This window comes from Pseudorhodoferax sp. Leaf265, from assembly GCF_001422365.1.
Classification (GTDB): Bacteria; Pseudomonadota; Gammaproteobacteria; order Burkholderiales; family Burkholderiaceae_C; genus Pseudorhodoferax.
Genome location: NZ_LMMT01000040.1, coordinates 1 through 54907, shown reverse-complemented (window position 1 = coordinate 54907; position 54907 = coordinate 1). Strand labels below are relative to the sequence as shown.

The 54907-nt window shown below is 70.7% G+C and carries 51 protein-coding genes and 1 pseudogene (1 of these 52 cut by a window edge); 28 read left to right on the top strand and 24 right to left on the bottom strand.

The window, feature by feature from the left end; translation table 11 throughout:
• The 3 genes from ASF45_RS31670 to ASF45_RS31660 form a co-directional block, all read right to left on the bottom strand.
• Positions 1 to 2885: the 5' portion of an efflux RND transporter permease subunit gene (locus ASF45_RS31670; protein ID WP_056674351.1), read on the bottom strand. It extends 169 nt beyond the left edge of the window; 2885 of the gene's 3054 nt are visible here — the first part of the coding sequence; it begins with the start codon at positions 2883 to 2885; its stop codon lies beyond the left edge, outside the window.
• Between the two features lie 76 nt (positions 2886 to 2961).
• On the bottom strand, positions 2962 to 4197 hold the full coding sequence (locus tag ASF45_RS31665; RefSeq protein WP_056673071.1) for an efflux RND transporter periplasmic adaptor subunit: 1236 nt from the start codon (positions 4195 to 4197) through the stop codon (positions 2962 to 2964).
• A gap of 177 nt (positions 4198 to 4374) precedes the next feature.
• The gene (locus ASF45_RS31660) at positions 4375 to 4812 is read right to left on the bottom strand and encodes a universal stress protein (RefSeq protein ID WP_056673068.1); all 438 of its coding nucleotides are present in this window, start codon (positions 4810 to 4812) and stop codon (positions 4375 to 4377) included.
• A 230-nt stretch (positions 4813 to 5042) separates the two neighbouring features.
• Between ASF45_RS31660 and egtB the strand changes: the two genes are divergently transcribed.
• The 3 genes from egtB (at position 5043) to ASF45_RS31645 (ending at position 7608) form a co-directional block, all read left to right on the top strand.
• Positions 5043 to 6332 (top strand): ergothioneine biosynthesis protein EgtB, encoded by a 1290-nt coding sequence (egtB, locus tag ASF45_RS31655; RefSeq protein ID WP_056673065.1) that lies wholly within the window; start codon positions 5043 to 5045, stop codon positions 6330 to 6332.
• 65 nt (positions 6333 to 6397) lie between these two features.
• Positions 6398 to 7300 carry an L-histidine N(alpha)-methyltransferase gene (gene egtD, locus ASF45_RS31650; RefSeq protein WP_082551424.1) on the top strand — a complete coding sequence of 301 codons (903 nt, stop codon included), beginning with the start codon at positions 6398 to 6400 and terminating at the stop codon, positions 7298 to 7300.
• Positions 7301 to 7326: 26 nt separating this feature from the next.
• Complete coding sequence (locus ASF45_RS31645; RefSeq protein WP_056673059.1) at positions 7327 to 7608, top strand: DUF427 domain-containing protein; 282 nt, start codon at positions 7327 to 7329, stop codon at positions 7606 to 7608.
• A gap of 22 nt (positions 7609 to 7630) precedes the next feature.
• On the opposite strand, the gene ASF45_RS31640 is transcribed toward ASF45_RS31645, so the two are convergent.
• Together ASF45_RS31640 and ASF45_RS31635 are read right to left on the bottom strand one after the other, a co-directional pair.
• Complete coding sequence (locus ASF45_RS31640; protein ID WP_369802199.1) at positions 7631 to 8023, bottom strand: hypothetical protein; 393 nt, start codon at positions 8021 to 8023, stop codon at positions 7631 to 7633.
• A 7-nt stretch (positions 8024 to 8030) separates the two neighbouring features.
• Complete coding sequence (locus ASF45_RS31635) at positions 8031 to 8831, bottom strand: SDR family NAD(P)-dependent oxidoreductase (protein ID WP_056673056.1); 801 nt, start codon at positions 8829 to 8831, stop codon at positions 8031 to 8033.
• Positions 8832 to 8906: 75 nt separating this feature from the next.
• Between ASF45_RS31635 and ASF45_RS31630 the strand changes: the two genes are divergently transcribed.
• The 4 genes from ASF45_RS31630 to ASF45_RS31615 are packed head-to-tail and all read left to right on the top strand — an operon-like array spanning position 8907 to position 12003.
• On the top strand, positions 8907 to 9206 hold the full coding sequence (locus ASF45_RS31630; protein WP_056673053.1) for a hypothetical protein: 300 nt from the start codon (positions 8907 to 8909) through the stop codon (positions 9204 to 9206).
• Between the two features lie 11 nt (positions 9207 to 9217).
• Positions 9218 to 10897 carry a PepSY domain-containing protein gene (locus ASF45_RS31625; protein WP_056673050.1) on the top strand — a complete coding sequence of 560 codons (1680 nt, stop codon included), beginning with the start codon at positions 9218 to 9220 and terminating at the stop codon, positions 10895 to 10897.
• Positions 10890 to 11204 (top strand): DUF3325 domain-containing protein, encoded by a 315-nt coding sequence (locus ASF45_RS31620; RefSeq protein ID WP_056673047.1) that lies wholly within the window; start codon positions 10890 to 10892, stop codon positions 11202 to 11204. The genes ASF45_RS31625 and ASF45_RS31620 overlap by 8 nt, the downstream gene beginning before the upstream one ends.
• Positions 11205 to 11259: 55 nt before the next feature.
• A complete protein-coding gene (locus ASF45_RS31615; RefSeq protein ID WP_056673044.1) occupies positions 11260 to 12003 on the top strand; it encodes a 2OG-Fe dioxygenase family protein in 744 nt (247 codons plus the stop codon).
• A gap of 48 nt (positions 12004 to 12051) precedes the next feature.
• Here ASF45_RS31615 and ASF45_RS31610 read toward each other — a convergent pair whose 3' ends face one another.
• From ASF45_RS31610 to ASF45_RS35925, 3 genes are all read right to left on the bottom strand, one after another.
• Positions 12052 to 12804, bottom strand: a complete 753-nt coding sequence (locus tag ASF45_RS31610) for a DNA/RNA non-specific endonuclease (protein ID WP_056673041.1) — start codon at positions 12802 to 12804, stop codon at positions 12052 to 12054.
• Positions 12801 to 12959: a hypothetical protein gene (locus ASF45_RS35715; RefSeq protein ID WP_156473252.1), complete on the bottom strand. Its 159-nt coding sequence runs from the start codon at positions 12957 to 12959 to the stop codon at positions 12801 to 12803. Before ASF45_RS35715 ends, ASF45_RS31610 begins: the two co-directional genes overlap by 4 nt.
• Positions 12960 to 13066: 107 nt before the next feature.
• On the bottom strand, positions 13067 to 13402 hold the full coding sequence (locus tag ASF45_RS35925) for a hypothetical protein (RefSeq protein ID WP_056673038.1): 336 nt from the start codon (positions 13400 to 13402) through the stop codon (positions 13067 to 13069).
• Positions 13403 to 13640: 238 nt separating this feature from the next.
• On the opposite strand from ASF45_RS35925, the gene ASF45_RS31600 reads away from it, so the two are divergent.
• On the top strand, positions 13641 to 14723 hold the full coding sequence (locus ASF45_RS31600) for a helix-turn-helix transcriptional regulator (protein ID WP_056673034.1): 1083 nt from the start codon (positions 13641 to 13643) through the stop codon (positions 14721 to 14723).
• Positions 14724 to 14726: 3 nt separating this feature from the next.
• On the opposite strand, the gene ASF45_RS31595 is transcribed toward ASF45_RS31600, so the two are convergent.
• The 5 genes from ASF45_RS31595 to ASF45_RS31575 are packed head-to-tail and all read right to left on the bottom strand — an operon-like array spanning position 14727 to position 23642.
• On the bottom strand, positions 14727 to 15656 hold the full coding sequence (locus ASF45_RS31595) for a cation diffusion facilitator family transporter (protein WP_056673031.1): 930 nt from the start codon (positions 15654 to 15656) through the stop codon (positions 14727 to 14729).
• Between the two features lie 28 nt (positions 15657 to 15684).
• Positions 15685 to 17187 (bottom strand): 4-alpha-glucanotransferase, encoded by a 1503-nt coding sequence (malQ, locus tag ASF45_RS31590; RefSeq protein ID WP_056673028.1) that lies wholly within the window; start codon positions 17185 to 17187, stop codon positions 15685 to 15687.
• Positions 17188 to 17194: 7 nt separating this feature from the next.
• On the bottom strand, positions 17195 to 19303 hold the full coding sequence (gene glgX, locus ASF45_RS31585) for a glycogen debranching protein GlgX (RefSeq protein WP_056673025.1): 2109 nt from the start codon (positions 19301 to 19303) through the stop codon (positions 17195 to 17197).
• Complete coding sequence (gene glgB / locus ASF45_RS31580) at positions 19291 to 21210, bottom strand: 1,4-alpha-glucan branching protein GlgB (protein WP_082551391.1); 1920 nt, start codon at positions 21208 to 21210, stop codon at positions 19291 to 19293. The genes glgX and glgB overlap by 13 nt, the downstream gene beginning before the upstream one ends.
• Positions 21207 to 23642 (bottom strand): glycogen/starch/alpha-glucan phosphorylase, encoded by a 2436-nt coding sequence (locus tag ASF45_RS31575; protein ID WP_056673022.1) that lies wholly within the window; start codon positions 23640 to 23642, stop codon positions 21207 to 21209. The genes glgB and ASF45_RS31575 overlap by 4 nt, the downstream gene beginning before the upstream one ends.
• A gap of 178 nt (positions 23643 to 23820) precedes the next feature.
• Here ASF45_RS31575 and glgC point away from each other — a divergent pair, with 178 nt between their 5' ends.
• The 3 genes from glgC to ASF45_RS31560 are packed head-to-tail and all read left to right on the top strand — an operon-like array spanning position 23821 to position 27724.
• On the top strand, positions 23821 to 25089 hold the full coding sequence (gene glgC, locus ASF45_RS31570) for a glucose-1-phosphate adenylyltransferase (protein ID WP_056673019.1): 1269 nt from the start codon (positions 23821 to 23823) through the stop codon (positions 25087 to 25089).
• Positions 25086 to 26537, top strand: coding sequence for a glycogen synthase GlgA (gene glgA / locus ASF45_RS31565; protein WP_056673015.1), 1452 nt, complete (start codon positions 25086 to 25088; stop codon positions 26535 to 26537). The genes glgC and glgA overlap by 4 nt, the downstream gene beginning before the upstream one ends.
• 2 nt (positions 26538 to 26539) lie before the next feature.
• Complete coding sequence (locus ASF45_RS31560; RefSeq protein WP_056674350.1) at positions 26540 to 27724, top strand: AAA family ATPase; 1185 nt, start codon at positions 26540 to 26542, stop codon at positions 27722 to 27724.
• A 15-nt stretch (positions 27725 to 27739) separates the two neighbouring features.
• On the opposite strand, the gene ASF45_RS31555 is transcribed toward ASF45_RS31560, so the two are convergent.
• Complete coding sequence (locus ASF45_RS31555; RefSeq protein ID WP_056673013.1) at positions 27740 to 28666, bottom strand: LysR family transcriptional regulator; 927 nt, start codon at positions 28664 to 28666, stop codon at positions 27740 to 27742.
• A gap of 121 nt (positions 28667 to 28787) precedes the next feature.
• Here ASF45_RS31555 and ASF45_RS31550 point away from each other — a divergent pair, with 121 nt between their 5' ends.
• Positions 28788 to 29540, top strand: a complete 753-nt coding sequence (locus ASF45_RS31550) for a glucose 1-dehydrogenase (protein ID WP_056673010.1) — start codon at positions 28788 to 28790, stop codon at positions 29538 to 29540.
• An 18-nt stretch (positions 29541 to 29558) separates the two neighbouring features.
• Here ASF45_RS31550 and ASF45_RS31545 read toward each other — a convergent pair whose 3' ends face one another.
• A complete protein-coding gene (locus ASF45_RS31545) occupies positions 29559 to 30431 on the bottom strand; it encodes a LysR family transcriptional regulator (RefSeq protein ID WP_056673008.1) in 873 nt (290 codons plus the stop codon).
• Positions 30432 to 30571: 140 nt separating this feature from the next.
• Here ASF45_RS31545 and ASF45_RS31540 point away from each other — a divergent pair, with 140 nt between their 5' ends.
• The 5 genes from ASF45_RS31540 (at position 30572) to ASF45_RS31520 (ending at position 36920) form a co-directional block, all read left to right on the top strand.
• Complete coding sequence (locus ASF45_RS31540; protein ID WP_056674345.1) at positions 30572 to 31543, top strand: tripartite tricarboxylate transporter substrate binding protein; 972 nt, start codon at positions 30572 to 30574, stop codon at positions 31541 to 31543.
• A complete protein-coding gene (locus ASF45_RS31535) occupies positions 31540 to 33174 on the top strand; it encodes an FAD-dependent oxidoreductase (RefSeq protein WP_056673005.1) in 1635 nt (544 codons plus the stop codon). Before ASF45_RS31540 ends, ASF45_RS31535 begins: the two co-directional genes overlap by 4 nt.
• Before the next feature lie 83 nt (positions 33175 to 33257).
• Positions 33258 to 34655, top strand: coding sequence for a phosphomannomutase/phosphoglucomutase (locus ASF45_RS31530; RefSeq protein WP_056673001.1), 1398 nt, complete (start codon positions 33258 to 33260; stop codon positions 34653 to 34655).
• 22 nt (positions 34656 to 34677) lie between these two features.
• Complete coding sequence (gene waaC, locus ASF45_RS31525; protein WP_056672998.1) at positions 34678 to 35661, top strand: lipopolysaccharide heptosyltransferase I; 984 nt, start codon at positions 34678 to 34680, stop codon at positions 35659 to 35661.
• Positions 35661 to 36920, top strand: coding sequence for a 3-deoxy-D-manno-octulosonic acid transferase (locus ASF45_RS31520; RefSeq protein WP_056672995.1), 1260 nt, complete (start codon positions 35661 to 35663; stop codon positions 36918 to 36920). The genes waaC and ASF45_RS31520 overlap by 1 nt, the downstream gene beginning before the upstream one ends.
• A 10-nt stretch (positions 36921 to 36930) precedes the next feature.
• Here ASF45_RS31520 and ASF45_RS31515 read toward each other — a convergent pair whose 3' ends face one another.
• The 5 genes from ASF45_RS31515 to ASF45_RS31495 form a co-directional block, all read right to left on the bottom strand.
• Positions 36931 to 38280, bottom strand: a complete 1350-nt coding sequence (locus tag ASF45_RS31515; protein WP_056672991.1) for a TolC family outer membrane protein — start codon at positions 38278 to 38280, stop codon at positions 36931 to 36933.
• Positions 38281 to 38294: 14 nt separating this feature from the next.
• Positions 38295 to 38621 carry a rhodanese-like domain-containing protein gene (locus tag ASF45_RS31510; RefSeq protein WP_056672986.1) on the bottom strand — a complete coding sequence of 109 codons (327 nt, stop codon included), beginning with the start codon at positions 38619 to 38621 and terminating at the stop codon, positions 38295 to 38297.
• Positions 38622 to 38625: 4 nt separating this feature from the next.
• Positions 38626 to 39312, bottom strand: a complete 687-nt coding sequence (locus ASF45_RS31505) for a protein-L-isoaspartate O-methyltransferase (protein WP_056672982.1) — start codon at positions 39310 to 39312, stop codon at positions 38626 to 38628.
• 32 nt (positions 39313 to 39344) lie between these two features.
• Positions 39345 to 40046, bottom strand: coding sequence for a TetR/AcrR family transcriptional regulator (locus tag ASF45_RS31500; protein WP_056672979.1), 702 nt, complete (start codon positions 40044 to 40046; stop codon positions 39345 to 39347).
• A 76-nt stretch (positions 40047 to 40122) separates the two neighbouring features.
• Entirely contained in the window at positions 40123 to 40902 is a 780-nt protein-coding gene (locus ASF45_RS31495; RefSeq protein WP_056672976.1) for a YdcF family protein, read from the bottom strand.
• Positions 40903 to 40999: 97 nt separating this feature from the next.
• Here ASF45_RS31495 and msrA point away from each other — a divergent pair, with 97 nt between their 5' ends.
• The 3 genes from msrA to ASF45_RS31480 all read left to right on the top strand — a co-directional run bounded on the left by msrA (position 41000) and on the right by ASF45_RS31480 (position 44019).
• Positions 41000 to 41530 carry a peptide-methionine (S)-S-oxide reductase MsrA gene (msrA, locus tag ASF45_RS31490; RefSeq protein WP_056672971.1) on the top strand — a complete coding sequence of 177 codons (531 nt, stop codon included), beginning with the start codon at positions 41000 to 41002 and terminating at the stop codon, positions 41528 to 41530.
• A gap of 7 nt (positions 41531 to 41537) precedes the next feature.
• Positions 41538 to 41858, top strand: a complete 321-nt coding sequence (locus ASF45_RS31485) for a hypothetical protein (RefSeq protein ID WP_056672968.1) — start codon at positions 41538 to 41540, stop codon at positions 41856 to 41858.
• Between the two features lie 82 nt (positions 41859 to 41940).
• Positions 41941 to 44019 carry a TonB-dependent receptor gene (locus ASF45_RS31480; protein ID WP_056672965.1) on the top strand — a complete coding sequence of 693 codons (2079 nt, stop codon included), beginning with the start codon at positions 41941 to 41943 and terminating at the stop codon, positions 44017 to 44019.
• A gap of 165 nt (positions 44020 to 44184) precedes the next feature.
• Here ASF45_RS31480 and ASF45_RS31475 read toward each other — a convergent pair whose 3' ends face one another.
• A complete protein-coding gene (locus ASF45_RS31475) occupies positions 44185 to 44538 on the bottom strand; it encodes a hydroxyisourate hydrolase (protein WP_056672962.1) in 354 nt (117 codons plus the stop codon).
• A 30-nt stretch (positions 44539 to 44568) separates the two neighbouring features.
• Positions 44569 to 45471: a LysR substrate-binding domain-containing protein gene (locus ASF45_RS31470; protein ID WP_056672959.1), complete on the bottom strand. Its 903-nt coding sequence runs from the start codon at positions 45469 to 45471 to the stop codon at positions 44569 to 44571.
• A 115-nt stretch (positions 45472 to 45586) separates the two neighbouring features.
• Between ASF45_RS31470 and ASF45_RS31465 the strand changes: the two genes are divergently transcribed.
• Positions 45587 to 46207, top strand: coding sequence for a glutathione S-transferase family protein (locus tag ASF45_RS31465; RefSeq protein WP_056674340.1), 621 nt, complete (start codon positions 45587 to 45589; stop codon positions 46205 to 46207).
• 1 nt (position 46208) lies between these two features.
• On the opposite strand, the gene ASF45_RS31460 is transcribed toward ASF45_RS31465, so the two are convergent.
• On the bottom strand, positions 46209 to 46997 hold the full coding sequence (locus tag ASF45_RS31460; protein ID WP_056672956.1) for an IclR family transcriptional regulator: 789 nt from the start codon (positions 46995 to 46997) through the stop codon (positions 46209 to 46211).
• 114 nt (positions 46998 to 47111) lie between these two features.
• On the opposite strand from ASF45_RS31460, the gene ASF45_RS31455 reads away from it, so the two are divergent.
• From ASF45_RS31455 to fahA, 6 genes are read left to right on the top strand one after another with little or no spacing between them, the layout of a single operon-like run.
• Positions 47112 to 48071, top strand: coding sequence for an MBL fold metallo-hydrolase (locus tag ASF45_RS31455; RefSeq protein ID WP_056672952.1), 960 nt, complete (start codon positions 47112 to 47114; stop codon positions 48069 to 48071).
• A gap of 23 nt (positions 48072 to 48094) precedes the next feature.
• Positions 48095 to 49747, top strand: a complete 1653-nt coding sequence (locus tag ASF45_RS31450; RefSeq protein ID WP_056672949.1) for an FAD-dependent oxidoreductase — start codon at positions 48095 to 48097, stop codon at positions 49745 to 49747.
• An 11-nt stretch (positions 49748 to 49758) separates the two neighbouring features.
• Positions 49759 to 49956, top strand: a complete 198-nt coding sequence (locus ASF45_RS31445; protein WP_056672946.1) for a DUF2783 domain-containing protein — start codon at positions 49759 to 49761, stop codon at positions 49954 to 49956.
• Positions 49957 to 49983: 27 nt separating this feature from the next.
• Complete coding sequence (locus tag ASF45_RS31440; protein ID WP_056672942.1) at positions 49984 to 50940, top strand: tripartite tricarboxylate transporter substrate binding protein; 957 nt, start codon at positions 49984 to 49986, stop codon at positions 50938 to 50940.
• A 10-nt stretch (positions 50941 to 50950) separates the two neighbouring features.
• Positions 50951 to 52246, top strand: coding sequence for a homogentisate 1,2-dioxygenase (hmgA, locus tag ASF45_RS31435; protein WP_056672939.1), 1296 nt, complete (start codon positions 50951 to 50953; stop codon positions 52244 to 52246).
• Positions 52243 to 53511 carry a fumarylacetoacetase gene (gene fahA, locus ASF45_RS31430; protein WP_056672936.1) on the top strand — a complete coding sequence of 423 codons (1269 nt, stop codon included), beginning with the start codon at positions 52243 to 52245 and terminating at the stop codon, positions 53509 to 53511. The genes hmgA and fahA overlap by 4 nt, the downstream gene beginning before the upstream one ends.
• A gap of 143 nt (positions 53512 to 53654) precedes the next feature.
• On the opposite strand, the pseudogene ASF45_RS37165 reads toward fahA, so the two are convergent.
• Positions 53655 to 53765, bottom strand: a pseudogene (locus ASF45_RS37165) (hypothetical protein); the annotation flags it as partial.
• A gap of 389 nt (positions 53766 to 54154) precedes the next feature.
• On the opposite strand from ASF45_RS37165, the gene ASF45_RS31425 reads away from it, so the two are divergent.
• On the top strand, positions 54155 to 54907 hold a 753-nt coding region (locus ASF45_RS31425; protein WP_156473297.1), incomplete at its 3' end, for a substrate-binding domain-containing protein.

The window sequence follows — 54907 nt, the reverse complement described above, 5'->3', positions numbered from 1 at the left end:
GGCACGGCGCCGAACAACGCGGCCAGCGTGGTCATGAGGATGGGGCGGAAACGCAGCAGCGCGGCGCGGTGGATGGCCTCGCGCGCAGGCATGCCGAGGCGGCGCTGCGCGTCGAGCGCGAAGTCCACCATCATGATGCCGTTCTTCTTGACCAGGCCGATCAAGAGCACGATGCCGATCACGGCGATCAGGTCCAGCGGACGGTCCATCAGCAGCAGCGCGGCGAGCGCGCCCACCGTCGCCGAGGGCAGCGTGGACAGGATGGTCAGCGGGTGCACGGCGCTCTCGTAGAGCATGCCCAGCACCAGGTACATCACGACCACGGCCGCGAGGATCAGCCACAGCGTGTTGGCCAGGGAACTGCGGAAGGCTTCGGCCGCGCCCTGCAAGCGCAGTTCCACGGACGCTGGCAGCGCGATCTCTTGCTGCACGGCCTGGATGGCGGTCACGGCCGCGCCCAGCGACTGGCCAGGCGCGAGGTTGAACGACAGCGTGACGGCCGGGAACTGGCCCTGGTGGTCGATGGCCAACGGCGCTCGGCGCTCGACCACGCGCGCCACCGCGGACAGCGGCACGGGGCGTGCATCCGTGGTGGATGGCTTCACGTAGATGCCCTCCAGCGCGCGCAGGCCGCCACCGGCCGCGTCATCGCTCTCCAGCACCACACGGTACTGGCTGGCGTGCGTGAACAGGGTGCTGATCTGGCGCTGGCCGAAGGCGCTCTGCAGGGCCGAGGCGATGTCGGCCATGCGCAGGCCCAGCCGCGCTGCGGCATCGCGGTCGATCTCCAGGCTGGCCTGCAGGCCCTCGCGCTGCAGGTTGTGGGCCACGTCGGCCAGCTCGGGCCGCTGGGCCAGGGCCTGCTGCATGCGCTGGGTCCAGTCGGCCAGCAGGGCGCTGTCGGGCGAACTCAGCGTGAACTGGTATTGCGTGCGGCTCACGCGGTCTTCCATGCCGAGTTCCTGCACGGGCTGGAACCAGGCCTGGATGCCGGGCACCTGCTGGGCGCGCTGGCGCAGGCGTTCGATGAGTTCAGCCGCCGAGACGCTGCGCTCGGCATGCGGTGCCAAGGTCAGCAGCATGCGGCCGCTGTTGAGCGTGGGGTTGTTGCCGTCCACGCCGATGAAGGACGAGACGCTGGCCACGGGCGGCTGGTCCAGCAGCGCGCTGGCCAGGGCCTGCTGGCGCTCGGCCATCGCGGCGAAAGACACGCTTTGCGGCGCCTCGGTCACGACCTGGATCGCACCCGCGTCCTGCACCGGGAAGAATCCCTTGGGCACAGCGAGGTAGAGCAGGGCCGTCAGCACCAGCGTGGCCAGCATGGCCAGCAGCGCGAGCGGCTGGCGGGCCAGCACCCAGTCGAGCGCGCGGCCATAGCTGTCGATCGTGGAGGAGAGCCAGTCGCGCTCGGCGTGTTTGGCGGGGCGCGTCAGCATGCGCGCAGCCATCATGGGCGTCAGCGTGAGCGAGACCACGAGCGAGATGGCGATGGCCACGGCCAGCGTGACCGCGAACTCGTGGAACAGCCGGCCCACCACATCGCCCATGAACAGCAACGGGATCAGCACGGCCACGAGCGACACCGTCAGAGAAACTAAGGTGAAGCCGATCTCTCCCGCCCCCTTGAGCGCGGCCTCCATGGGCCCGGCGCCGTTCTCGCGGTGGCGCGCGATGTTCTCCAGCATCACGATGGCGTCGTCCACCACGAAGCCCGTGGCAATCGTCAGCGCCATCAGCGAGAGGTTGTTCAGCGAGTAGCCCAGCAGCAGCATGGCCGCGAAGCTGCCGACCAGCGAGAGCGGCACGGCCACGCTGGGGATGATGGTCGCCGGCAGCGTTCGCAGGAATACGAAGGTGACCAGCACCACGAGGCCGATGGCGAACAGCAGCTCCTTCTGCACATCGCGTACCGAGGCGCGGATGCTCTCGGTGCGGTCCGACACGATCTGCACCTTGACGGCCGCCGGCAAAGTGGCCGTGAGCTGCGGCAGCAGCGCGCGCACCTGGTCGGCCACGGCGATCACGTTGGCGCCGGGCTGGCGCTGGATGTTGAGCAGCACGGCCGGGGCCAGGCCGCATTTCGCGTTCTGCTCCGGCGCGCAGGCCATGCCGGCCCAGGCCGCGAGGAAGCGGTCCTCTGCACCGTCGCCGACCTGCGCCACATCGGCCAGGCGCAGCGGCGCGCCGTCCTTCCAGGCCACGACCAGGCGGCGGTACTCCTCCACCGAGCGCAGCTGGTCGTTGGCGTCCAGCATGGTGCTGCGGATCGCGCCGTCGAAGCTGCCCTTGGGCTGGTTGCTGTTGGCCGCGGCAATCGCGCTGCGCAGCTCCTCCAGCGTGAGACCGTTGGCGGCCAGCGCGCGGCTGTTGGCCCGCACGCGGATGGCGGGGCGCTGGCCACCGGCCAGGCTCACCAGGCCCACGCCGGGCAGGCGCGAGAGCTGGCCGGCCATGCGCGTGTCCACGAGGTCGACCACGCGCGGCAGCGCCAGCGTGTCCGACGTGATGGCCAGCGTCAGGATGGGCGTGTCGGCCGGGTTGACCTTGCGGTAGATCGGCGGCGTCGGCAGGTCGGTGGGCAAGAGGCTCGCGGCCGTCTGGATCGCCGCCTGCACCTCCTGCTCGGCCACGCCCAGGTCGACCTGCAGCGCGAACCGCAGCGTGATGACCGAGGCGCCGGCCGAGCTGGTGGAGGCCATCTGCGCCAGGCCCGGGATCTGGCCCAGCCGGCGCTCCAGCGGCGCGGTGACGGTGCGCGCCGTCACGTCGGGGCTGGCGCCGGGCTGGAAGGTGAAGACCTGGATGACGGGGTAGTCCACCTGCGGCAGCGCGGCCACGGGCAGCTGGCGCCAGGCCAAGAGGCCTGCGATCAGCACGGCCAGCATCAGCAGCGCCGTGGCGACCGGGCGCAGGATGAAGGGGCGCGACAGGGAGGAGGGGGAGGCGGGCGCAGCCACGGCGTCAACGCGCCGCAGGGGCGGGTTGCTCCGCCGTGGCCAGTGGCGAGTTCGCCGGCAGGTCGGGTTGCTCGACCAGGGTCACCGCGCGGCCGTCCTCGAGCCGGTCCAGGCCTTCGAGCACCACGGGCTCGCCGGCCTGCAGCCCCTTTTCGACCACGGTGCGGCCGCCGCCTGCGGGCCCCAGTGTCAGCATGCGCACCTGCGCCTTGCCGTCGGCGACCACGTAGACATAGCTGCCGCGCGAGCCGAACTGCACGGCGTCGGTGGCCACGGTCACGGCGCCGGGCAGCGCGCGCAGCGCCAGGCGCAGGTTCACGAACTGGTTGGGGAACAGCGCGTCGTCGCTGTTCTCGAAGCGCGCCTTGAGCTTGAGCGTGCCGGTGGCCGCATCGATCTGGTTGTCCAGCGTGTCGAGCCGGCCCGCGGCCAGGCGCTGGCGGTTGTCGCGGTCCCAGGCTTCTGCCACGGGCGTGCTCTTGCCCGCATGCGCGAAGCGCACCTCGGCCACCTGCGGCTCGGGCACGTTGAACAGCACGGCCACGGGCTGGGTCTGCGTGAGCGTGAACAAACCGTTGGTGTCGTTGGCCGTGACCAGGTTGCCGGCGTCCATGCGGCGCAGGCCGACGCGGCCCGCGATCGGCGCGGTGATGCGCGTGTACGAGAGCTGCAGCCGCGCGTGGTCGACCTGGGCCTGGTCGATCTGCAGCGTGCCGCGCAGCTGCTGCACCTGGGCGCGCTGGCGCTCCAGCGTCTGGCGCGCCACGGCATCGCGCTGGAACAGCTGCTCGTAGCGCGCCAGCTCGCTCTCGGCGTTGCGCAACTGGGCCAGGTTCTGCTGTTGCTGGCCCAGCATCTGCGCCAGCGCCACGCGCAGCGGCTCGGGGTCGATCTCGGCCAGCAGCTGGCCGCGCGCGACCTGCTGGCCTTCGCGCACCAGCACGCGCGCCAGCTGGCCGTTGACGCGGCTGCGCACCGTGACCGTGTCGAAGGGCATGACCGTGCCGATGGAGCGCAGCTGCACGGTGAAGTCTTCGCTGCGCGCGGGTTCCACGCGCACGGGCACTGCGCCGGACCACGGGTCGGGCCCGGGCGGCGGCCCCTTGGGCGGGCGCAGGAGAACGTGCCAGACCAGTGCGCCGGCGCCGGCCAGCAGGCCCAGCCAGAGCATGCGACGGGGCCAGGGGCTGCGAGAGGAATGCGCAGGAGACAGCGCGGAAGAATCGTCCGTGGCGGGCATGGGTCGGCGGCGTTGGTGGGGCTGCGTGGCCGCGGCGAGAGGTGCGCGAGGCACGGGCGGCCAGCGGTGGCTCCGGCACCTCGCGCAAGGCGGCCGGCACCGTTTCAAATGATAACAACTCGCAACGGCGCGCCGAACCAAAGACCCGCCACGGCGGCGGGCCGGTGAGAACCGTTCTCAGCGCACGATGGAGACGAGCACGCTGCAGTGCGCATGCTCGATCAGTGCGCCCGAGATGGCACCCTGCCACCAGCGCGCGGCCCAGTTCTCCAGGTGCTTGTGGCCGACCACGATCAGGTCGGCGTCGATCTCCTTGGCGCGGCGCGTGATCTCGGTCACCGAGTCGCCCGTGACCACCTCGCCGGTGACGTTGTGGCCGGCGGCGCGCAACCGCGCCAGGCCGGCGTCGAGCACGGCCTGGTGGCGCCCGCGTTCGCGCTCCTCGGCCACCTGGTCGTACACCCCCACCTCCAGGCCGATGGAGCCCACGTGCAGGGGCATCACGGCGATCAGCGTCAGGGCCGCACCGCTCAGGTGGGCCAGGTCGCCGCAGTCGAGCAAGGCCTTCTGGCCGGCTTCGGACCCGTCGTAGGCGAGCAGGATGCGCTTGTACATGGCGGAACTCCCTGGGTTGTGGTGGTTGCAGTCTAGGCAAGCGCCGTGCCGGCGTCGAATCGGTGAATGCCCTTGCCGCCCAGGCGGTGTAGGCTTGGTCCTGCATGGCGGGCCGCCCGGCGCCGACAACGGCAGCGGCCTGCCAGCGACGCTTGCGCGCCGCGGGCTGGCCTATGGTCTGCACTTTGCTGTGCGAAGCCGCACAAGAACCTACGATAACGAGGGCTTGCATGACCGTTTCCTCTCGTCTGGCCGACTTGGCCGTGCCGCATGCGCGCGAAGGGCTGTTCCAGCGCTTCGGATCCGTGCGCAGCCATTCGCTGGCCCTGGCCGCGCCGCTGTCAGCGGAAGACCAGTGCGTGCAGTCCATGCCCGACGCCAGCCCGACCAAGTGGCATCTCGCGCACACCAGCTGGTTCTTCGAGGCCGTGCTGCTGCAGCCGCTGTGGCCGGGCTACGCGGCGTTCGATGCGCGCTTCTTCTACCTGTTCAACTCGTACTACGAGGCGCTGGGCCCGCGCCATCCGCGGCCGCAGCGTGGCCTGCTCACGCGGCCCGGCGTCGACGAGGTGCTGGCCTACCGCCGCCATGTGGATGCGGCCGTCGAACGCTTCATCGCCGAGGCCGGTGCGCCGGCCTGGGCAGCGGCAGCGCCGCTGCTGGAGCTGGGCCTGCAGCACGAGCAGCAGCACCAGGAACTGCTGCTGACCGACGTGCTGCACGCGCTGTCGTGCAACCCGCTGCTGCCGGCCTATGCGCCGGCCGACGCCGCGCCGTTGCGGCTGGTGCGCGAACAGCCCGAGCCCTTGCGCTGGGTCCGCCGGCCAGAGGCCATTGTCGAAGTCGGCCACGACGGCACCGGCTTCGCCTTCGACAACGAGGGGCCGCGCCACCGCCGGCTGCTGCCCGCCTACGAGATCGCCGAGCGGCTCGTCAGCTGCGGCGACTACCTGCGCTTCATCGAAGACGGCGGCTACCGCCGCGCCGGCCTGTGGCTGTCCGACGGCTGGGGCCATGTGCAGGCGCAGGGCTGGCAGGCGCCGCCGTACTGGCTCGCGCCCGGTGACCCCCGCGCACCGTCCGACGACTGGCAGGTGTTCGGTCTGACCGGCGTGCAGGCACTGGACCCGGCGGCGCCTGTGATGCAACTGAGCTTCTACGAGGCCGCGGCCTATGCCGAATGGGCCGGCGCGCGGCTGCCGACCGAATTCGAATGGGAGGCGGCCCATGGCATGGACGGCCTGCGCGACATGGCAGGCAAGGTCTGGCAATGGACGCGCTCGTCCTACGAACCCTATCCGGGCTTCAAGCCGCTGGCCGGTGCCGTCGGCGAATACAACGGCAAGTTCATGGTCGGCCAGATCGTGCTGCGCGGCGCCAGCCTGGCGACGCCGGCCGGCCACGCGCGGCCCAGCTACCGCAACTTCTTTCCGCCGCACGCGCGCTGGCAGTTCTCGGGACTGCGGCTGGCGCGCGATCCGCAACCCGCCACGACCGCCACCCAGGAGAGCCGCGAATGAGCTTTGTCATGCAACCCCATCTGCATGTGGTGGACAACGCGCCCGAGCGCGACTTCCGCGCCGACATGCACGCCGCCTTGAGCGCGCCCCAGCGCAGCATCTCGCCCAAGTACTTCTACGACGCGCGCGGCTCGCAGCTGTTCGACGCGATCTGCGAACTGCGCGAGTACTACCCCACGCGCACCGAACTGGCGCTGTTGCGCCGCCATGCCGGCGAGATCGCCGCGCTGGCCGGGCGCGAGGCCGAGGTCGTGGAATTCGGCGCGGGCTCGCTGCGCAAGGTGCGGCTGCTGCTGGACGCGCTGGACAGCCCGGCCGGCTACGTGCCCATCGACATTTCGGGCGAGCACCTGGCGCAGGCCGCTGAGCAGTTGCGTGCCGACTACCCCGGCCTGGCCGTGCATCCCGTGGCGGCCGACTACACACAGCCGCTGCAGCTGCCCGCGGGCCCGCGCAAGGCCGGCATGCGGCTGGGCTTCTTCCCCGGCTCGACGATCGGCAACTTCGACCCCGAGCAGGCGCTGCGCTTCCTGCGCATGGCCGCGCGCGTGCTGCGCGGCGGCGCGTTGCTGCTGGGAGCCGACCTGGTCAAGGATCCGGCGGTGCTGCACGCGGCGTACAACGACGAGGCAGGCGTCACGGCCGCTTTCAACCTGAACCTGCTGGCGCGCGCCAACCGCGAGCTGGGCACGGACTTCGAGCTGGACGGTTTCGCGCACGGTGCCTTCTACAACAGCCCGCGCCGGCGCATCGAGATGCACCTGGTCAGCCGCCGCGCCCAGTGCGTGCGGCTCGATGACCGGACCTACCGGTTCGCCGAGGGCGAGACGCTGCACACCGAGAACTCGCACAAGTTCAGCGTCGACAGCCTGCGCGCACTGGCGGCCGAAGCCGGCTTCGCGGCCGGGCCGGTGTGGACCGACCCGAACCGGCTGTTCAGCCTGCACTGGCTGGCCGCTCCGGCATGATGGCGCTCTTCGAGAGGGAGTCACCGATGAAAGCAGTGTGGAATGGCAAGGTCGTCGCCGAAAGCGACGACCTGGTATTGGTCGAGGGCAACCATTACTTTCCGATGGACGCGCTTGACCGCACGTACGTCACCTACAGCAACCACAAGAGCACCTGCCCCTGGAAGGGCCAGGCCAGCTACTTTTCGCTGCTGGTCGATGGCGAGTTGAACCAGGACGCCGCCTGGTACTACGCCGATCCCAAGCCAGCGGCCGAGGAGATCAAGAACCGCGTCGCGTTCTGGAAGGGCGTGCAGATCGTGCAGTGAGCGGGATCGGCCGCCGCGCCGGTCACGCGCGCTGGGCGACGACGCGGTTGCGCGCAGGCGCTGCCTGCACCTCGGTCAGGACTGGGGGTCGAACATGAACACGCGCAGCTCCTGGCTGCAGCGGCAGGCCTGCGCGAGCCGGGCAGCCCAGTCGAGGGCCGCTGCGCGCGAGGGCAGTTCGAGCACGGCGAAACCGCCGTCCAGCGGCGGCGCCCAGGGAGCCGCCTTCGGCGACGCTGCCATCGGCCGCCACCAGCACGGGCGGGACGGCGGCGTCGATGCCACCGCCGAAGACGTAGACGCCGGCGGCCTTGGCCGCTTCGATCACGGCGTGCGAGTCGCGGTCCGCGGCCGCCAGGGCCGCGTCCGTCACGCGCATGGCGGCGCTCGGGAAGGAGATCAGGTACTTGGCCACGGTCGGCTCAATCAGGCCGGGCCTGCGCATCGCGGCGCAGCGTGGCCAGGCCGATGCCTGCGGCGTCGAAACCGCCGTCCACGGCCAGCAGTTGGCCGTTGACGTAGCTGGCCGCCGGGCTGCACAGGAAGCCCACGGCCTCGGCGATCTCCTCGGGCGTGCCGTAGCGCTCGAGCGGGATCACGTCGTGGTAGTCCTTGCGGATGGCCGGGCTGTGCACCTGCTTGGCCATCTCGGTGTCCACCGGGCCCGGGGCCACGCAGTTCACGCGGATGCCCTGGGTGCCCAGTTCGGTGGCCTGCTGCCGGGTCAGATGGATCAGCGCGGCCTTGCTCGTGCCATAGGCCACGCGCAGCGTGCTGGCGCGCAGGCCCGAGATCGAGGCGATGTTGACGATGGCGCCGCCACCGGCCGCCCGCATGTGCGGCACGCAGGCCTGGCTGCACAGGAAGGGGCCGTCCAGGTTCACGGCCAGCACGCGGCGCCAGTCGTCGAAGCCGGTCTCGCCGATCGGCTTGAAGATGGCGATGCCGGCGTTGTTGACGAGCGCGTCGACGCGGCCGAAGGCCTGAGCCACGCGGTCGACCGCGACCTGCACCTGGGCCGGATCGGACACGTCGCAGGGCAGGCCCAGCACCGCTTCTGGCGCTGCCAGCTCCGCGACGGTGCGCTGCAGTGCATCGGCCTCGATGTCCAGCAGCGCCACGCGCTGGCCGCGGGCAAGGAACCAGCGCGCCACGGCCAGGCCGATGCCGCGGGCGCCACCCGTGACGATGGCGACAGGGATGGAGGAGGGGGAGGTGGGCATGGTGTGTCTCGTGTTGTGGTGGCGGCGCTTATACCCCGCTGGCTTTAGAATGAGAACAAATCGCAACAACGCACCATGCACGCACCTGCCGTCACCCGCTCGCATCTGCTGGCGCGCATCGCCGCCGCCGCCCTGGGCGGCTATGCCTTCTCCTGGGGCCTGGTGGCGCTGGGCATGGCCGGCCTGTTCGCACTGGGCATGCCCTTCCACGACGCCGAACACCTGACCGCCATGCTGGCCATGCTGGTCTACCTCGTGGCCTTCCTGTGGGCCTTCGCGGCGCGCAGCCTGCCGCGCGTGTGGCTGGTGCTGGCCGGGGGCGGTGCGCTCATGGCGGGCGCGGCCTCGCTGCTGCAAACCGCGCTGCTGCGCTGAAAGGGCCGACGATGTTCCCGAACTTCCGCCTCGCCATGGCCTGGCTGCACACCTGGTTCGGCCTGGTGCTGGGCTTCGTGCTGATGGTCGTGTTCTTCTTCGGCGCGCTGTCGGTGTTCGACCGCGAGATCGACCGCTGGGCCATCCCGTCCTCGCGCTTCGCGCCGCAGCCCATGCCGTCGTACGACCGCATGCTGCGCCCGATCTTCGAGTCCATGCAGCCGACCGCCGAGGCCGTGGACCTGATGCGTGACCGCGTGAACGGCCCCATGCCCACGCGCTTCGACACCGTGCAGCGCCTGGGCGCCTACACCACGCACCGCGACCCGGTGCTGGGCATCTTCGCGGGCTTCGAAGTGCCCAACGCCAAGGACCCGGAGGAGCTGATCTGGGCCCTGCGCACCATCGACCCGCGCAACGGCGCCGCGCTGCCGGACGACCGGCTCAAGATCGGCAGCCAGTTCTTCTACCCGCTGCACTACAGCCTGAACCTGAACTGGATGCGCCTGGGCACCTGGATCGTCGGCTTCGCCGCGCTCATGATGCTGGCCGCGCTGGTCAGCGGCGTGGTGATGCACCGGAAGATCTTCCGCGAGTTCTTCACCTTCCGGCCCAAGAAGGCCACGCAGCGCAGCGCGCTGGATCTGCACAACATGACGGGCGTGGTGGCCTTGCCCTTCCACTTCTTCTTCGCGTTCACGGGGCTCGTGATCTTCGCGGGCGTGTACTTCCCGGTCGGCCACACGCAGCTGAACCCGTTGCACGAGCTGCACGAGAAGCTCGAGGCCGAGGAGACCGGCCTGCCGCACAAGCGCGCGGGCGTGGCCGCGCCGCTGGCCTCGGTCGACGCCATGGTCGCCGAGGCCCAGCGCCGCTGGCACGACAAGGGCATGGCCGGCGAGGTCGGTTTCCTCGCGCTGCAGCATGTGGGCGACGCCAACGGCTACGTCAGCGTCTACCGCGCCGGCACCGACCGCATCGCGCTGGTGGGCGAAGGCATCCACTTCAAGGCATCGACCGGCGAACTGCTGCGCGAGGACCCGCCGCAAAGCGCGGTGGACAGCGTCAACGAATTCCTGACCGGCCTGCACCTGCAGCACTTCCGCCACTGGCTGCTGCGCTGGTTCTACGTGCTGGGCGGGCTGGCCGGTTGTGTCTGCATCGCCACCGGCTTCGTGTTCTTCGTCGAGAAGCGCAAGAAGCAGCATGCCAGGCAGGGCATCCAGGGCGTGCGGCTGGTCGATGCGCTGGCCGTGGGCACGGTGACGGGGATGCTGGTGGCCGCGCTCGGCATGCTGATCGCCAACCGCCTGTTGCCCGACAGCCTGCCGGCCGGCTGGCCCGGCCGCGGCGACCTGGAGCGCTACGCCTTCTGGGCCAGCTGGGCGCTGGCGCTCGCGCATGCGCTGTGGCGCAGCGCGCCCGTGGCCCAGGGCCGCAGCAACCCGGCCTGGCGCGAGCAATGCCTGGCCGTGGCCGTGCTCGCGCCGCTGGCCGTGGCGCTGAACTGGCTGACGACGGGCGACCACCTCTGGAAGACGCTGGGCGCGGGCTATTGGCCCGTGGCTGGCGTGGACCTGTTCCTGCTGGCCAGCGCGGGCATGGCGGCGCTCGCTGCGGGCAAGCTGCGCCGCCGCGCCGCCGGGCAGGCGGCGACGCCGGGCCTGGCGCGGGAGACCGCCCATGCGTGATGCCTGGATGCTGGGCGCCGCCTTGCTGGCTGCTCTGGCCGGAATGGGCTGGCTGGCCCTGGCCATGGATGTGCACTGGGAACAAGCCGGCGGCGCCGCCATGCAGGCGCCCGCACGGCGGCTGCGCGTGCTGGGCACCCTGGCGCTGGCAGCTTCGCTCTGGCTGTGCCTGGCGGTGGACCATGCCTCGATGGCCGCACTGGTCTGGGTCATGGCGCTGGCGGCGGCCGCGCTGGCGGTGGCCATGGCGCTGAGCTGGCGGCCGCACTGGCTGCGGCTGCTGGTGCCGGGGGCGGCCAGGGCCTGAACCTGGTGGCACCATACGCACCTGGGCCCGGCGCGGGCCCGCTCTGGATTTCCGCATGACCACGCCTTCCTTCGTTCCTCCGCTGACCCCGCCCGACCAGGTGCTCGCCACCGTGCACCGCCAGGGCTACGCCGTGCTGGCCGCCACCACCGTGGCCGAGCTGGCCGGCTGCGCGCCTGAGGCGCTGCGCGTGCTGGAACCGTCCTGGTCCGACCTGCCGCCCGATGCCTACCTCAAGGACGGCGGCCGCTACCGCCGTCGCCGCCACGCCAGCTGCATCGCCGAGGCCGGCCAGCTGCAGGCCGTGCCGCACCGCGCGCACTGGCAGCCGGTGGCCTACAACGCACTGCACGGCGGCATGGAGCGCTGGTTCGAGCCCATGCTCCCGGGCGACCTCGCACAGCCGGCCTGGCAGCAACTGGTGCTGGGCCTGGCCGGCCTGTGCAGCCGGCTGCGCGGCGACGCACAGGCCCGCTGGTACGTGGAGGCGCACCAGTTCCGCATCGACACCACCGACGGCATCGGCCGGCCCACGCCCGAGGGTGCGCACCGCGACGGCGTGGACTTCGTGGCCGTGGTGCTGGTGAACCGCCAGGGCATCAAGGGCGGCGAGACGCGCGTGTTCGAGGCCGAAGGTCCCAACGGCCAGCGCTTCACGCTGACCGAGCCCTGGTCGCTGCTGTTCCTGGACGATGCGCGCGTGATCCACGAGTCCACGCCGATCCAGCCGGTGGAGGCGGGCGGGCACCGCGACACGCTGGTGCTGACCTTCCGCGCCAACGGCTTCCAGGACGCTTGAGAACCGGGGCGAGTGCGCCCCGGGTGCAGCGCCGCGCAGCGGCGTTCGTCAGTCCTGCGGCGCACCTGGCAACAGGCGCAGGCCGATGCGGCGCGTCAGTTCCTCATAGGAGATCGGCCGCTGCACCTCCGCGCCGGCGCTGTTCGGCAGCCAGTGCGCCCAGGCCCGGTTGCTGCCCGCGTCGTAGACCAGTTTGAACATGGCCTCGGGCACCCAGACCCGGCCCGGCCCGAGCCGCGCGGGCCGCGGGCCGAACACCGGGCCCGTGATGACGTAGACGTCGCCGCGGGCGCGGCGGACATACCGGCGCGTGTCCTGCTCGATGCGGTTCCAGGGGCCCTGGTTGGCGGCCGGCACCTGCGGCACCATGTTGGCCAGCGAGAAGCTCTGCGCGAAGCCCTGCGCACCGGTCATGTCGCCGGCCGGCACCACATGGCCGCGGTCCATGCGCTGTCCGTCGGGCAGCGCGGCGCGGTAGTCGTCCAAAGTGGCCCGTTCGGCGCGCGGCAGCCGGGCCTCCTCGTAGAAGGGGTTGCGGCCGCGCTTGCGCCTGGTGGCGTCCTCGAAATCGTGGCGGTTGAGCCGTTCCACGGCGTAGACCGGTGTCTTGCTCGTGGCCGAGTAGAGGATGGCGAAGCCGTCGAAGCACAAGGGCCGCGTTGCATGCGCATGGCCCTGCGGCAGTTGCGGCACATGGCGTTGCGGAAACAGGGCCAGGCAGCCCTCGAAGGCGGCTTCGGCCGGCAGGCTGGCCATGGCCAGCCAGGCGGCCGCGAAGCCGGCCCGCAGCAGCTGCCTCAAAGCACGAATCCGAAGGTGGCGGCCAGTGCGCCGAGGCCGGCGCTGCAGGCGGCCAAGGCCTTGGCATCGCGGTGGTTGCCGAGTGTGCGTTCGCGCCAGGCGGCGTGCAGCAGGAAGAGGGCGACGAGCCCGAGCAGGGCGGTGTAGGCGTTCATGGCGATCGGAGAAAAGCAGGGGCAAGGGCGCGCCCGCGGGCGGCCCCGTGCCTGGAGGGTTCGTGGGAAGGTTGCGCGCCATGGCCCACCGGCCGGCGCGCGGCGCATCACGCGGCCGGCGGCGGCGCGCGGGCGCGGTAGGCCGCAAGGACCAGCGCCGCGGCGCGGCCAGGCGCGGCCGGGGCCGGCTGGGCCTGCGGGCTTGTCGGATGCGGGGTCGGCGCGCCGGGGCCGACCAGCATGTCCTCGGCAGACGGAGTGGTCGTGCGCTGCACGCGCTGGTGTTCGACCAACGCGTCGGCGCGCTCGTGCCGTGCCGAGCCGTCGCGCCACTGCGCCGCCGCGCGCTCGCCCTGCGCCGCGGGCGCCACGGCCTGCTGCAGGCCCCCGAGCAGCAGCTGCAGCAGCAGCCACAGCCCCAGCGTGGTGCGTGCAGCGTTCATGCGCAGGCGGTCTGCCCTGGGCGGCGGTGCGAAAGCGGCGGCAGGATCAGGAACTCCGGTGGCACATGGCGGGCGCGATGGTAGGCGCAGCGGCACGGGGCTCCCCCAATTCCCCTGGAACATCCTCCAAATGGGGGACGCGCCGCCGCGCACCCCAACGCCGCGATCCGGGAAGCCGGGTTACAAGAGGTGCGCCGTCGGCCGGGTGGGGGCCCTTCCACGGCAGGGGAGGGATGCCATGCAGGTCGGAACGGTCGTGCGCCGCGCGCTGGATGCAGCGCCGCACCTGGACGGTGCCACGCCGCCCTGGGCGGAGGTGCTGGAGGGTCTGGGCGAGTTGCTGGGCGGCGACTCGGCCGCCTACCTCGCCTTCGACAGCACGCAGGGGTTGCAGGCCTTCGAGTTCCGGGGCGGCGATGGCGCAGCGCGACGCGACTATGCCGAGCACTACCACGCGCACGACATCATGAAGCCACCGGCGCGCGGGGCCGCGGCCGGCGTCTGGCTCGACAGCGCGCAGTGCTACCCGCAGGCCAGCCTGGAGCGCCATGTCTTCTATGCCGACTTCATGTGCAAGCACCGCCTGCGCCAGATCCTGGCGTTCATGACAGAGACATCGGCGACGCGGCTCAGCGCCATCAGCGTGCAACGCAGCCGCGTGGACGGGCGCATCGACGAGGTGCTGCACTCCGCACCCGTGCGCGCGCTGACGCAAGCCGTGGCGCAGGCGCTCGCACGCGAGCGTGCGCGCGCCGGCCAGGCCATCGCTGCCGTGGAGACGGCACTGGCCTCGTTCGGTGAAGCCGTGCTGCTGGTCACGCCAACCGGCGCGCCAGCGCATTCGCCGGGTCCAGCGGCGCTGGCATGGTTTGGCAGGCCTGGTGCCCTGGTGCCGCGCGCCGGGCGCCTGCAGCACCGCGATCCCGCCGTGCAGGCCAGCTGGCTGGCCGCGTTGCGCCAGGCGGCAGCCGGCCATGCCCAGACGCTGGCGCTGCCGGCCGGCCATGGCGCCGCGCACCGGCTCGCGCTGGCCGCCGCGCCGGCGCCGCTGTGCGGCAGCGGGGCTCTGGTGCTCGTGCGCATCGCGCCGGAGCGCCAGCGCAAGCCGCTGCAGACCGAGGTGTTGCGCCTGGCGTTCGGGCTCACGGTGGCCGAGGCCGGTGTGCTGGCCGCGCTGGTCGAGGGCCTCACGCCGACCGAGCATGCTGCGCGCCAGGGCGTGGCGATCAGCACCGTGCGCACGCAGATTGCGGTGCTGATGGCCAAGATGGGCTGCTCGCGCCAGGTCGACCTCGTGCGCAAGGCCTGCGCGCTGGCCTGAGCGTCAGTGGTCTTCGCGTGGCGCGGCGCCGTCGTCGCGCACGGCCCGCGCTTCCATGCCCAGCGGCAGCAGCTGGATGGTGGTGGACAGGCCTGGCACCTCGCGCATCAGCGCGGCCTCGATCTCGTCGCGCAAGGCCGCGGCGCGTGTCAGGCGCCAGTCGCCGGGCACATGCAGGTGCAGGTCGGCGAAGCGGCGGTGGCCGGCGCCGCGCGTGGCCACATGGTCGATGCGGATGGACGAGGCCTGCTCGCGCGCAGCGAAGCCGGCCAGCAGTGCCGCGATGCGGGCCGCGGTCTCGGGCTCGACCGCGCTGTCCATGAGGCCCTGCGAGGATTTCCAGACCAGGTGGCCGCCTTCGCGCAGGATGTTCAGCGCCACGGCGATGCCCAGCACCGGGTCCAGCCAGTGCCAGCCCGTGAGCGCCACGGCCACCAGGCCGACGAAGACACCGGCCGAGGTCCAGACATCGGTCATCAGGTGCCTCGCATCGGCCTCCAGCGCCACGGAGCGGTGCGCGCGGGCGCTGCGGAACAGCGCCCAGGCCAGCGCGCCGTTCAGCGCCGAACTGAGCACCGACAGCGCCAGGCCGATGTCCAGCTGCGCCAGCGGCTGTGGCTCCCGCAGCCGCAGCACCGAGGCCCAGACGATGGCCACGGCCGCGGCCATCACGAGCAGGCCTTCGAAGCCGGCCGAGAAGTACTCGGCCTTGTGGTGTCCGTAGGGGTGGCCGGCGTCGGCCGGCCGCCGCGCGATGCCGACCATCCAGAGCGCGAACAGCGCGCCGGCCAGGTTCACGAAGGACTCCATGGCATCGGACAGCAGGCCGATGGAGCCGGTCAGCGCCCAGGCCAGGGTCTTGAGCGCGATCGTGACGAGCGCGACGCCGGCCGAGATCTTGAGCAGGGTCTGCGCGGTGGGGCTGTTGGGCATCGGTGGATGGACGCTGCCGGGCAACGGTTCAGCCGCGCCCGTACAGCCGTGTCAGCGTGGCGAGCTGCTCGGCATGCGCGGGCCGCACCATGTCCCAGCCGAAGCGCCAGGCCCAGTGGCCCTCGCCCTCGCCGGGCAGGTTCATGCGGTGTTCGGTGGCCAGGCCCAGCACGTCCTGCAGCGGTGCGATGGCCGTGTCGGCCACGCTGGCCCAGGCCAGGCGCATCAGCGCCCAGTGGATGTTGGGCGTGAGCTGCTCCGGATCCTGGCCCATGTAGGCCGCGGCCTGGACGCGCTCGGCCGCGCTGGCGGTGGCCCACCAGCCGCGCGTGGTGTCGTTGTCGTGCGTGCCGGTGTAGACCACCGTCGCGGCCTCGTAGTGGTGGGGCAGGTAGGGGTTCTCGGCCTTGCCGTCGAAGGCGAACTGCAGCACGCGCATGCCGGGCAGGTCGGCGCCGCGGCGCAGCGCGTCCACGTCGGGCGTGATGATGCCCAGGTCTTCCGCAATGATGGGCAGCGGGCCCAGCGCCGCGGCAATGGCCTCGAACAGGGCCGGCCCGGGGCCGGGCACCCAGCGCCCGTGGATGGCCGTGGGCTCGCTGGCCGGGATTTCCCAGTGGGCTGCGAAGCCGCGGAAATGGTCGATGCGCACCACGTCCACGAGCGCGAAGGTGTGGCGGATGCGCGCCGTCCACCAGGCGTAGCCCTCGGCCGCGTGCGCGCTCCAGCGGTACAGCGGGTTGCCCCAGCGCTGGCCGGTGGCGCTGAAGTAGTCGGGCGGCACGCCGGCCACCACGCTCAGGCGGCCGTCGGCGTCGAGTTCGAACAGGTCTTGCCGGGCCCAGACCTCGGCGCTCTGCGGCGCGATGAAGATGGGCGCGTCGCCGACGATGGACACGCCCTTGGCATTGGCATAGGCCTTGAGGCTGCGCCATTGCACGAAGAACTGCCATTGCACGAAGCGCCAGAACGCGATGCGGCCGGCGTGTTGGGCGGCGGCCTCGGCCAGCGCGGCGGGCTGGCGGCGTGCCAGCGGCGCGGGCCAGTCGGCCCAGTCGCGGCCGGGGTGGGCTTCACTGAGCGCCATGAACAGCGCGTAGTCCTCCAGCCAGGCCGCGTGCTCGGCGCAGAAGGCCTCGTGTGCGGCGCGCTGGGCAGGCAGGGCGTCGCTGGCGAAGGCCTGCGCCGCCTGCGCGAGCAGTGCCATGCGCCAGGGCACCATGGCCGCGAAGTCGATGCGCAGTGCGTCGAAGGCGGGCGGCCGGGCCAGCGCCGCGCCGGACAGCCAGCCCTGGTCGGCCAGCGCCGCGAGGTCGACCAGCAGCACGTTGCCGGCGAAGGCCGAGGGGCTCATGTACGGCGAGTTGCCGGGACCCACGCCGCCGAGCGGCAGGATCTGCCAGAGCTTCTGGCCGGCCGTGGCCAGCCAGTCGACGAAGTGGTAGGCGGCGGGGCCGAGGTCGCCGGCGCCGTGCGGGCCGGGCAGGGAGGTGGGGTGCAGCAGGATGCCGCTGGCGCGGGGGAGTCGCATGGGAGATTCAATCGATCTTGATGTTCGCGCCTTCGGCGGCGAGCAATGAAAGGCTCAGCGCCGGCAGCGCGTAAGTCTGCTCGCCCTGGTCGTACCAGCGCGAACGGCCCTGGGGATGGGTGCTGTCCAGCCAGCAGCGCCACACGCCGGCGGGCAGCAGGAAGTCGGCGTCGGCCAGGCTGCCGTTGACCAGCAGCAGCAGCGGCGCCCTGGCGCGGCCCGGCTTGCCGATCAGGCAGCCCAGCACGCGCTGGCTGGCGTCCTGCCAGGCTGCGCCGGTCAGCAGGCTGCCGTCGGCCTGCAGCCAGGTCAGGTCGTGCAGGCCCAGCGGGTCCGACAGACCGCTGTACCAGTGGCTGCCGAAGGGCAGCGCCTGGCGGCGCAGGGCCAGCACGCGGGCGGCAAAGGCGGTGAGGTCGGCATCGGACTTCGACCAATCGATCCAGGTGGTGGGGTTGTCCTGGCAGTAAGGGTTGTTGTTGCCGCCCTGGCTATGGCCGAGCTCGTCGCCGGCCGCCAGCATGGGCGTGCCCTGGGCCAGCAGCGCAGTGGCCAGCAGCACCCGCTGCAGCTTGCCGCGCAGCGCCAGCACCTGCGGGTCGCTGCTCGGTCCTTCGGCACCGCAGTTGAAGCCCAGGTTGTGGCCATGGCCGTCGCGGTTGCTCTCGCCATTGGCCTCGTTGCGGCGTTGCTCATAGGTCAACAGGTCGGCCAGCGTGAAGCCGTCGTGCGAGACCACGTAGTTGACCGATTCGCCGGGCACGCGGTTGCGCGGCTGGTAGAGGTCGGAGGAGCCGCACAGGCGCAGCGCGAACGCGCCGCGGTCGGCGGCCGGGCGGCCTGCGGCGGCCTGGGTCCAGAAGCCGCGCATGCTGTCTCGGAACTTGTCGTTCCACTCGATCCAGCCGCGCGGGAAGTTGCCGACCTGGTAGCCGCCCGGGCCGATGTCCCAGGGCTCGGCGATCATCTTGACGCGCGAGAGCACCGGGTCCTGTGCGACGGCCGTGAAGAAGGGGCCGCTGCTTTCGAAGCCGTTGTCGCCACGGCCCAGCACGGGCGCGAGGTCGAAGCGAAAGCCATCGACGTGCATGTGCTCCACCCAGTAGCGCAGGCTGTCCATCACCAACTGCAGCACGCGCGGCTCGCGGATGTCCAGCGTGTTGCCGCAACCCGTGTGGTTCTCGTACAGGGCCTTGTGCTCGGGCGGCAGCCGGTAGTACAGCGCATTGTCCAGCCCGCGGAAGGACAGCGTGGGCCCGGTCTCGTCGGTCTCCGCCGTGTGGTTGTAGACCACGTCCAGCAGCACCTCGATGCCGGCCGCATGCAAGGCCGCCACCATGGCACGGAACTCGGCGCGCTGGGCCGCACCGCCCTGGCTGCTGGCCAGGCGCGGAGAGGGGCAGAAGAAGCCCAGCGTGTTGTAGCCCCAGTAGTTCGTGAGCCCCATGGTCACGAGCCGCTGTTCGTCGAGCGCGTAGTGCACGGGCAGCAGGCTCACGGCCGTGATGCCGAGCTGTTTCAAGTGTGCGATCGAGGCCGGATGCGCCAGGCCGGCATAGCTGCCGCGCAGCGCCTCGGGCACAGCCGCGTTGCGGGCCGAGAAGCCCTTGACGTGGACCTCGTACAGCACGCTGTCCACGAGCGGCGTGCGCGGCGGTTCGTCGCCGGCCCAGTCGTGGTCGTCGTGCACCACGCGGGCCTTGAGCGCATGGGCCGCGTTGTCGGCCTGGTCCATGTGCAGCGGATGGCGCAGGTCGGCGCCGAAGTGCTCGTCGCGCCAGGTGAAGTGGCCGACGATCTCGCGCGCGTAGGGGTCCAGCAGCAGCTTGAACGGATTGAAGCGGTGGCCGCGCTCGGGCCGCCAGGGGCCGTGCGCGCGCAAGCCGTAGACCAGGCCGGGCAGGGCGCCCGGCAGGTAGCCGTGCCAGACGTCGTTGCTGCGGCCGGGCAGGGCGACGCGCGCGGTCTCGTGCTGGCCCGTCTCGTCGTACAGGCACAGTTCGATGGCCTGGGCGTGCTCGGAGACGATCGCGAAGTTGACGCCTTTGCCGTCGAAATGCGCACCAAGTGGCCAGGGCTGGCCGGTTTGCAGGGCGTGGGTCCTCACGGCGTCCATTCCAGGAACACCGTCGACAGCGGCGGCAAGGTCAGCAGCACGGAATGCGTGCGTCCGTGCGAGGGGATCGGCTCGGTGCCCGCCACGCCCCATGGCGTGCCCGCATTGCTGCCGCCGTAGTGCACGGAATCGGTGTTGAGCCGTTCGTGCCAACGCCCCGGCCGCGGCACGCCCAGGCGCCAGTCGCGCCGCACCACGGGCGTGAGGTTGCACACCACGAGCATGGTCTGGCCCTCCTCGCGGCCATGGCGCGCGAAAGCGAAGATGCTGTGCTGCGAATCGTCGGCCTCGATCCATTCGAAGCCGGCAGGAAAGCTGTCCTGCGTGTGCAGGGCCGGATGGTGGCGCAGCACGCGGTTGAGGTCGCGCACCAGGGTCTGCACGCCGGCATGCAGGCCGTCGCCGAGCAGGTGCCAGTCCAGGCTGGCCTCGTGGTTCCACTCGCGCGCCTGGCCGAATTCGCAGCCCATGAACAGCAGCTTCTTGCCCGGGTGCGCCCACATGTAGCCGTACAGCGCGCGCAGGTTGGCGAACTGCTGCCAGCGGTCGCCCGGCATGCGCGTGAGCAGCGAGCCCTTGCCGTGCACCACCTCGTCGTGCGAGAAGGGCAGCACGAACTGCTCGCTGTAGGCGTACACCATGCTGAAGGTCAGCTCGTGGTGGTGGTGGCGCCGGTGCACGGGTTCGCGGCCGAAGTAACGCAGCGTGTCGTGCATCCAGCCCATGTTCCACTTGTAGTGAAAGCCCAGGCCGCCCGCGAAGGTCGGGCGCGAGACGCCCAGGAACGAGGTCGATTCCTCGGCCACGGTGGTGGCCTCGGGCCGCTCGGCGCCGACCACCTCGTTCATGCGCTTGAGGAAGTCGATGGCCTCCAGGTTCTCGCGGCCGCCATGGCGGTTGGGGATCCACTCGCCGTGCTTGCGGCTGTAGTCGCGGTAGAGCATGGAGGCCACGGCGTCCACGCGCAGGCCGTCCACGCCATGGCGCTCCAGCCAGTACAGCGCGTTGCCGACGAGGAAGTTGCGCACCTCGGTGCGGCCGAAGTTGTAGATCAGCGTGTTCCAGTCCTGGTGGAAGCCTTCGCGCGGGTCGCCATGCTCGTACAGCGCCGTGCCGTCGAAGCGGGCCAGGCCGTGCGCATCGCTGGGGAAGTGCGCGGGCACCCAGTCCAGCAGCACGCCCAGGCCGTGGGCGTGGGCCCTGGCGACGAAGCGCGTGAAGCCGGCCGCATCGCCGAAGCGCGCGGTCGGCGCGTACAGGCCGATCGGCTGGTAGCCCCAGGAGCCGTCGAACGGGTGCTCGCTGATGGGCAGCAGCTCCAGGTGGGTGAAGCCCATGTCCAGCGCGTAGGGGATCAGCTCGGCCGCCAGTTCGTCCCAATCGAGCCAGCGGTTGCCGTCCTCGGGCTTGCGGCGCCAGCTGGCCAGGTGCACCTCGTAGATGCTGATGGGCGCATCGACCGCGTTGGCGGCCTGGCGCTCGGCGCTCGCCGGCACCAGGGCCGGCAGTGTGGCGACCTGGCTGGCGGTCTCGGGGCGCAGTTGCGCGGCCAGCGCGTAGGGGTCGGACTTGAGCGGCAGCAGTCGGCCGTGGGCGTCTTCCAGCTCGTACTTGTAGAGCGCGCCGGGGCCCACGCCCGGCACGAAAGCTTCCCACAGGCCGGCGCTGGGCCGCGCCTGCATGGGGTGCGTGCGGCCGTCCCAGGCGTTGAAGTCGCCGACCACGCTCACGCGCCGCGCGTTCGGCGCCCAGACCGCGAAGCGCGTGCCCGTCGTGCCCCGGTGCGTGAACGCGTGCGCGCCCAGCACCTCGTAGGGCCGCAGGTGCGTGCCCTCGGCCAGCAGCCACAGGTCGGTATCGGAGATCAGGAAGTCGTTCTGTGCTGGGCTGGGGGCGGATGGGGTCATGGTTTCGGTTCGATGCGCCAGATCTGGCGGGCGTACTCCCGGATCGTACGGTCAGACGAGAACACCCCCATGCCGGCCACGTTGGCGATGGCGCGCTGGCACCAGGCCGCCGGCTCGCGGTACAGCGCGTCGACCTCGCGCTGCGTGGCGACGTAGCTGGCGTAGTCGGCCAGCAGCATGTAGTGGTCGCCGCCCCACAGCAGCGCGTCGACGAGGCCGCGGTAGCGGCCAGGCTCCTCGGGCGAGAACTGGCCGCCTGTGATCGCGTCCAGCACGGCCTTGAGGTCCGGCTGGCCCTCGTAGTGGCGCATGGGCTGGTAGCCGCTCGCGCGCAGGGCCTGCACCTCGGGCGTCTTCAGGCCGAAGATGAAGATGTTGGCGTCGCCCACGGCCTCGCGGATCTCGATGTTGGCGCCGTCGTCGGTGCCGATGGTCAGCGCGCCGTTGAGCGCCAGCTTCATGTTGCCGGTGCCCGAGGCCTCGGTGCCGGCGGTGGAAATCTGCTCGGAGAGGTCGGCACCCGGCATGATGGTCTCGGCCACGGAGACGCCGTAGTTCGGGATGAACACCAGCTTGAGCAGGTCGCCCACGCGCGGGTCGTTGTTGATCACGCGGCCGGCGTCGTGGATCAGCCGGATGATGTTCTTGGCCATGTGGTAGCTGGACGCGGCCTTGCCCGCGAACAGCACCACGCGCGGCACCCAGCCCTGGCCGTCCGGGCCCTTGGGGTTGGCCAGGATGGCCTGGTAGCGGCCGATCACGTGCAGCACGTTGAGCAGCTGGCGCTTGTACTCGTGGATGCGCTTGACCTGCACGTCGAACAGCGCGTCGGGGTTGACCTGCACGCCGGTCGTGCGCGCGATCAGGGCGGCCAGGCGTGCCTTGTTGGCGCGCTTGACCTCCATGAACTCGGCCCGCACCTCGGGGTTGCCGGCCAGCGGCGCAAGCTTGTGCAGTTCGTCCAGGTCGCGCCGCCAGCCATGGCCGATGTGGCGGTCCAGCAGGCTGGACAGCCCCGGATTGGCCTGCGACAGCCAGCGCCGCGGCGTGACGCCGTTGGTCATGTTGGTGAAGCGCTCCGGCCACAGCGCGGCGAAGTCCGCGAAGATGGTCTGCACCAGCAGGTCGGAGTGCAGCTTGGACACGCCATTGACCTTGTGGCTGCCGACGATGGACAGGTTGGCCATGCGCACGCGGCGCTCGCCGGCCTCGTCGATCAGCGACAGCCGCGACAAAAAGCCGTTGTCGCCGGGGCGGAACTGCGCTGCGAAATCCAGAAACTCCTTGTTGATGCGGAAGATGATCTCCAGGTGCCGTGGCAGCACATGCTGCATGAGGCCCACGGGCCAGGTCTCCAGCGCCTCGGGCATCAGCGTGTGGTTGGTGTAGCTGAAGGTGCGGCGGCAGATGGCCCAGGCCGGCGTCCAGTCCATGCCGTGTTCGTCGCAGAGCACGCGCATGAGTTCGGCCACCCCGATGGCCGGGTGCGTGTCGTTCAGGTGGATGGCTACCTGGTCGGCCAGGTTGGACAGCGTGCCGTGCTCGTCCAGGTGGCGCTTGACCATGTCCTGGATGGACGCGGCGACGAAGAAGTACTCCTGCTTCAGGCGCAGCTCACGGCCCGCCGGCGTGCTGTCGTTGGGGTAGAGCACCCAGGAGATGTTCTCGTACTCGTTCTTGGCCGTGGCGGCGCGCTGGTAGTCGCCGGTGTTGAAGGCGTTCAGGTCGATGTGCGCGGGCGCGGTCGCCTTCCACAGCCGCAGCGTGCTGACCTTCTTGGTGCCGTGGCCCGGGATCACCATGTCGTAGGCCTTGGCCGCGACCTCGGCGGCCGGGCGCCAGATGGCCTTGCCGTCCACATGTTCGACCCAGCCGCCGAAACGCACCGGGTAGCTCAGCTCCCAGCGCGGGAACTCCCAGGGCGTACCGTCCTTGAGCCAGGGGTCCGGGTGCTCGACCTGGGCGCCGTTCTGGATCTCCTGGGCGAACATGCCGTACTCGTAGCGGATGCCGTAGCCGAAGGACGGCAGGCCCAGCGAGGCCATGGAATCGAGGAAGCAGGCCGCCAGCCGGCCCAGGCCCCCGTTGCCCAGCGCGGCATCGGGTTCGTGGTCGGCAACCTCTTCCATGGCCTTGGCGTGGGCGCCCAGGGCCTCGGCGGCGCCGTCGTTCTGGCCCAGCGCGGCCAGCGCGTTGGACAGCGTGCGGCCGATCAAAAACTCCATCGACAGGTAGTACACGCGCCGTGCGCGCGCCCCGCGGTCGGCCGCCTGGGTCTGCACCCAGCGCTGCGACAGCTCGGCCCGAGCGGCCTGCGAGACCGCGTGCATCAGTTCGGTGGAACTGGCGGCTGCGGGGGCCACGCCCACGGTGTGCAGCAGGTGTTCCTCGGTGCGGGCGGCGAAGCTGTGGCTGGAGGGTGTTGGGCTCATGGCGTTCCTTTTCTTGTTCCGTGCGCGGTGGCGGATGAGGCAGACGCGGACTAGCAGGGTCCATGCCAGACAAGGGCTGATTTCTTGCATGGCACGCCGGTATGCAGCGCGACTGCGGCTATCCTAGACGTTCAACGTAACCAATTTGTGAGTGAACGTGATGGCCGCAGTAGAACGCATGAAATCCCTGGACCTGGCCCAGCAGCTCGACCTGCCCAAGCGGGCCGTTGCCCTGGTCCTGGCAGGCGGCCGCGGCAGCCGCCTCATGAACCTCACGGACCGGCGCGCCAAACCGGCCGTCTACTTCGGCGGCAAGTTCCGCATCGTCGACTTCGCCCTGTCGAACTGCCTGAACTCGGGCATCCGCCGCATCGGCGTGATCACGCAGTACAAGAGCCACAGCCTGCTGCGCCACGTGCAGCGCGGCTGGGGGTTCCTGAAGACCGAGATGAACGAGTTCGTCGACCTGATGCCCGCGCAGCAGCGCGTGGACGAGGAAAGCTGGTACCGCGGCACGGCCGATGCCGTCTACCAGAACCAGGACATCCTGGCCAGCTACAAGCCCGACTACATCGTGGTGCTGGCCGGCGACCACATCTACAAGATGAACTACGCCATCATGCTGGCCGACCATGTGGCCAAGGGCCGCGACTGCACGGTGGGCTGCATCGCCGTGCCGCGCGCCGAGGCCTCGGCCTTCGGCGTGATGGCGGTGGACGAGAACAGCATGATCACGGACTTCCTGGAAAAGCCCGCCGATCCGCCGCCGATGCCGGGCCGGCCCGACATGGCGCTGGCCAGCATGGGCATCTATGTGTTCAACGCGCGCTTCCTCTACAAGGAGCTCGAGCGCGACATGAACGACCCCGATTCCAGCCACGACTTCGGCAAGGACATCATCCCGCGCGCGGTGAAGAACGCCCAGGCCGCGGCCCACCCGTTCGAGCTGTCGTGCGTGAACATGCGCGTGGGCGAGGAGGCCTACTGGCGCGACGTGGGCACGATCGATGCCTACTGGGATGCCAACATCGACCTCACCGCGACCGACCCGCAGCTCAACATGTACGACACGCGCTGGCCGATCTGGACCTACCAGTCGCAGCTGCCGCCGGCCAAGTTCGTGCACAACGCGGACGACCGGCGCGGCATGGCGGTGGAGTCGCTGGTGTCGGGCGGCTGCATCGTGTCGGGCAGCGTGCTGCGCTCGGTGCTGTTCTCCAGCGTGCGCGTGAACTCCTATTCCAGCGTCGCCTGGTCGGTGTTGCTGCCGGGCGTGCAGATCGGCCGGCATGCGCGCATCACGCGCGCCATCATTGACCGGGGCGTGTCCATCCCCGACGGCATGGTCATCGGCGAGGACGCCCAGGCGGATGCCACACGCTTTTACCGCAGCCCCAACGGCATCGTGCTGGTGACCCAACCCATGCTGGACAAGCTCGGTTCATGAAGGTTCTGCAGGTTGCAGCGGAGGTCTATCCGCTGGTCAAGACGGGCGGCCTGGCCGATGTGGTCGGTGCGCTGCCGCAGGCGCTCGCGGCACAGGGCGCCGAGGTGCGGCTGCTGCTGCCCGGCCTGCCGGCGGTGCTGCGCGGCGTCCAGGGCCTGGCCGAGGTGTGCGCGCTGGGGCCGGTGTTCGGCGCGGGGCGCGTGCGGCTGCTGCGCGGGCAGCTGGCCGGTGTGCAGGCGGCCTATGTCGTCGACGCACCCTACCTGTACGACCGGCCGGGCAACCCTTACCTGGGCCCCGACGGCCTGGAATGGGCCGACAACCTGCAACGCTTCGCCCTGCTGGGCTGGGTGGCCGCACACGTGGCAGCCGGCGAGCTCGACCCGGATTGGAAGCCGCAGCTCATGCACGCGCACGACTGGCATGCCGCCATGTCCTGCGCCTACCTGGCGGCCCGGCCCGTGCGCGACGTGGCCACGGTGTTCACGGTGCACAACCTGGCCTTCCACGGCCTGTTCGAACCGACCGATTTCTTCCTGCTCGGCTTGCCGGGGCGCTTCATGGCGCCCTCGGCGCTGGAGTTCCACGGGCATTTCTCGTTCATCAAGGCAGGCCTGAAGTTCGCGACGCGCGTGACCACGGTCAGCCCGACCTATGCGCGCGAGATCCGCACGCCGGAGTACGGCAGTGGGCTGGACGGCGTGATCCGCGCACGCGGCAACGAGGTCTCCGGCATCCTGAACGGCGTCGACCCGGCGGTCTGGGACCCTGCAGCCGATGCCGAGCTGCCCGCGCGCTACGGCGCCGCCGACCTGGCCGGCAAGGCCCGTTGCAAGGCCCAGCTGCAGCAGGCGCTGGGCCTGGCGCCGGAGGCCGAGGCGCCGCTGTTCGGCGTGGTCAGCCGGCTGACTTCGCAGAAGGGCCTGGACCTCGTGCTGGAGGCCTTGCCCGACCTGCTGGCCCAGGGCGCGCAGGTCGCGGTGCAGGGCTCGGGCGATGCCGCACTGGAAGGCGCGTTCCGCCAGGCCATGGCCCAGCACCCGGGACGCGTGGCCGTGCGGCTGGGCTACGACGAGGCGTTCGCGCACCAGCTCATCGCGGGATCGGACGCCATGCTGGTGCCCTCGCGCTTCGAACCCTGCGGCCTGACGCAGCTCTATGCGCTGCGCTACGGCACCGTGCCCATCGTGCGCCGCGTGGGCGGCCTGGCCGACACGGTGGTCGACGCCAACGAGGACACGCTGGCGCGCGACGTGGCCACCGGATTCCAGTTCGGCCCGGCCACGGCCGACGCGCTGGGCCGCACGCTGCAGCGCGCCGTGCTGGCTTACCGCCGGCCGGCGCTGTGGCAGCAGCTGGTGCGGCGCGGCATGGCGCAGGATTTCTCTTGGGAGCCGGTGGCGCAGCAATACCTAGCGCTCTACAAGGAAGCCATCGCGGCACTGTGACCGTGCTGTCGGCGCTGGCCATCGCCAACTACCGCTCGCTGCGCCGGCTGGTGCTGCCGCTGGGGAAGTTGACGCTGGTGACCGGGCCCAACGGCAGCGGCAAGTCCAGCGTCTACCGCGCGCTGCGGCTGCTGGCCGCCGTGGCCCAGGGCGGCGTGGTGCGTGCGCTGACGCGCGAGGGTGGTCTCGCGTCCACGCTGTGGGCCGGGCCCGAGCAGTTCTCGGCCGCGATGCGGCGCGGCGAGGCACCCGTGCAGGGCACCAGGCGCAACGGCCCGGTGTCGCTGCAGCTGGGCTTCGGGTCCGACGCGGCAGACGGCTATGGCTATGCGATCGACATCGGCCTGCCGATCCCACGCAGCACCTCGGTGTTCAACCACGACCCCGAGATCAAGCGCGAGGCGGTCTGGAACGGTCCTTTCATGCGGCCGGCATCGCTGCTGGTCGAACGCCGCGGCGCCGCGCTGCGCATCCGCAGGGACGGGCAGGGGGGCGGCTGGGAAGGCGTGGCCCGCCCGATCCCGGCCTTCGCCAGCATGATGACCGAGTACGCCGAGCCGCGTGCCGCGCCCGAGATGCTGAGCCTGCGCGAGCAGATCCGCGGCTGGCGCTTCTACGACCACTTCCGCAGCGACGCCGATGCACCCGCGCGCGTGCCGCAGCTGGGCACCACGACGACCGTGCTCGGCGACGACGGCAGCGACCTGGCCGCGGCCTGGCAGACCATCCGCGAGATCGGCGACCACGCGGCGCTGGACGCGGCTGTCGAGGATGCCTTCCCGGGTGCGCGCGTGCAGGTCGAGGTTTTGGGCGAGCGCTTCGCGCTGCGCATGCACCAGCATGGTTTGCTGCGGCCGCTGGACGCTGCCGAACTGTCCGACGGCACGCTGCGCTACCTGCTCTGGATCGCTGCGCTGCTGACGCCGCGGCCGCCGGCCCTGCTGGTGCTGAACGAGCCGGAGACCAGCCTGCACCCGGATCTGCTGCCCGCGCTGGGCCGGCTCATCGCGCAGGCGGCGCGCGCCTCGCAGGTCATCGTGGTCACGCACGCGCCACGGCTGCTGGCCGCGCTGGATGGTGCGGTGGCGGGCACGCAGCGGCTGGCGCTGCACAAACCGCTCGGCGAAACGCAGCTGAGCGGGCTGGAGATGGACCAGATCCCGCGCTGGGAGTGGCTGGCGCGTTGAAGCCCAGCGGCGCCGTCAGCCGGCGGCCGCACCCCCGTCCCGCGCCACCCGCGCGGGGAAGCCTTCCAGCAACCAGTCCATGAACACGCGCAGCCGGTGCGTCACATGCCGGCTCTGCGGGTAGACGAGGTGAAAGGGGTAGGGCGCGGGCCGCCAGGGCCGCAGGATCTCGACCAGCGAACCGTCGCGCAGGGCCGCCTCGGCCGCGTAGCCGAAGGTCTGGACGATGCCCAGGCCGGCCACGCCGGCGGCCAGGTGCGCATTGCTCTCGTTGACACCGACGCGGTGCTCGACCTTGATCTCGCTCTTCTCGCCGTCACGCGTGAAGCGGAACGGCATGGCGCGGCCGGTCTGGCTGGACACATAGCTCACCAGCCGGTGGCCGTTCTTGAGCTCCTCCGGATAGGCCGGCGTGCCGTACTGCCGCAGGTACAGCGGCGCGGCACAGGTGATCAGCACGGCTTCGCCCAGACGGCGTGCGACCAGCGACGAGCTGTCCAGCGGACCGCCGCGGATGACGCAGTCCACGTTGTCGCCCACCAGGTCCACCGCGCGGTCGGAGACGCCCAGGTCCACGCGGATCTCCGGATAGCGCGCCATGAAGTCCGGCAGCAGCGGGATCAGCACGTCGCGGGCGGTCGACCCGCCCACATCCACGCGCAGGTGGCCGCGCGGCTTGCCTTGCGCGAGCTTGAACGAGGCGTCGATGTCTTCCAGGTCGCGCAGGATGCGCGTGCTCTTGGCGTGGTAGTCCTGGCCCTCCGGCGTGACCGTGAGGCGGCGCGTGGTGCGTTGCAGCAGGCGCACGCCCAGATGGGCCTCCAGCTCCTGCACCTGCTTGCTGACGGTGGCGATCGGCATGTCCAGGGAGTCGGCCGCCCGCGTGAAGCTACCCGCTTCCACCACGCGCACGAAGGCGTGCATTGCCAGCAATTGGTCCATTCCTGTGGGCTCTGATTTTCTACGGTTGTGGATAGTAATTCCATTGATCTCTCTTTTTCGCAGAAAGGCCAGTGCCCAGAATTGCACCCATCCCAACCGAAAACCTTGATAGGAACGCACCATGAACACCCCTCTCAACGACAAGATCGCCCTGGTCACGGGCGGCAGCAGCGGCATCGGCCTGGGCGCCGCGAAGGAACTCATCGCCCAGGGCGCGCAGGTCTTCATCACGGGCCGGCGCCAGGCGGAACTCGACGCGGCCGTGGCCGAACTCGGACCCAAGGCCACAGGCATCCGTGCCGATGCGGCGGTGCTTGCCGACCTCGACACGGTCTACGCGCAGATCGCCAGGACCGCCGGCCGACTCGACATCCTGTTCGCCAACGCAGGCGGCGGCGACATGCTGCCGCTGGGCGCCATCACCGAAGAGCACTTCGACCGCATCTTCGGCACCAATGTGCGCGGCGTGCTGTTCACGGTGCAGAAGGCCTTGCCCTTGCTCAGCGAGGGCGCCTCGGTGATCCTGACATCGTCCACGGTTTCGATCCAGGGCACGGCCAACTTCAGCGTCTACAGCGCGAGCAAGGCGGCGGTGCGCAACTTCGCGCGCTCCTGGGCGCTGGACCTGAAGGACCGCAAGATCCGCGTCAATGCAGTCAGCCCCGGCCCGGTCCGCACGCCCGGCCTGGGCGGTCTGGCCGCCGACGAGGCGACGCGCCAGGGACTGTTCGACTATTTGGCCGCGCAGGTGCCACTGGGCCGCCTGGGCGAGCCGGGCGAGATCGGCAAGGCCGTGGCCTTCCTGGCCTCGGACGCGGCGAGCTTCGTCAACGGCATCGAGCTGTTCGTCGACGGCGGCATGGCCCAGGTGTGAGGCGGGCAGGGGAGCACGTCAGGCCGCGGCCACCAGGTCCAGGAAGCGCTGCCCCAGCCGCGACGGCGGCCGGTTCTGGTTGACCACGCTGAAGATCGGAAAGCGCGGCGCATCGGGCACGTCGCGCAGCACCAGGCCCTCGGCCCGGTGCGCGCGCGCCGACATGTCGTCGACGAAGGCGATGCCGGCGCCGCTGGCGGCCATGGCGCAGGCCGCGTAGCCCGAGCGCACCTCCACCGCGACCTGGCGCGCGATGCCGCGCTGCTCGATCCAGGCGTCGATCGCGCGGCTCTGCGGTGCCTCGGGGCTGTAGACGATCAGGCGCTCGCGCAGCGCCAGATCCAGGTCCAGCACGGGTGCGGCGGCCAGCGCGTGGCCCTGCGGCAGCGCGCACAGCAGCGTCCAGTGGCCGATCTCGCGCACCTGCAGTACCGGGTGGTCCAGGGGCGCGCTGGAAATGGCCACGTCGGCCTCCTCGGCCACGAGCAGCTGCACGATCTCGCGCGTGGGCAGCGATTCGAAGAACACCTTGGAATGCGCGAATTCGGCGAGCAGGGCGGCCGTGGCGCGCGGCACCAGCTGCAGCCCGGTGTTGGCGCTGGACAGCACGCGCAGCGTCTCGTGGCCGCCGAAGCGCAGGTGGGCCGAAACGTTCTGCACATGCTGCACGCCGCGGTAGACCTGGTCGATCGCGCCCTGCAGGGTGCGTGCCTCGGGCGTGGGCACCAGCCGGCCGTTGCGGCGCTCGAACAGCGCCACGCCCAGGCGGATCTCCAGGTGCCGGATCAACCGGCTCACCCCGGGCTGCGAGACGTGCAGCAGCTTGGCCGCATTGGTCGTGGAGCCGGTCGTCATGACGGCGCGGAAGACTTCGATCTGGCGCAGGTTCATCGCGCGGCTTATTCCATCGGTGCTCGGGGATGACCCTAGAAAAGAACACGATGTTATAGCGGGCGAGGCGATCGGTATTGGACCCGGCGGGGGGCGCTTCCTACGATGGCGGCTTCTCCGTCACCCTGCAAGAGACAAGCATGACCCATTGGATCCGCCTGGCCACGCTGGCCGCGGCCGCCGCGCTGGCGTTCGGCGCTGCAAAGGCCCAGACCTACCCGAACAAGCCCATCAACATGGCCGTGGGCTTCGCTCCCGGCGGCTCGGGCGACATCCTCGCGCGCCTGGTGTCGAGCAGGCTCGCCACCGCGCTGGGCCAGCCCGTGGTGGTGGAAAACCGGCCCGGCGCCGGCGCGACGATTGCTACGAGCTACGTGGCTTCTGCGCCGGCCGACGGCTACACACTGCTGTTCGTGACCAGCGGCTTTCCGGGCAGCACGGCGCTGTATCCCAAGCTCAAGTACGACACGGTCAGGAGCTTCGCGCCCGTGGCCAAGGTCGGCGCCTCGCCCGTGGTCGTGGTGGTGCCGGCGGCCTCGCCATCGCAGAACTTCGGCGAGGTGCTGGCCGCCGCGCGCAAGGCGCCCGGCAAGCTCAACTACGCGGCCGGCGGCGGCGGTGCCACGACCACCAGCCTGGCCGCCGAGTTCCTCAAGAGCGAGGCCAAGGTCGACATGCTCATGGTCCCGTACAAGGGCTCCGGCCCTGCGCTCACGGCGCTGCTGGCGGGCGAGGTCGATATGGGCTTCGACATTCCGTCCAGTGCGCTGCCGCACATCCAGTCCGGCAAGCTGCGGGCGCTGGCGGTGACCACGGCCAAGCGTTCCGCCGTGCTGCCGGGCGTGCCCACGGTGGCCGAACTCGCGCTGCCGGGCTTCGAAGTCACGGGCTGGTTCGGCGTGCTCGCGCCGGCCGGTACGCCGGCTGCCGTCGTCGAGCGGTTGAACCGCGAGATCAACGCCGTGCTGGCCCAGCCCGACGTGAAGGAGCGCCTGGCCAGCCTGGGCGTGGAGCCGGCACAAGGCAGCCCGGCCGATTTCGCCGCGCTGATCGCGAGCGAGACCAAGCGCTATGGCGACGCGATCCGCCGCCTGGGATTGACGGCGGAATGAGCGTGCTGGACAAGGAACTCACGGCCGACCTGGTCGTCGTCGGCGGCGGCCTGGGCGGCATCGCCGCGACGCTGGCGGCCTGCCGGCTGGGCCGCCGCGTGCTGCTGGTCGAGGAACTCGACTGGCTGGGCGGGCAGCTCACGGCCCAGGGCGTGCCGCCCGACGAGCACCCCTGGATCGAGGTGCTGACGGGCTCGCAGAGCTACGCCGAACTGCGCCAGGCCATCCGCACCTACTACCGCGACCACCTGCCTTTGAGCGCTGCGGCGCGCGCCCAGGTCCGACTCAACCCGGGCCAGGGCAACGTGGGTACGTTGTGCCACGAGCCCTGGGTGGCCGTGCGCGTGATCGACCAGATGCTCGCGCCACACGAAGCGGCGGGCCTGCTGACCGTGCTGCGCCGCCACCGCGTGCTGCGCGCCGAGACCGCGGGCGACCGCGTGCAGGCGCTGACGGTGCTGGATTTGGAACAGGACCGCCCACTTATGCTGCGTGCGCCGCTGTTCATCGACGCCACCGAGATCGGCGACCTGCTGGAGCAGGCCGGCGTCGAACATGTGTTCGGCGCCGAGGCGCAGTCGCGCACGCAGGAGCCGCATGCGCTGCGCGAGGCCGATCCGTTCGACCAGCAGGCCATCACCTGGTGCCTGGCCTGCGACTACCTGCCCGGCGAAGACCACCGCATCGCCAAGCCGGCCGGCTACGAGCGCCTGCGCACGCTGCAACTGGACTGCTGGCCCGGCCCGCAGTTCAGCTGGACGCTGTCCGACTTCGTGACGCACCAGCCGCGCGAGCGCCCGCTGTTCGTGGGACCGACCGACACCGAATCGCTGTACGACCTCTGGCATGCGCGGCGCATCGCCTACCGCCAGCACTTCGAGCCCGGCGCCTACGCCAGCGACATCACGCTGGCCAACTGGCCACAGATGGACTACTGGGAGCAGCCCGTCGTGGGTGTGTCGCCGCAGGAGCAGGCCGCGGCGCTGGAAGAATCGCGCCAGCTGAGCCTGGCCTGGTTCTACTGGATGCAGACCGAGGCGCCGCGCCACGACGGCGGCCAGGGCTATGCCGGCCTGCGCCTGCGCGGCGACGTGCTGGGCACCACCGACGGCTTGGCCAAGCAGGCGTACTACCGTGAGGGCCGGCGCATCGAGGCCGAGTTCACGGTGCTGGAGCAGCACATCGGGGTGGCGGCGCGTCCCGGCCGCGACGGCGCGGAGGTGTTCGCCGACAGCGTGGGCATCGGCGCCTACCGCATCGACTTGCACCCCAGCACGCGCGGGCGCAACACGGTGGACATCGATTCCTACCCGTTCCAGATCCCGCTGGGTGCCTTGCTGCCCGTGCGTGTGGACAACCTGCTGCCGGCCTGCAAGAACCTGGGCACCACGCGCATCACGAATGGCGCCTACCGCGAGCATGCGACGGAGTGGAGCATCGGCGAGGCCGCCGGCCTGCTGGCCGTGTTCGCGCTGGAGCAGGGCGAGCCGCCGCGCGCCGTGCGTGCCAAGCCGGAGCTGCTGGCCGACTACCAGCGCCTGCTGCAGCGCCAGGGCGTGCTGCTGGCCTGGCCGCGCTTCGGCCCGCTGACGCCCACGCAGCGGGTCGGCTACCAGCACGCGAAAGCCTGAACAGGGGAGTTTCGAGGAGGGCGGGGCGGGCCTGGGGTTTCCCCCATAATCGCCCGCACCGCCACCCCCTGCCCAGGAGTTCCATGCAAGTTTCCGCGTCCATCTTCAAGGCCTACGACATCCGCGGCATCACGCCGTCCAGCCTGAACGAGGCCGTGGCCGAAGGCCTGGGACGCGCCTTTGGCACCATTGCCCGGCGCGAGGGCGAGACCACCGTGGCCGTGGGCCGCGACGGCCGCCTGTCGGGCCCCAGCCTGTCGGCCGCGCTGATCCGCGGCCTCGTGGCCGCCGGCGTGCAGGTCATCGACGTGGGCATGGTCACCACGCCCATCCTGTACTTCGCCGCCCATACCTTGGCCAAGAGCGGCATCCAGATCACGGGCAGCCACAACCCCAAGGACTACAACGGCTTCAAGATGATCATGGGTGGCCGCGCCATCTACGGCGACGAGATCCAGGCCCTGCGCAGCATGATCGAGGCCGAGGACTGGCTGGACGTTCCCGGCGGCAGCGTGCGCCAGGCCGACGTGCTGCCGGCCTACCGCGAACGCATCGTGGGCGACGTGAAGCTGGCGCGCCCGCTCAAGATCGTCATCGACTCGGGCAACGGCATCGCGGGCGCTTCGTCGCCTGCAATCTTCCGCGCGCTGGGCTGCGAGGTGACCGAACTCTTCAGCGAGGTCGACGGCAACTTCCCCAACCACCACCCGGACCCGAGCAAGCCCGAGAACCTGCACGACCTCATCGCCGCGTTGAAGACCACGGGCGCCGAGCTGGGCCTGGCCTTCGACGGCGACGGCGACCGCCTGGGCATCGTCACGCGCGAGGGCAACAACATCTTCCCGGACCGCCAGATGGCCTTGTTCGCGCAGGACGTGCTCTCGCGCGTGCCGGGCGGCACCATCCTGTTCGACGTCAAGTGCTCGCAGCGGCTGGCCCCGGCCATCGAGGCCGCCGGCGGCAAGGCTCTGATGTTCAAGACCGGCCACTCGCTGATCAAGGCCAAGATGAAGGCCATTGAGGCCGAGGGCGGCCAGGCGCCGCTGGGTGGCGAAATGAGCGGCCACATCTTCTTCAAGGAACGCTGGTTCGGCTTCGACGACGGCACCTACGCCGGTGCGCGGCTGCTGGAGATCCTGAGCAAGTCGCCCGATGCCAGCGCCGTGCTCGACGCCCTGCCGACGAGCTTTTCCACGCCCGAACTCAATGTCGGCTGTACCGAGGGCGAGCCGCACGCGCTGGTGGCCCAGCTCGTGGCGGCCGCCAAGTTCGACGCACCGGCGACCGTCAACACCATCGACGGCCTGCGGGTGGACTGGCCGGACGGCTTCGGCCTGATCCGCGCCTCCAACACCACGCCGGTGCTGGTGCTGCGCTTCGAGGGCCACACCGAGGCCGCGCTCGAGCGCATCCAGACGCAGCTCATGGCGTTGCTGCGTTCGGTCAAGCCCGACGCGCAGATCCAGGCGGCCGCACATTGAGTGCAGGCGGCGGCCGCACTGCATGAGGATCCTGATCGTCAAGCTCTCGTCGCTGGGCGATGTGGTGCAGGCCATGCCGGTCGTGAGCGACCTGCGCGCGGCGCTGCCGCGGGCGCGGATCGACTGGGTGGTCGAGGAATCGTTCGCGCCGCTCGTGGAATGCGTGGTGGGCGTGGAGCGCGTGCTGCGTTTCGCCGGGCGCCGCTGGCGCAAGTCCTGGCTGGACGCCGCGACGCGGGCCGAACGCATTGCTTTCTACACGGCGCTCCGGGACGTTGAATACGACGCCGTGCTCGACATCCAGGGCCTCATCAAGTCGGGCATGGTGGCGCGCAAGGCCCGCATCTCGGCCCAGGGCTTTCGCGCGACCTACGGCAACCGCAGCGAGGAGTGCGGCTACGAGTGGCCCACGCGCTTCTTCGCCGATCGCCTGGTGCCCATGCCGCGGCGCGTGCACGCGGTGCAGCGCTACCGCGTGTTGGCCGCGGGCGCGCTGGGCTATGAACTCAAGACGCCGCCCGTCTACGATCTGCGCGTGGAGCGCCCGGCACCGGTGCGCGCGGTCGTGCTGGCCCATGGCACGACGCGGCCCGACAACGAATGGCCGCAGGCGCACTGGGCCGCCATCGGCCAGCGGCTCGCGGCCGATGGCTTCGCCGTCTGGCTGCCGCATGCCTCGGATGCCGAGCTGCGCCTGGCTACCGCGCTGGCCGCTGCCATCGGCCCCGCGGCCCGTGTCTGGCCGCGGCTGTCGCTGGCCGGCGTGCTGCGCGAGATGGCCGCTGCCACCGGCGTGATCGGCGTGGACTCCGGCCTCAGCCACATGGCCGTGGCGCTGGACCTGCTGCACGTGCAGATCTTCAGCTATCCGCGCGCCTGGCGTGCCGGCCCCGTGGGCCATGCGCACCAGGTGCCGGTCGGCGGCGAACGTGCCCCCAGCGTGGACGAGGTCTGGGCCGCCTGGCAGGGCGTGCTGGCCGCCACACCCCGACCGGTGCCCGCCTGATGCTGCTGCGCCTGTACGGCTGGCTGACCTGGCTGGCGCAACCGCTGCTGCGGCGCAAGCTCGCGCGCCGTGCGGTGGCCGAGCCCGGCTACGGCGCCCATGTGCCCGAGCGCTTCGGCCATTACACACAGCCGCCGTCGAGCGGCTGGGTCTGGGTGCATGCGGTGTCGCTGGGCGAGACGCGCGCGGCCGCCGTGCTCATCGCCGCGCTGCGCGAGCGCCTGCCCGGCATGCGGCTGCTGCTCACACACGGCACGGCCACGGGCCGGGCCGAGGGCGCGCGGCTGCTGCGCGAAGGCGATCTGCAGGTCTGGCAGCCCTGGGACACGCCGGGCGCGACCCGGCGCTTCCTGGCGCAGTTCCAACCCCGTGTCGGCATCCTCATGGAAACCGAGATCTGGCCCTGGCTCATCGAAAGTTGCCGCCGGGCCGGCGTGCCGCTGGTGCTGGCCAATGCGCGCCTGTCCGAAAAATCGCTGCAGGGCGCGCAGCGCGTGCCGCTGCTGCCGCCGGCCTATGCCGCGCTTGTGGCCGCCTACGCGCAGACCGAGGACGATGCGGCGCGGCTGCGCAGCGCCGGTGCGCCGGTGGCCGGCGTCTTCGGCAATCTCAAGTTCGATGCCACGCCCGATCCGGCGCAGCAGGCGCGCGGCCGCCAGTGGCGGGCTGCGGCGGGCAAGCCCGTGGCGCTGTTCGCCAGTTCGCGCGAGGACGAGGAGGCCGCCTTGCTGGCCTTGCTGCAGGCCGATCCGGCCGCTGCCGCAGCCGTGCAATGGCTGATCGTGCCGCGCCATCCGCAGCGTTTCGATGCCGTGGCCGAGCTGGTGCGTGCGCATGGCTTTGCCGTGGCGCGCCGCAGCGGCTGGGGCGATGCGCCGCCGGCCGGTGCGGGCGCGGTCTGGCTCGGCGATTCGCTGGGCGAGATGGCGCTGTACTACGGCCTGGCCGACCTCGCCTTGCTGGGCGGCAGCTTCGAACCCCTGGGCGGGCAGAACCTGATCGAGGCCGCGGCCTGTGGCTGCCCGGTGCTGATGGGGCCGCACACCTTCAATTTCGCCGAGGCGGCAGAGCTCGCAGAGCAGGCCGGTGCCGCCCTGCGTGTGGAGGATCTGGCGCAGGCCGTTCAGACCGTGCAGCGGCTGGCGGCGGACCCTGTGGCACGCCAGCGGGCCAGTGACGCGAGCTTCGCCTTCGCCGCGGCCCACCGTGGCACGGCGGCGCGCACGGCGACTGCGATCGTGGAACAGGTCCAGCGTTGAGCGTGCTGGTTCAGCGCAGCAGCAGCGCCTCGATGCCCTGCAGGTCTTCGGCGCGCAGTCCGCCGCTGGCCTGGCGCAGACGCAGCTCGCCCAGCAGCACGTTGTAGCGGGCCTGGGCCAGGTCGCGCTTGGTCTGGTAGAGCTGGCTCTGCGCGTTCAGCACGTCGATGTTGATGCGCACGCCGACCTGGTAGCCCAGCTTGTTGGCGTCCAGCGCACTCTGGCTGGAGGCCTCGGCGGCCTGCAGCGCCTCGACCTGGCCCTTGCCTGACACCACGCCGAAGTAGGCCGTGCGCGTGTTCTGCACCACGGTGCGGCGGGCCGCTTCCAGGTCGGCACTGGCCTTCTCTTCGAGCGACAGGGTTTCGCGCACGCGGTTCTGCACCGAATAGCCGGCGAACAGCGGCACCGTGACCTGCACGCCCAGCGAGCCCTGGTTCTGGCGCGTGCCGAAGGCCAGGCTGTTGCTCGGGTAGCCCTGCGGATAGCGGTTGATGCCGTAGCTGGCCTGCAGGTCCACTGTGGGCTTGTGGCCGGCACGCGCCTTCTCGGTCTCCAGCCGCGCGACATCCACGCCGATGCGGGCCTGCTGCACGACGGGATGGCCCTCGGCCTGCTGCACCCAGGTCTCGGCATCGCCGGTCAGCGCGGGCAGCGGTACCGGCTGCGCCAGCGGGGTGGGACGGGCATCGGTGCGGCTGACCACCGTGTCCAGCGCCAGTTTCTTGACGCGCAGGTCGTTGGCGGCGGCGATCTCCTGGGCCATCACCAGATCGTGCCGGGCCTGGGCTTCGCGCGTGTCGGTGATGGTGGCGGTGCCGACCTCGAAGTTGCGCCGGGCCGAGGCCAGTTGCTCGGCCACGGCAGCCTTTTGCGCCTGTACGAAGGCGAGCGTGTCCTGTGCGGCCAGCACGTCGAAATAGGCCTGGGCCACGCGGATGACCAGATCCTGCTCGGCCACCAGCAGCTGGGCCTTGGCGATGTCGGCCAGCTTGAGGCCCTGCTCGTAACCGGCCCAGTTGCCGGGGCGGTACAGCGGTTGCGTGGCGCCCACGCTGGCCGTCAGCGCCGTGTACGGGCCTTCGACGGGCGGCGTGGTGCTGTCGTAGGTGTTGCGCGAGGCACCGGCCGTGAGGTTGGCGCTGGGCAGGATCAGCGCGCGCGATTGGTCGGCCTTGGCCAGGTTGGCCTCGTACTGGGCACGGGCGCCCTGGTAGGTGGCGTCGGTGGTGCGTGCCGCCTCGAACAGCTGCACCAGCGTCTGGGCCGACGCGGCCGGCACCGTTCCGAAGGCCAGCAGGAGCAGCAGGCCGGAGGTGTTGCGTCGGAGTGCGATCTTGTGTTTTCTCGTCTGCACCATGGCCTGCCTTCGTCCTAGTAACGGGGGATGGATGGATCGCGCTGCTGGGACCAGGCGTCGATGCCGCCACTGATGTTGGCCACCTGCGCGAAGCCCTGCTGGGCCAGGAACTGCGCCACCCGCATGCTGCGGGCGCCGTGGTGGCACAGGCAGGCGATGGGCTGGTCGCGGTCGAGCTCGGCCAGGCGGCCAGGAATCTCGCCCATGGGAATGGCCAGCAGCGTGAAACCATCGGGCTTCACGCTGGCCACGGCCAGTTCCGCGGGTTCACGCACGTCGAGAACCGTGATCTGCCCGGGCTGCCAGTCGCCGAGTTGGGAGGGAGTGACGAGGTCGATCATCGGCTCAGAACTGGAAAGGCGACGGTTCCGGAAAGTTCTGAAGCCGCGGCACGATGGCGTCCCAGGGCGAGGTGGTTTCGAAGCGGCCTTCGCCCACACGGGTGACGACCTGGGCACGCATCATGGGCTCGTTGCCGACGATGGCGAACAGCCGACCGCCCGGCTTGAGTTGCTGCAGCAGCGCCGCTGGCACGGCGGCCACCGAGCCGCTCAGCAAGATGGCGTCGAACGGGCCGTCGGCCGCGGCGCCGTTGGCACCGTCGGCATGGCGGACCTCGGCGTTGGCGATGCCGGCTTCACGCAGGTTGGCGCGGGCGGTCTCGGCCAGTTCGGCTTCGATCTCCAGTGTCAGCACGCTGGCGGCCAGGCTGGCCATCAGTGCGGCGGAATAGCCCGAACCGGTGCCGATCTCCAGCACGCGATCGGTCTTTTGCAGCTTGAGATCCTGCACGCTGCGCGCCTCCACGCGCGGTGCCAGCATGCAGTGCCCCTGGCGCAGGGCGGCCTCGTGCGGCGTGCGCAGCGGCACCTCGGTGTCCATGAAGGCCAGGCCGCGCAGCGCGGCCGGCGTGAACTGCTCGCGCCGCACCTGGCCCAGGAGTTCCAGCACGGCAGCATCCAGCACATCCCAGGGGCGGATCTGCTGCTCGATCATGTTGAAGCGGCTGAGTTCGATTTCGGCGGGGGTCATTTGTTCAGGCGGCGTAGCAGGGGACGCGGGAGTCACGACAGAGCCGGGATTCTAGAGGGCGGGGCCTGGGCCGGCCCCAGCAGGCCATGCAGGATGATGTCCAGCTGGGAAGCGATGTAGCGTTCCGGCATCAATTCGCCCGACGCCGGTGCGAGCAGACCCATCGCATGCTTGTGCATGACCAGGTACAGGATGGCGCTGGTCACGCTGTAGACGGCGTATTCGGCGTCCAGCGGGCGGAACTCCCCGCGCTCGATGCCGCGCTGGATCACGCGACGCAGCAGCTGCTGCGAGGGTTGCACCACCTCGGTGTGGTAGCAGGCCGCCACCTCGGGAAAGTTCTGCGCCTCGCTGATCACCAGCTTGGTGAGGCCGGTGAGCTTGGTGGCGCCCACGCGCGTCCACCAGGACTGCAGGGCGTGGCGCAGCATGTCGGCGGCACTGTCGCTGCCGCCGTCCATGGCCTCGTATTCAGCGTTCCAGTCGGCAAAGCGGGCGGCCAGGTTGTCCTGCACGACCGCCCGGAACAACTCCGCCTTGCTGGGGAAGTACAGGAACAGCGTGCCCTTGGAAACGCCGGCCCGGGCGGCCACGGCCTCCACCTTGGTGGCGGCGAAGCCTTTTTCGACGAACAGTTCCAGCGCTGCGTCCAGCAGCTCGCTCGGACGCGCGTCCTTGCGCCGGGCCCGCTTGCCGGCGGCCGTGCTTCTGGGAGGGGCGGAGGGGCTCTGCATTCCTTAATGACCGACCGGTTAGTAAATGTAGGCAGTCCGGAATTGGCCTGTCAAGGCAGACCACCGGAGCGGGCGCTCAGCGTCCCAGGCGCAGCGCCAGCCACTCGCGCACGACGGCCGAGGTATTGGCCAGCCCATGGGTCGATGGCAGCCACTCCAGCACGGGCCGCTGCAGCGGCACGGCGAAGCCCATGGGGGCGGGCAGCACCGTGAGGCCGGTCGCCTCGAAGGCACGCACGGCGCGCGGCATGTGCCAGGCGCTGGTGACCAGCGCGATGCGTTCGATGCCGTCGCGGCGCAGCAGTGCCGCCATGTTCTGGGCGTTCTCGATGGTGTCGCGCGACTGGCTGTCGGCCCAGCGCAGCGGCGCCAGGCCGGTGCGGGCCAGCAGGCGCGCCACCGCATCGGCCTCGTCGGGATGTTCGGCCTCGCCCGCATTGGCCCAGCCGATGCCACCGGCAAAGCCCAGCGGCAGGCCGCTCTCGCGCGCGAGCCAGGCGCCGTAGAGCGCCCGCGTGCCGGTCTGGCTGGACGGTTGCGGGCCTTCGAGTTCGGGTACGCGCGGGTACAGGCCGCCGCCGAGTGCGATCACGGCTTGCACCTGCCGCGCCTGCAGCCGCGCCACGGCCTCGGTGGGCGGCAGCGCCGCCACGGGGGGCAGCAAGAGGTCGGACAACCGCACCGCCACCGCATTGCTGCACAGCAGCCACAACAGCACCAGGCCGGCCAGGCCGAGCGCACGTCCGGCCGCGCGCCGGCGCCGCGCCAGCAGCCAGCCGAATGCGATCAGCAGCAGCGGGCCGGCCGGCGGCAGAAACAGGGTGGAGAGGATGGGGCGCCACTCGGCAGGATTCATGGGAGGCCGTGGGGGAGAGGGTTGATGGACGCGGGCCGGCATTCTCGTGGATGGCCACGGCACAATGCCGGCTGCAATTTTTCGCAGAGGGCATGGCATGGCAACGGAAACCATCACACTGGGCGGCGGCTGCTTCTGGTGCACGGAGTCGGTGTTCAAGGAGGTCCAGGGCGTGCTCGACGTGGAGAGCGGCTACAGCAACGGCGAGCTGCCGCGGCCCAGCTACGAGCAGGTCTGCACCGGCCGCACCGGCCACAACGAGGTGGTGCGCCTGCAGTTCGACCCGGCGCAGATCGGCCTGCGCGAGATCCTGGAGATCTTCTTCGTCGTGCACGACCCCACCACGCTGAACCGCCAGGGCAACGACGTGGGCACGCAGTACCGCAGCGGCATCTACCTGGACAACCCGGCGCAGGAGCCGGTCGCGCGCGAGGTCATCGCGGAACTGGCCGGCCACAGCAGCGCGCCCATCGTGACCGAGGTGCTGCCGCTGGCCAACTACTGGCCGGCCGAGGAGTACCACCAGGACTTCTTCGAGAAGAACCCGCACCAGGGCTACTGCATGGCCGTGGCCGCGCCCAAGGTCGCCAAGTTCCGCAAGACCTTCAGCCGCCTGGCCAAGCCCTGACACCCGCATGAGCCAGCGCCTGCGCCTGCTCCAGCGCCGGCCACTGTGGTGGCTGGGCCTGTTGCTGGGCGTCTGGCTGTCCGCGCAGACCTTGGCGCTGGCGCACCGCGAGGTGCATGGCTCTGCGGCCGACCATTTCCACGTCGGCCATGCCGCGGTCGACTGCCAGCTGTACGACCACGCCGGCGCGGCCGATCTGCTGGCCAGCCTGCCCGTGCTGGCGCTGCCCGCCGTGGCGGCGCTGGCGCCGCTGGCGAGGCCCTGCCCGGCGCTGTGGGCACCGGCGCCACCGCCGTTCCAGGCCCGCGGCCCGCCCGCGCTTCGCTGAACTCCACCGTCCTGGCCCGCGCGCCCGTCGCAAGACAGGTGCGCGCGGTCGCATGCACGACCGATTTCAACGAAGCTCTTCCATGTCTCCTCATTTCTCGCGCGGCGCCGTCGCTGTCGCCGTTTCGCTCGCCTGTCTGTCCCCCGCGTGGGCACAGTCCGAATCCGCCACGCTGAAGGAAGTCACCGTCACCGGCAACCCGCTGGGCACGGCCGACGCCGCCCAGCCCACCACCCGCCTGGAAGGCGATGAACTGACCCTGCGCCGCCAGGGCACGCTGGGCCAGACGCTGGACGGCCTGCCCGGCGTGGGCAGCACCTATTTCGGCCCCAATGCCAGCCGGCCTGTGATCCGCGGCCTGGACGGCGACCGCATCCGCGTGCTGCAGAACAGCGGCGCCATGCTCGACGCCTCGGCGCTGAGCTTCGACCATGCCGTGCCCTCGGACCCCTTGACCGTGGAGCGCATCGAGGTGCTGCGCGGCCCGGGCGCGCTGCTGTACGGCGGCAGCGCCGTTGGCGGCGTGGTCAACCTGATCGACAACCGCATCCCGCGTGCGCCGCAGTTCGATGCCAAGGGCGGCATCACGGGCGCGGCCGAGGCGGGCCTGTCCACCGGCAACAAGGGCCGTGACGGCGCGCTGCTGCTCGAGGGCGGCAACGACCGCTACGGGCTGCACGTGGATGTCAGCAAGCGCCGCACCGATGACGTCGCAGTGCCCATCGATCTGCCCTGCAGCAAGCCCGGCAGCGCCGAGCAGGCTCGGCGCATCTGCAACTCCGCCAGCGACACCGAGAGCGGCTCGGTCGGCGGCTCGCTGTTCTTCGACCATGGCTACCTGGGCGCCTCCATCACCGACTACCGCAGCGACTACGGCACCGTGGCCGAGGACGAGGTCACCATCGGCATGCGTTCGCGCCGCTATGCGCTGGCCGGCGAGTGGCGTCATTTGCCGGGCTGGTTCAGCAGCATCAAGCTGCAGGCCGCGCACACGCGCTACCGCCACACCGAGTTCGAGGGCGACGAGGCCGGCACGCGCTTTCGCAACCAGGGCAACGACCTGCGGCTGGAGGCCCGGCACCAGCCCATCGGCCCCTTGCAGGGCGTGGTCGGTCTGCAGATGGACAGCAACCGCTTCGCGGCCGAAGGCGAAGAAGCCTTCGCGCCGGCCAGCCGCACGCGCCAGCAGGCGCTGTTCGTCTACGAGGAGCTACCCACCGCCTGGGGCAAGTGGACGCTGGGCGGCCGTGTCGAGCGTGTGCGCGTTCGTTCGGACGGCAGCAGCGACCCGGATGTCACGCGCTTCGAAACCGGCGAACGCAGCTTCACGCCGCAGAGCCTGGCCGGCGGTGCGCTCGTCAAGCTCTCGCCGGCCTGGCAGTTCACGGCCAACCTGGCGCACAGCGAGCGCGCGCCGCGCGACTACGAGCTGTTCGCCAACGGCCCGCACCTGGCCACGGCCGCCTGGGAGACCGGCGACGCCTCCTTGCGCAAGGAGAAGTCCAACAGCGTGGACGTGGGCCTGGCCTGGCAGTCCGGCCCGCACAAGGCCGCGTTCAATGTCTACGCCAGCCGTTTCTCCAACTACATCGGCCTGGTGGACACAGGCAACACGCGCAGCGCCGAGGGCGAGCTCAACCCCCCGGATGGCGACGAGGCCCTGGCCGACCTGCGCTACGCCGGCGTGCGCGCGCGCTTCTACGGCGCCGAGGCCAACGGCACGCTGCGCCTGCTCGGTGCAGGTGGCCTGGGCCGTTCGGAGGAAGTTGGCACCTTGGACTTCCTGTGGCGCGCCGACCTCGTGCGCGCGACCAACCTGGACAGCGGCGAGCCGCTGCCGCGGATCGCCCCGGCCCGCCTGGGCGGCACCCTGTCCTGGGCGCGCGGCCCCTGGGGCGCGCAGCTGGGCGTGGACCTGGTGCGGGCGCAGCGCCGGGTGCCGGCCGAAGGCCAGCGCGCGACCGACGGCTATGCGCTGTGGAATGCCGCGCTGAGCTACCGCGTGCCGCTGGGCAGCTCCGAACTGCTGTGGTTCGCGCGCGTCGACAACATCACCGACGAGCTGGCCTACAGCGCCGTCTCGGTGCTGACCACCACGGCCTTCCCGAAGGCGCCGCTGCCCGGACGCAGCGCGCGGCTGGGCGTCCGAATGAATTTCTGACGCATGCACGTGCATGAGGTCGCATCGCATGCCACTGCGCTGAAGGCCACGGAGCAGGCCATGCCAGTGCACCCGCGGAACTGGCTCTGCCAGGCCGCCGGGTGCGCCCCTTGAGGGGTATTGGATGTCTACACGCAGTGAGACATCCAAACGGGGTGGTCCATCTCATGCGCCCCGGAAGCAGGACATGCCCCAGGGCGTCAGCTTCACGGGCAGGTGGTAGTGGCGCGCCGTGTCGGCCACCGCGAAGCGGAACACCTGCACGTCCATGAAGGCCGGCTCGGGCAACTGGGTACCGCGCGCGCGGTAGTAGTCGGCCACGTGCAGGCGCAGCTCGTACTGGCCGGCCCCCATGGGCTCGGCCACGCCCTCGATGGCGGCGACCAGGCCGTTGCCACCCACGGGCCCCGAGACCAGCTCGCGCCATTGCCCGCCTTCGTGGAACAGCACGTCCACGCGCATGTTGCGCGCGACCAGGCCATTGGCGACATCGACGACGTGGACGGAAATGGTTTGCATGGCGCACGCAGGAAGTGAGGGCGCCGCATCCTACCGTGCCGACGGCGCCGCGCCATCCAGCCCGGCCGCATAGCGCCGTGCCTCCTCACGCAGCCAGGCGATGAAGTCCATCGGAGGCGCGGCGGCCTGCGGCCAGACCAGCCAGTAGGGGTAAGCGTAGGGCGCGCGGATGGTGGTCAGCGCGACGAGTTCGCCCTGGCGCAGCAAGCCATCGACCAGGCTCAGGCGTTCCAGCGCCACGCCCAGGCCCAGGCGCACGGCTTGCAGCGAGAGGTTGGAGTCGTTGATCCAGAGCCCGCCCTCGGGCGAGGGCTCGGGCAGGCCGGCCAGCTGGCACCACGGTGCCCAGGATTCGGCCGAGCGGACCAACGGACAACGCAGCACCTCGGCCGGCGTGCGCGGCAGCGCGCCGCCGTTCAGGCCGGGCGCGGCCACCATCACCAGCTCGTCCGTGAAGAGCTGCTCCTGCACCATGCCGTCCCAGGGGCCCTGGCCCATGCGGATGGCCAACTGCGCGCCGGCCTGGCGCAGGTCCTGCAGATCCAGGCTGGCCTGCAGGCGTACACGCCGGCCCGGGTGCGCCGCCAGGTAGCGCGGCAGCCGCGGCAGCAGCCAGTGCTGGCCGAACGAGGGGATCAGCGCCACCACGAGTTCGCCCGCGCGCGGCCGAATGCGCAGCGCACGCGTGGCGTCGCCGATGCCCTGCAGCGCCTCGCGCACCTGCAACGCATAGAGCCGGCCGTTCTCCGCCAGGCGCACGCCTCGGCCCTCGCGCTCGAACAGCGCCAGGCCCAGCAGACCCTCCAGCTGGCGCAGCTGCTGGCTCACGGCCGAGTGCGTGACATGCAGCTCCTCGGCCGCGCGGCCCACGCTGCCGAGCCGTGCGACGGCCTCGAAGCAGCGCAGCGCGTTCATGGGGGGCAGATCGTTCATGTCAGTTTCTCTAACGGATTCGACAACAAGATGTCGATGGTAGAAGAGGCGCTTCTTCGGTAGATTTCCGGTTGGCCCGCGCATGGCTGCGGACCGATGAAGGAGAACTGACATGATGCAGCTGGTCGGCATGCTCGACTCGCCCTATGTGCGCCGTGTGGCCGTGAGCCTGGAACTGCTGGGCCTGCCATTCCAATCGCGGCCGATTTCGGTGTTCCGGCAGATGGACGCCTTTCGCGCCATCAATCCCGTCATCAAGGCGCCCACGCTGGTGACGTCCGAGGGCACGGTGCTGATGGACTCCAGCCTGATCCTGGACTGGGCCGAACACCTGGCCGGCCCGTCACGCAGCCTGTGGCCGGCCGCACCGGCCGAGCGCCTGCGCGCGCTGCGCCTGACGGGCCTGGCGCTGGCCGCCTGCGAGAAGGCCGTGCAGATCGTCTACGAGCAGCAGGTGCGCCCGCCCGAGAAGCAGCACCAGCCCTGGCTGGACCGTGTCCATGTCCAGATGTTGGCCGGCTTCGGCGCGCTGGAGGACGAACTGCGGCGCGGCCCGCCGCCAACCCCGGCCGGTGGCCAGCCGGTGGGCCAGGCCGAACTCACGCTGGCCGTGGTCTGGCATTTCGCGCGCCAGCTCGTGCCGGCGCACCTGCCCGAGGCGCCGTTCCCGCTGCAGCGCGCGGCCTCGGAGCGGGCCGAAGCGCTGGCCGCCTTCGCGGCCTGGCCGCACGCGTGAGTCAGCGGTAGCCGAGCTGCCGCGAGATCGCGGCCGCGGCCGCGCGCACCGCCTGTGCCGCGGCCGAGTCCCAGTCCGCCGGGAAATGGTCCTGGTGGCCCAGCGCCGTGATGACGATGGCGGGCTGGCCCTCGTGGTCCAGCGCCGCGGCGCTGAAGGCGTTGACGCCCGGCATGGGCCGGCCGTGGGCGCGGGCCACGCCATGGGCGCGGTGCTCGGCCACGGCCGTCTCCAGCTCGGCGCGCTGGGCGGGCGAGAGCGGCCGGCCGGCCTGGTCCGGATCGCCCAGCGGGCCGGAAAGCGTGCGTTCGATGCGCTCGACCGGCAGCACGGCCGCGAAGGCGCGGCCCGTGGCGGTGTTGAGCAGCGACATCACGGTGCCCGCGCGCATCGACACATGCAGCGGCTGGCGCGCATCGATCATGCGCACGATGGTGGCGCCGAAGTTGCCCCAGACCGCAAGCGCCACGGCATAGCCCGTGCGCTGCGCCAGCTCCTCGGCCACGGGCATGGCGGCCTTCACAGGGTCGAGCTGGTGCAGGTACGTCAGCCCCAATTGCAGCGCCGCCGGCCCCAGCGCATAGTGGCCCGTACCGGTGTCCTGCGCGATCAGGTGCAGCCGGGCGAAGCTCACGAGGTAGGGGTGGGCCCGCGAGGGCGGCATGTCGGCCGCGGCGGCCAGGTCCTTGAGCGACATCGGCCCGGGTTGGCCCGCCAGGGCCAGCAGCAAACGGGCGCCCACCTCGGCCGACTGCACCGCGCGCTGGCCTTTGTCCTGAATCTTGTCCATGCGTGCGAGTTTGCAGGATGCAAATGCATTTGACAAACGCGAACGAACGGAAATAATGCGAACCAGTTTGTCAATGACAAATCTCAATCTTCACGAACCCGCAGGAGACACCCGATGAGCCAGCAGAAAAAGTTCGCATCCCAGGCCGACCTGGAAGAGAAGAAGGTCACCTTCAGCCAGATTTCCGAGCACGCCTGGGCCTACACGGCCGAAGGCGATCCCAACACCGGCATCGTGATCGGTGACGACGCGGTACTCGTGGCCGACACCCAGGCCACCCCGGCGATGGCGGCCGACGTGATCCGCCGCATCCGCGAAGTGACCGACAAGCCGATCCAATACGTGGTGCTCACGCACTACCACGCCGTGCGCGTGCTGGGCGCCAGCGCCTACCAGCCGCAGCAGATCTTGGCCAGCCAGGACACCTACGACCTGATCGTCGAGCGCGGCGAGCAGGACAAGGCCAGCGAGATCGGCCGCTTCCCGCGCCTGTTCCAGAACGTGGAGACGGTGCCTCCGGGCCTGACCTGGCCGACCATGACCTTCACGGGCAAGATGACCGTCTGGCTCGGCAAGCTCGAGGTGCAACTGCTGCAGCTGGGCCGAGGCCATACCAAGGGCGACACGGTGGTCTGGCTGCCGGGCGAGAAGACGCTGCTGTCGGGCGACCTCGTGGAGTTCGGCGCCACGCCGTACGCGGGCGATGCCTACTTCAAGGACTGGCCGCAGACGCTGGACAACATCGCCGCGCTGCAGCCCAAGGCGCTGGTGCCCGGCCGCGGCGCGGCGCTGACCACGCCCGCCGACGTGGCCAAGGGCTTGCAGGAAACGCGCGACTTCATCGCCGACGTCTACGCCCATGTGCAAAAGGGGGTGGCGGCCGGCAAGGACCTGAACGCGGTCTACAAGGACACCTTCGCCGCGCTCAAGCCCAAGTACGGCCACTGGGTCATCTTCGACCACTGCATGCCCTTCGACGTGACGCGCTGCTTCGACGAGGCCACGCAATACGCCGACCCACGCATCTGGACCGCCGAGCGCGACATCCAGATGTGGAAGGCGCTGGAAGGCTGATCGGGCCGCGGAGGAGACAAGACATGAAGCTCCACGAGCTCGCCACCGCCCCCAAACCCGTCGACTACCAGAAGCTGGTGTTCGACTACCAGCCCCACCCCGACCAGCGCGCGGCCCTGCCTGCGCGCCATCCGGTCGTCGTGGTCGGCGCCGGCCCGGTCGGCCTGGCCCTGGCCATCGACCTGGCCCAGCAGCAGGTGCCCGTGGTGCTGCTGGACAACGACCACAAGCTCTCGACCGGCTCGCGTGCGATCTGCTTTTCCAAGCGCTCGCTGGAGATCTTCGACCGCCTGGGCTGCGGCGAGGCCATGGCCGCCAAGGGCGTGTCCTGGAAGGTCGGCCGCGTGTTCCTGCGCGGCGAGGAGGTCTACAGCTTCGACCTGCTGCCCGAGGACGGCCATGCCCGCCCGGCCTTCGTGAACCTGCAGCAGTACTACGTCGAGGGCTTCCTGGCCGAGCGCGCCGCGCATTTGCCGCTGATCGACGTGCGCTGGCAGAACAAGGTCACGGGCGTGGAGCAGCACGGCGACCACGCGCTGCTGACCATCGATACCCCCGACGGCCCCTACCGGCTGCAGGCCGACTGGGTTGCCGCCTGCGATGGCTCGCGCTCCGCCGTGCGCCAGTTGCTGGGCCAGGAGAGCCACGGCCGCGTGTTCCGCGACCGCTTCCTGATCGCCGACGTGAAGATGAAGGTCGACTTCCCGGCCGAGCGCTGGTTCTGGTTCGACCCGGACTTCCACCGCAACCAGAGCGTGCTCTTGCACATGCAGCCCGACGGCGTGTGGCGCATCGACTTCCAGCTCGGCTGGGACGCCGACCCCGAGGTCGAGAAGCGGCCCGAGAACATCATGCCGCGCGTGCGCGCGCTGCTGGAGGCCTCGCCCTTCAAGGGCGCCGAGGTGGAACTCGAATGGGCCAGCGTCTACACCTTCGCCTGCCAGCGCATGGACGCCTTCCGCCATGGCCGCGTGCTGTTCGCGGGCGATGCGGCGCACGGCGTGTCGCCCTTCGGCGCGCGCGGCGCCAATTCGGGCCTGCAGGACGCCGAGAACCTGGCCTGGAAGCTGGCCGCCGTGCTGCGCGCGCAGGCGCCCGATGCGCTCTTGGACAGCTATGCCCGCGAACGCGAGATGGCGGCCGACGAGAACATCCAGAACTCCACGCGTGCCACCGACTTCATCACACCCAAGAGCGAGATCAGCCGCTTGTTCCGCGACGCCGTGCTGCAGCTCGCGCGCCGGCATGACTTCGCGCGGCGCATGGTCAACAGCGGGCGGCTCTCGGTACCGGCCACCTTGCATGGCTCGGCGCTGAACACCGAAGACGCCGACGGCTTCGCAGGCCGCATGGTCCCCGGTGCCGTGGCGTCCGACGCGCCCGTGGCCGGCGGCTGGCTGCTGCAGCGCCTGGCCGGCACGCGTTTCGCGGCGCTGGTGTTCGGCGACGGCGAGGGCGCCCAGGCCAGCCTGCGTGCACTGGCCGCGACCGAGCTGCCGCTGCAGGTCGAGCGGGTGCCGCTGGACGCGGCCCACGCGCTGGCGGCCGCGCGCTACGACGCGCAGGACGGCACCACCTACCTGCTGCGCCCCGACCAGCATGTCTGCGCGCGCTGGCGCCGGCCCACGGCCGGAGCACTGCGCGCCGCCCACGAGCGCGCCCTGGCCAAGGCCTGAAGGACACCGCGATGACACCCGAACACCTGGACACCCGCGCGCGCCTGGCCGCGCCCGACGATTTCTACGAAGCCCTGATCGACGCCCACCAGGGCCTGTCGACAGAGGAAAGCCATGCGCTCAATGCACGCCTGGTGCTGCTGCTGGCCAACCAGATCGGCAACCTGCCGGTGCTGCGGGAGGCCCTGGCCGCCGCCCGCGAAGCCTGACGATTTCACAACCCCTGGAGACAAACCATGATGCGCTTTCTGACCACCGGCCTCGTTGCCGCCACACTGGCTTTCACGGCGTCGGCCCAATCCGGCAAACCCATCGAATGGGTGGTCGGCTACGCGGCCGGCGGCGGCTCCGACGCCGTGGCGCGCGCCACGGCCGAAGCCATGACCAAGACGCTGGGCGCGCCCGTGATCGTCAACAACAAGCCGGGCGCGGCCACCAACATCGCGGCCGAGTACGCGGTGCGCGCCAAGGACCTGGAGAACACGGTCTTCACGGCCGACTTCGCCACGCTGGCCGTCAACCCCTTCCTGTTTCCCAAGCTGCCCTACAGCGCCGAGAAGGACTTGAAGCCCGTGGGCCTGCTCGCGCGCTTTCCGCTCGTGCTGGTGGTCGGCCCGCAGGTGCCGGCCAGCAACTGGAAGGAATTCGTGGCCTGGGCCAAGGCGCAGAACGGCGCCGTCAACTACGCTTCGGCCGGCGTCGGCAGCCCGCATCACCTGGCCACCGAGCTGCTGGCCGAGCAGGGCGGTCTGAAGCTCACGCACGTGGCCTACAAGGGCGCGGCACCGGCGGTGGCCGACGTGCTGGGCGGCCAGGTTCCGTTCATGCTCGTGGACACCGCGAGCGGCAACCAGTTCGTGCTGTCGGGCAAGCTCAAGGCCATCGGCGTGGCCAGCGCCCAGCGCATCGCCAGCCTGCCCAACGTGCCGACGCTGGCCGAACAGGGGCTTGCGGGCTACGAAGCCTATGCCTGGCAGGGCCTGACCGTGCCGGCCGGTGCGACCGATGCCACCGTGGCCCGCTACAGCAAGGCTTTGCAGGAAGCCCTGGCCTCGCCCACCGTGAAGGCGCGCTACGAGGCCCTGGGCGTGGAAGGCCTGCCCGGCACGCCCGAGCAGATGGCCGCCTACGTGAAGCAGGAACGCGAGCGCTGGGGCCGCGTGATCCGCACCAACAACATCAAGATCGACTGAAAGGAACACCATGGCCCAGGACCCGCTGCGCTACCAGAGCGGCTTCGGCAACGAGTACGCCACCGAGGCCGTGCCCGGCAGCCTGCCGCAAGGGCGCAACAGCCCGCAGCGCGCGCCGCACGACCTGTATCCCGAGCTGATCTCGGGCACGGCGTTCACGGCGCCGCGGCACGAACAGCGGCGCAGCTGGATGTACCGGCGCCAGCCCTCGGTAGTCGCGGGCCGCTACCAGCCCTATGCGCAGCCGCTGTGGACCACGGGCGGCGACGCCGGCACGGCGTTGGCGCCCGAGCCGCTGCGCTGGCATCCGGTGCCGCTGGACGGCGCCGAGTTCGACTTCGTCGATGGCATGCGCACGTTGGCTGCCAACGGCGATGCCGATGCGCAGACCGGCGTGGGCTCGCTCGTGTACGTGGCCGGCCAATCCATGGGCCGGCGCGCCTTCGTCAACGCCGATGGCGAACTGCTGGTCGTGCCGCAGCAGGGCCGGCTCGTGATCACGACCGAGCTTGGCGCGCTGGAGGTGGCGCCTGGCGAGATCGCGCTGCTGCCGCGCGGCCTGGCTTTCAAGGTCGCGCTGCCCGATGGCTTGTCGCGCGGCTACGTCTGCGAGAACTACGGCGCGCAGTTCCGCCTGCCCGAGTTGGGCCCGATCGGCTCCAACGGCCTGGCCAATGCGCGTGATTTCCTCGCGCCCGTGGCCGCCTACGAGGACGAAGCGGGGCCCTACGAGCTCATCAAGAAGTTCGGCGGCCGCTTCTGGCGTGCGCCGGCCAAGGGCACGCCGTTCAACGTCGTGGCCTGGCATGGCAACCTGGCGCCCGTGAAGTACGACACCAAGAACTTCATGACCATCGGCTCGATCAGCTTCGACCACCCGGACCCGTCGATCTTCACGGTGCTGACCTCGCCCAGCGACACGCCCGGCACGGCCAACTGCGACTTCGTGATCTTCCCGCCGCGCTGGCTGGTGATGGAGGACACCTTCCGTCCGCCCTGGTACCACCGCAACCTCATGAGCGAATTCATGGGACTGGTCCATGGCGAGTACGACGCCAAGCCCGGCGGCTTCAAGCCCGGCGGCGCGAGCCTGCACAATGCCATGGTGCCGCACGGGCCGGACGAGGAAGCGTTCGAGAAGGCCTCTTCGGTGGACCTGAAGCCGCAGAAGCTGGACAACACGCTGGCCTTCATGTTCGAGAGCCGCTACCGCTTCATCCCGACCGCATGGGCGCTGAACACCGCGCCGCTGGACCACGACTACGCCGACTGCTGGGCCGGCCTGAAAGACCACTTCCAACCATGACCTCTGTGAACGCCACCCACGATCCCCAGCTGCGCAGCTGGGTCGCCTCCGCCAACCAGGCCGGCTGCGATTTCCCGATCCAGAACCTGCCGTTCGGCCGCTTCCGCCCGGCTGGCAGCGCCGAGCCGTTCCGCATCGGCGTGGCCATCGGCGACCAGGTGCTGGACCTCAAGGCTGCAGGCCTGGTCGACCATGCCGACATGAACGCGCTGATGGCCGCCGCGCCGGCCGAGCGCCAGGCCCTGCGTGCACGCCTGTCCGCCGGCCTGGCCGAAGGCAGCGCCGAGCAGCCTGCCTGGGCCAAAGCGCTGGTGCCGCAGGCGCAGTGCGAGTACACCGTGCCTTGCGAGGTGCGCGACTACACGGACTTCTACACCAGCGTGCACCACGCCACCACCATCGGCAAGCAGTTCCGGCCCGACAACCCACTGCTGCCCAACTACAAATGGGTGCCCATCGGTTACCACGGCCGCGCCAGCTCCATCGTGGTCAGCGGCACGTCGTTCAAGCGGCCGCAGGGCCAGACCAAGGCGGCGGACGCAGCGGTGCCCACGTTCGGCCCCTGCAAGCGGCTGGACTACGAGCTGGAGCTGGCCTACTTCGTGGGCCAGGGCAATGCGCTGGGCGCGCCGGTCGGCATCGAGGCGGCGGAGGCCCACCTGTTCGGCGTGGGCCTGTTCAACGACTGGTCGGCGCGCGACCTGCAGGCCTGGGAGTACCAGCCGCTGGGCCCATTCCTGTCGAAGAACTTCGCCTCCACGGTCTCGCCCTGGATCGTGACCATGGAAGCGCTGGCGCCGTTCCGCGCCCCGTTCACGCGGCCGGCGGACGACCCGCAGCCGCTGCCCTACCTGGACAGCGCGGCCAACCGCGCCCAGGGCGCGCTCGACATCACGCTGGAAGTGTGGCTGCAGACCACCAAGATGCGCGCGGCCGGCGATCAGGGCGTGCGCCTCACGCGCGGCAACACCACGCAGGCTGCCTACTGGACGGCCGCGCAGCTCGTCGCGCACCACACCGTGAACGGCTGCAACCTGAACCCGGGCGACCTGCTGGGCTCGGGCACGCTGTCGGGCCCGACACCGGGCGAGGCAGGCTCCTTGCTGGAGCTGTCGCAGGGCGGCAAGCAGCCCGTGGCCCTGCCCAACGGCGAGACGCGCAGCTTCCTCGAGGACGGCGATACGCTGATCCTGCGTGGCTGGTGCGAACGCGCCGGCGCCGTGCGCATCGGCCTGGGCGAGGCACGCGGCACGGTGATCGGCTGAGTCGGCTGCGTAGGGGCGCGGCCGGCGCCACACCGGCGTGCGGACCGCGCCTGCTGGCGGTCGCCTACGCTGGCGGCGCCCGCGGGTGGCCCGAACAGATCACCTTGCACCGAAGGGCAGCCGAGCGCACGCAGCCGCTGGAGCTGCCCTTCCTGCGCCACCTTTTCGTCCGTGACGTCCAGGTGCATGGTGTGGGCCAGCAGCACGAGCGAGGCAATGATGGAATGCGCCATGCCGCTGGCCGGTTCGTGCAACAAGGCGGCGATGCAGGACTGGTCCAGCTCGATGCGGTCGAACGGCAGGTCGCGCAGACCAAAGTGCGCGGGCAGGGCCGCTCTAACTTCTTGTAACCTTCGCGCGGGAAATCACTGATCGCAAACGTTTGCGCAAGTGTTTTGGGGTCTTTATATTGGCTGCTTCCATCACGCAGCAAGAACAGGAGACACCGATGCGTTCGACCCGCCGCACCCTTTCCACCGCGCTGGCCCTGGCCGGCCTGCTGGCCGCCGCGCCCTCGTGGGCCCAGAGCCCGCCCAAGGTGGCCCTGGTCATGAAGTCGCTGGCCAACGAGTTCTTCCTGACCATGGAGGAAGGCGCCAAGGCCCACCNATGCAGTCGCCCACGCCGCACCCTTTCCACCGCGCTGGCCCTGGCCAGTCTGCTGGCCGCCGTGCCCTCGTGGGCCCAGAGCCCGCCCAAGGTGGCCCTGGTCATGAAGTCGCTGGCCAACGAGTTCTTCCTGACCATGGAGGAAGGCGCCAAGGCCCACCAGAAGGCCAACGCCAAGCAGTACACGCTCATGGCCAACGGCATCAAGGACGAGACCGATGCGGCCGCCCAGATCCGCATCGTCGAGCAGATGGTGGCSCAGAAGGTCGACGCGCTGGTCATCGCCCCGGCCGACTCCAAGGCCCTGGTGCCGGCCATCAAGGCSGCTGCCGACAAGGGCGTGCTGATCGTCAACATCGACAACCGGCTCGAYGMGGCAGCGCTCAAGGAGAAGGGCCTGTCCGTGCCCTTCGTCGGCCCGGACAACCGCGCCGGCGCCAAGCTGGTGGGCGATGCGCTGGCCAAGACGCTCAAGAGCGGTGACAAGGTGGGCATCATCGAAGGCGTSTCCACCACCTTCAATGCGCARCAGCGCACGCTGGGCTACCAGGACGCGATGAAGACCGCCGGCATCACGGTGGTGGGCGTGCAGTCGGGCCAGTGGGAGATCGACAAGGGCAACCAGGTGGCCTCCAGCATGCTGCGCGAGCACCCGGACCTGAAGGCGCTGCTGGCGGGCAACGACTCGATGGCGCTGGGCGCGGTGGCGGCGGTCAAGGCCGCGGGCAAGACCGGCAAGGTGGCCGTGGTGGGCTACGACAACATCAGCGCGATCAAGCCCATGCTG

Excerpts from the sequence above, each read along its gene's own strand:
- malQ (WP_056673028.1), bottom strand. The coding sequence starts at position 17,187 with ATGCGACTCCCCCGCGCCAGCGGCATCCTGCTGCACCCCACCTCCCTG.
- ASF45_RS31515 (WP_056672991.1), bottom strand. The coding sequence starts at position 38,280 with ATGGTGCAGACGAGAAAACACAAGATCGCACTCCGACGCAACACCTCC.
- ASF45_RS35715 (WP_156473252.1), bottom strand. The coding sequence starts at position 12,959 with ATGAACGCCTACACCGCCCTGCTCGGGCTCGTCGCCCTCTTCCTGCTG.
- msrA (WP_056672971.1), top strand. The coding sequence starts at position 41,000 with ATGGCAACGGAAACCATCACACTGGGCGGCGGCTGCTTCTGGTGCACG.
- ASF45_RS31480 (WP_056672965.1), top strand. The coding sequence starts at position 41,941 with ATGTCTCCTCATTTCTCGCGCGGCGCCGTCGCTGTCGCCGTTTCGCTC.
- ASF45_RS31475 (WP_056672962.1), bottom strand. The coding sequence starts at position 44,538 with ATGCAAACCATTTCCGTCCACGTCGTCGATGTCGCCAATGGCCTGGTC.
- egtD (WP_082551424.1), top strand. The coding sequence starts at position 6,398 with ATGCACGCCGCCTTGAGCGCGCCCCAGCGCAGCATCTCGCCCAAGTAC.
- ASF45_RS31520 (WP_056672995.1), top strand. The coding sequence starts at position 35,661 with ATGCTGCTGCGCCTGTACGGCTGGCTGACCTGGCTGGCGCAACCGCTG.
- ASF45_RS31500 (WP_056672979.1), bottom strand. The coding sequence starts at position 40,046 with ATGCAGAGCCCCTCCGCCCCTCCCAGAAGCACGGCCGCCGGCAAGCGG.
- ASF45_RS31600 (WP_056673034.1), top strand. The coding sequence starts at position 13,641 with ATGCAGGTCGGAACGGTCGTGCGCCGCGCGCTGGATGCAGCGCCGCAC.
- ASF45_RS31645 (WP_056673059.1), top strand. The coding sequence starts at position 7,327 with ATGAAAGCAGTGTGGAATGGCAAGGTCGTCGCCGAAAGCGACGACCTG.
- ASF45_RS31555 (WP_056673013.1), bottom strand. The coding sequence starts at position 28,666 with ATGGACCAATTGCTGGCAATGCACGCCTTCGTGCGCGTGGTGGAAGCG.
- ASF45_RS31665 (WP_056673071.1), bottom strand. The coding sequence starts at position 4,197 with ATGCCCGCCACGGACGATTCTTCCGCGCTGTCTCCTGCGCATTCCTCT.
- ASF45_RS31470 (WP_056672959.1), bottom strand. The coding sequence starts at position 45,471 with ATGAACGATCTGCCCCCCATGAACGCGCTGCGCTGCTTCGAGGCCGTC.
- ASF45_RS31460 (WP_056672956.1), bottom strand. The coding sequence starts at position 46,997 with ATGGACAAGATTCAGGACAAAGGCCAGCGCGCGGTGCAGTCGGCCGAG.
- ASF45_RS31495 (WP_056672976.1), bottom strand. The coding sequence starts at position 40,902 with ATGAATCCTGCCGAGTGGCGCCCCATCCTCTCCACCCTGTTTCTGCCG.
- ASF45_RS31485 (WP_056672968.1), top strand. The coding sequence starts at position 41,538 with ATGAGCCAGCGCCTGCGCCTGCTCCAGCGCCGGCCACTGTGGTGGCTG.
- ASF45_RS31615 (WP_056673044.1), top strand. The coding sequence starts at position 11,260 with ATGACCACGCCTTCCTTCGTTCCTCCGCTGACCCCGCCCGACCAGGTG.
- ASF45_RS31545 (WP_056673008.1), bottom strand. The coding sequence starts at position 30,431 with ATGAACCTGCGCCAGATCGAAGTCTTCCGCGCCGTCATGACGACCGGC.
- hmgA (WP_056672939.1), top strand. The coding sequence starts at position 50,951 with ATGGCCCAGGACCCGCTGCGCTACCAGAGCGGCTTCGGCAACGAGTAC.
- ASF45_RS35925 (WP_056673038.1), bottom strand. The coding sequence starts at position 13,402 with ATGAACGCTGCACGCACCACGCTGGGGCTGTGGCTGCTGCTGCAGCTG.
- ASF45_RS31535 (WP_056673005.1), top strand. The coding sequence starts at position 31,540 with ATGAGCGTGCTGGACAAGGAACTCACGGCCGACCTGGTCGTCGTCGGC.
- ASF45_RS31510 (WP_056672986.1), bottom strand. The coding sequence starts at position 38,621 with ATGATCGACCTCGTCACTCCCTCCCAACTCGGCGACTGGCAGCCCGGG.
- ASF45_RS31575 (WP_056673022.1), bottom strand. The coding sequence starts at position 23,642 with ATGAGCCCAACACCCTCCAGCCACAGCTTCGCCGCCCGCACCGAGGAA.
- ASF45_RS31440 (WP_056672942.1), top strand. The coding sequence starts at position 49,984 with ATGATGCGCTTTCTGACCACCGGCCTCGTTGCCGCCACACTGGCTTTC.
- ASF45_RS31455 (WP_056672952.1), top strand. The coding sequence starts at position 47,112 with ATGAGCCAGCAGAAAAAGTTCGCATCCCAGGCCGACCTGGAAGAGAAG.
- ASF45_RS31530 (WP_056673001.1), top strand. The coding sequence starts at position 33,258 with ATGCAAGTTTCCGCGTCCATCTTCAAGGCCTACGACATCCGCGGCATC.
- ASF45_RS31625 (WP_056673050.1), top strand. The coding sequence starts at position 9,218 with ATGTTCCCGAACTTCCGCCTCGCCATGGCCTGGCTGCACACCTGGTTC.
- ASF45_RS31550 (WP_056673010.1), top strand. The coding sequence starts at position 28,788 with ATGAACACCCCTCTCAACGACAAGATCGCCCTGGTCACGGGCGGCAGC.
- glgC (WP_056673019.1), top strand. The coding sequence starts at position 23,821 with ATGAAATCCCTGGACCTGGCCCAGCAGCTCGACCTGCCCAAGCGGGCC.
- ASF45_RS31660 (WP_056673068.1), bottom strand. The coding sequence starts at position 4,812 with ATGTACAAGCGCATCCTGCTCGCCTACGACGGGTCCGAAGCCGGCCAG.
- glgB (WP_082551391.1), bottom strand. The coding sequence starts at position 21,210 with ATGACCCCATCCGCCCCCAGCCCAGCACAGAACGACTTCCTGATCTCC.
- egtB (WP_056673065.1), top strand. The coding sequence starts at position 5,043 with ATGACCGTTTCCTCTCGTCTGGCCGACTTGGCCGTGCCGCATGCGCGC.
- glgA (WP_056673015.1), top strand. The coding sequence starts at position 25,086 with ATGAAGGTTCTGCAGGTTGCAGCGGAGGTCTATCCGCTGGTCAAGACG.
- waaC (WP_056672998.1), top strand. The coding sequence starts at position 34,678 with ATGAGGATCCTGATCGTCAAGCTCTCGTCGCTGGGCGATGTGGTGCAG.
- ASF45_RS31620 (WP_056673047.1), top strand. The coding sequence starts at position 10,890 with ATGCGTGATGCCTGGATGCTGGGCGCCGCCTTGCTGGCTGCTCTGGCC.
- ASF45_RS31540 (WP_056674345.1), top strand. The coding sequence starts at position 30,572 with ATGACCCATTGGATCCGCCTGGCCACGCTGGCCGCGGCCGCCGCGCTG.
- ASF45_RS31450 (WP_056672949.1), top strand. The coding sequence starts at position 48,095 with ATGAAGCTCCACGAGCTCGCCACCGCCCCCAAACCCGTCGACTACCAG.
- ASF45_RS31505 (WP_056672982.1), bottom strand. The coding sequence starts at position 39,312 with ATGACCCCCGCCGAAATCGAACTCAGCCGCTTCAACATGATCGAGCAG.
- glgX (WP_056673025.1), bottom strand. The coding sequence starts at position 19,303 with ATGGACGCCGTGAGGACCCACGCCCTGCAAACCGGCCAGCCCTGGCCA.
- ASF45_RS31445 (WP_056672946.1), top strand. The coding sequence starts at position 49,759 with ATGACACCCGAACACCTGGACACCCGCGCGCGCCTGGCCGCGCCCGAC.
- fahA (WP_056672936.1), top strand. The coding sequence starts at position 52,243 with ATGACCTCTGTGAACGCCACCCACGATCCCCAGCTGCGCAGCTGGGTC.
- ASF45_RS31465 (WP_056674340.1), top strand. The coding sequence starts at position 45,587 with ATGCAGCTGGTCGGCATGCTCGACTCGCCCTATGTGCGCCGTGTGGCC.
- ASF45_RS31630 (WP_056673053.1), top strand. The coding sequence starts at position 8,907 with ATGCACGCACCTGCCGTCACCCGCTCGCATCTGCTGGCGCGCATCGCC.
- ASF45_RS31595 (WP_056673031.1), bottom strand. The coding sequence starts at position 15,656 with ATGCCCAACAGCCCCACCGCGCAGACCCTGCTCAAGATCTCGGCCGGC.
- ASF45_RS31635 (WP_056673056.1), bottom strand. The coding sequence starts at position 8,831 with ATGCCCACCTCCCCCTCCTCCATCCCTGTCGCCATCGTCACGGGTGGC.